53 protein-coding genes and 2 pseudogenes (2 of these 55 running past the window's edge) are annotated in these 55,415 nt (G+C 65.5%); 30 read left to right on the top strand and 25 right to left on the bottom strand.

Annotation, left to right across the window (positions count from 1 at the left end; all coding sequences use genetic code 11):
* On the bottom strand, positions 1–570 hold the 5' end (the start) of the coding sequence (locus BJD12_RS09510) for an NAD(P)/FAD-dependent oxidoreductase (RefSeq protein ID WP_005988137.1). 639 nt of this gene lie to the left of the window's left edge; 570 of the gene's 1,209 nt are visible here — the first part of the coding sequence; its start codon is at positions 568–570; the stop codon falls past the left edge of the window.
* 341 nt (positions 571–911) lie between these two features.
* On the opposite strand from BJD12_RS09510, the gene BJD12_RS24205 reads away from it, so the two are divergent.
* The 5 genes from BJD12_RS24205 to BJD12_RS09485 all read left to right on the top strand — a co-directional run bounded on the left by BJD12_RS24205 (position 912) and on the right by BJD12_RS09485 (position 5,500).
* On the top strand, positions 912–2,204 hold the full coding sequence (locus BJD12_RS24205) for a sensor histidine kinase (protein ID WP_005988139.1): 1,293 nt from the start codon (positions 912–914) through the stop codon (positions 2,202–2,204).
* Positions 2,201–2,977, top strand: coding sequence for a LytR/AlgR family response regulator transcription factor (locus BJD12_RS09500; RefSeq protein WP_005988142.1), 777 nt, complete (start codon positions 2,201–2,203; stop codon positions 2,975–2,977). The genes BJD12_RS24205 and BJD12_RS09500 overlap by 4 nt, the downstream gene beginning before the upstream one ends.
* A 45-nt stretch (positions 2,978–3,022) precedes the next feature.
* Positions 3,023–3,403 (top strand): hypothetical protein, encoded by a 381-nt coding sequence (locus BJD12_RS09495; RefSeq protein WP_005988144.1) that lies wholly within the window; start codon positions 3,023–3,025, stop codon positions 3,401–3,403.
* Positions 3,404–3,588: 185 nt separating this feature from the next.
* On the top strand, positions 3,589–5,184 hold the full coding sequence (locus tag BJD12_RS09490; RefSeq protein WP_005988145.1) for an APC family permease: 1,596 nt from the start codon (positions 3,589–3,591) through the stop codon (positions 5,182–5,184).
* A 19-nt stretch (positions 5,185–5,203) separates the two neighbouring features.
* On the top strand, positions 5,204–5,500 hold the full coding sequence (locus BJD12_RS09485) for a hypothetical protein (protein ID WP_005988147.1): 297 nt from the start codon (positions 5,204–5,206) through the stop codon (positions 5,498–5,500).
* A 201-nt stretch (positions 5,501–5,701) separates the two neighbouring features.
* Here the strand turns inward: BJD12_RS09485 and BJD12_RS09480 are convergent, their stop codons facing one another.
* The gene (locus BJD12_RS09480; RefSeq protein WP_074052546.1) at positions 5,702–6,391 is read right to left on the bottom strand and encodes a hypothetical protein; all 690 of its coding nucleotides are present in this window, start codon (positions 6,389–6,391) and stop codon (positions 5,702–5,704) included.
* Positions 6,392–6,911: 520 nt separating this feature from the next.
* Between BJD12_RS09480 and BJD12_RS09475 the strand changes: the two genes are divergently transcribed.
* Positions 6,912–7,832 (top strand): oxygenase MpaB family protein, encoded by a 921-nt coding sequence (locus BJD12_RS09475; protein ID WP_005988151.1) that lies wholly within the window; start codon positions 6,912–6,914, stop codon positions 7,830–7,832.
* 316 nt (positions 7,833–8,148) lie between these two features.
* Here the strand turns inward: BJD12_RS09475 and BJD12_RS09470 are convergent, their stop codons facing one another.
* The 6 genes from BJD12_RS09470 to BJD12_RS09440 all read right to left on the bottom strand — a co-directional run bounded on the left by BJD12_RS09470 (position 8,149) and on the right by BJD12_RS09440 (position 15,610).
* Entirely contained in the window at positions 8,149–10,218 is a 2,070-nt protein-coding gene (locus tag BJD12_RS09470; protein ID WP_005988153.1) for a M13 family metallopeptidase, read from the bottom strand.
* 148 nt (positions 10,219–10,366) lie between these two features.
* Positions 10,367–11,062 (bottom strand): glycosyltransferase, encoded by a 696-nt coding sequence (locus tag BJD12_RS09465; protein ID WP_005988155.1) that lies wholly within the window; start codon positions 11,060–11,062, stop codon positions 10,367–10,369.
* A 196-nt stretch (positions 11,063–11,258) separates the two neighbouring features.
* Positions 11,259–12,254 carry an aldo/keto reductase gene (locus tag BJD12_RS09460; protein WP_039422714.1) on the bottom strand — a complete coding sequence of 332 codons (996 nt, stop codon included), beginning with the start codon at positions 12,252–12,254 and terminating at the stop codon, positions 11,259–11,261.
* Between the two features lie 630 nt (positions 12,255–12,884).
* On the bottom strand, positions 12,885–13,454 hold the full coding sequence (locus BJD12_RS09450) for a flavodoxin family protein (RefSeq protein ID WP_005988161.1): 570 nt from the start codon (positions 13,452–13,454) through the stop codon (positions 12,885–12,887).
* A gap of 102 nt (positions 13,455–13,556) precedes the next feature.
* Positions 13,557–14,501, bottom strand: coding sequence for an IS481 family transposase (locus BJD12_RS09445; RefSeq protein WP_042828825.1), 945 nt, complete (start codon positions 14,499–14,501; stop codon positions 13,557–13,559).
* A gap of 212 nt (positions 14,502–14,713) precedes the next feature.
* The gene (locus BJD12_RS09440) at positions 14,714–15,610 is read right to left on the bottom strand and encodes a LysR family transcriptional regulator (RefSeq protein WP_005992188.1); all 897 of its coding nucleotides are present in this window, start codon (positions 15,608–15,610) and stop codon (positions 14,714–14,716) included.
* 106 nt (positions 15,611–15,716) lie between these two features.
* Here BJD12_RS09440 and BJD12_RS09435 point away from each other — a divergent pair.
* From BJD12_RS09435 to BJD12_RS09415, 4 genes and pseudogenes are all read left to right on the top strand, one after another.
* Positions 15,717–16,110, top strand: a pseudogene (locus BJD12_RS09435) (DoxX family membrane protein).
* A 49-nt stretch (positions 16,111–16,159) separates the two neighbouring features.
* A complete protein-coding gene (locus BJD12_RS09430; RefSeq protein ID WP_005992184.1) occupies positions 16,160–16,966 on the top strand; it encodes a dioxygenase family protein in 807 nt (268 codons plus the stop codon).
* Between the two features lie 248 nt (positions 16,967–17,214).
* Positions 17,215–18,459 (top strand): putative DNA modification/repair radical SAM protein, encoded by a 1,245-nt coding sequence (locus BJD12_RS09425; RefSeq protein WP_005992182.1) that lies wholly within the window; start codon positions 17,215–17,217, stop codon positions 18,457–18,459.
* A 663-nt stretch (positions 18,460–19,122) separates the two neighbouring features.
* Positions 19,123–20,562, top strand: coding sequence for a UdgX family uracil-DNA binding protein (locus BJD12_RS09415; RefSeq protein ID WP_005992180.1), 1,440 nt, complete (start codon positions 19,123–19,125; stop codon positions 20,560–20,562).
* Between the two features lie 208 nt (positions 20,563–20,770).
* On the opposite strand, the gene BJD12_RS09410 is transcribed toward BJD12_RS09415, so the two are convergent.
* Positions 20,771–21,328: a fasciclin domain-containing protein gene (locus tag BJD12_RS09410; protein ID WP_005992178.1), complete on the bottom strand. Its 558-nt coding sequence runs from the start codon at positions 21,326–21,328 to the stop codon at positions 20,771–20,773.
* Positions 21,329–21,779: 451 nt separating this feature from the next.
* Between BJD12_RS09410 and BJD12_RS09405 the strand changes: the two genes are divergently transcribed.
* From BJD12_RS09405 to BJD12_RS09380, 4 genes are all read left to right on the top strand, one after another.
* Positions 21,780–22,355, top strand: coding sequence for a hypothetical protein (locus tag BJD12_RS09405; protein WP_228861061.1), 576 nt, complete (start codon positions 21,780–21,782; stop codon positions 22,353–22,355).
* Between the two features lie 465 nt (positions 22,356–22,820).
* Positions 22,821–24,458, top strand: a complete 1,638-nt coding sequence (locus BJD12_RS09390; RefSeq protein ID WP_005992173.1) for a Na+/H+ antiporter — start codon at positions 22,821–22,823, stop codon at positions 24,456–24,458.
* A gap of 478 nt (positions 24,459–24,936) precedes the next feature.
* Positions 24,937–25,881, top strand: coding sequence for an ABC transporter ATP-binding protein (locus BJD12_RS09385; protein ID WP_005992171.1), 945 nt, complete (start codon positions 24,937–24,939; stop codon positions 25,879–25,881).
* Positions 25,878–26,639 carry an ABC transporter permease gene (locus BJD12_RS09380; RefSeq protein WP_005992168.1) on the top strand — a complete coding sequence of 254 codons (762 nt, stop codon included), beginning with the start codon at positions 25,878–25,880 and terminating at the stop codon, positions 26,637–26,639. Before BJD12_RS09385 ends, BJD12_RS09380 begins: the two co-directional genes overlap by 4 nt.
* Before the next feature lie 246 nt (positions 26,640–26,885).
* Here the strand turns inward: BJD12_RS09380 and BJD12_RS09375 are convergent, their stop codons facing one another.
* A complete protein-coding gene (locus tag BJD12_RS09375) occupies positions 26,886–27,152 on the bottom strand; it encodes a DUF3297 family protein (RefSeq protein WP_005992166.1) in 267 nt (88 codons plus the stop codon).
* A 165-nt stretch (positions 27,153–27,317) separates the two neighbouring features.
* Here BJD12_RS09375 and BJD12_RS09370 point away from each other — a divergent pair, with 165 nt between their 5' ends.
* On the top strand, positions 27,318–27,872 hold the full coding sequence (locus tag BJD12_RS09370; protein WP_005992164.1) for a DUF6630 family protein: 555 nt from the start codon (positions 27,318–27,320) through the stop codon (positions 27,870–27,872).
* A gap of 358 nt (positions 27,873–28,230) precedes the next feature.
* On the opposite strand, the gene BJD12_RS09365 is transcribed toward BJD12_RS09370, so the two are convergent.
* From BJD12_RS09365 to msrB, 6 genes are all read right to left on the bottom strand, one after another.
* Positions 28,231–28,515: a DUF4031 domain-containing protein gene (locus tag BJD12_RS09365; RefSeq protein ID WP_005992162.1), complete on the bottom strand. Its 285-nt coding sequence runs from the start codon at positions 28,513–28,515 to the stop codon at positions 28,231–28,233.
* Positions 28,516–28,523: 8 nt separating this feature from the next.
* Complete coding sequence (locus BJD12_RS09360; RefSeq protein ID WP_005992161.1) at positions 28,524–29,114, bottom strand: hypothetical protein; 591 nt, start codon at positions 29,112–29,114, stop codon at positions 28,524–28,526.
* Positions 29,115–29,365: 251 nt separating this feature from the next.
* Positions 29,366–30,556: a flagellar motor protein MotB gene (gene motB, locus BJD12_RS09355; protein WP_005992159.1), complete on the bottom strand. Its 1,191-nt coding sequence runs from the start codon at positions 30,554–30,556 to the stop codon at positions 29,366–29,368.
* Between the two features lie 10 nt (positions 30,557–30,566).
* The gene (gene motA, locus BJD12_RS09350) at positions 30,567–31,421 is read right to left on the bottom strand and encodes a flagellar motor stator protein MotA (RefSeq protein ID WP_005992157.1); all 855 of its coding nucleotides are present in this window, start codon (positions 31,419–31,421) and stop codon (positions 30,567–30,569) included.
* 97 nt (positions 31,422–31,518) lie between these two features.
* Positions 31,519–32,010, bottom strand: coding sequence for an MliC family protein (locus BJD12_RS09345; RefSeq protein WP_074059362.1), 492 nt, complete (start codon positions 32,008–32,010; stop codon positions 31,519–31,521).
* A gap of 147 nt (positions 32,011–32,157) precedes the next feature.
* On the bottom strand, positions 32,158–32,622 hold the full coding sequence (gene msrB / locus BJD12_RS09340) for a peptide-methionine (R)-S-oxide reductase MsrB (RefSeq protein WP_005992152.1): 465 nt from the start codon (positions 32,620–32,622) through the stop codon (positions 32,158–32,160).
* Between the two features lie 241 nt (positions 32,623–32,863).
* Here msrB and BJD12_RS09335 point away from each other — a divergent pair, with 241 nt between their 5' ends.
* Positions 32,864–33,292: a hypothetical protein gene (locus tag BJD12_RS09335; RefSeq protein WP_039422738.1), complete on the top strand. Its 429-nt coding sequence runs from the start codon at positions 32,864–32,866 to the stop codon at positions 33,290–33,292.
* 213 nt (positions 33,293–33,505) lie between these two features.
* On the opposite strand, the gene BJD12_RS09330 is transcribed toward BJD12_RS09335, so the two are convergent.
* Entirely contained in the window at positions 33,506–33,985 is a 480-nt protein-coding gene (locus BJD12_RS09330; RefSeq protein ID WP_005992148.1) for an Lrp/AsnC ligand binding domain-containing protein, read from the bottom strand.
* A gap of 147 nt (positions 33,986–34,132) precedes the next feature.
* Here BJD12_RS09330 and BJD12_RS09325 point away from each other — a divergent pair, with 147 nt between their 5' ends.
* Both BJD12_RS09325 and alr read left to right on the top strand, forming a co-directional pair.
* Positions 34,133–35,434, top strand: coding sequence for a D-amino acid dehydrogenase (locus BJD12_RS09325; protein WP_005992146.1), 1,302 nt, complete (start codon positions 34,133–34,135; stop codon positions 35,432–35,434).
* A complete protein-coding gene (alr, locus tag BJD12_RS09320; protein WP_005992144.1) occupies positions 35,434–36,540 on the top strand; it encodes an alanine racemase in 1,107 nt (368 codons plus the stop codon). Before BJD12_RS09325 ends, alr begins: the two co-directional genes overlap by 1 nt.
* Positions 36,541–36,723: 183 nt before the next feature.
* On the opposite strand, the gene BJD12_RS09315 is transcribed toward alr, so the two are convergent.
* A complete protein-coding gene (locus BJD12_RS09315) occupies positions 36,724–37,299 on the bottom strand; it encodes a DUF3016 domain-containing protein (RefSeq protein ID WP_005992142.1) in 576 nt (191 codons plus the stop codon).
* 249 nt (positions 37,300–37,548) lie between these two features.
* Between BJD12_RS09315 and BJD12_RS09310 the strand changes: the two genes are divergently transcribed.
* The 5 genes and pseudogenes from BJD12_RS09310 to BJD12_RS09290 all read left to right on the top strand — a co-directional run bounded on the left by BJD12_RS09310 (position 37,549) and on the right by BJD12_RS09290 (position 42,365).
* On the top strand, positions 37,549–37,995 hold the full coding sequence (locus BJD12_RS09310) for a hypothetical protein (protein ID WP_005992140.1): 447 nt from the start codon (positions 37,549–37,551) through the stop codon (positions 37,993–37,995).
* A pseudogene (locus tag BJD12_RS23775) lies at positions 37,982–38,270 on the top strand (hypothetical protein). Before BJD12_RS09310 ends, BJD12_RS23775 begins: the two are co-directional and overlap by 14 nt.
* Positions 38,271–38,394: 124 nt before the next feature.
* Positions 38,395–40,428 carry a PAS domain-containing hybrid sensor histidine kinase/response regulator gene (locus BJD12_RS09300; protein ID WP_039422740.1) on the top strand — a complete coding sequence of 678 codons (2,034 nt, stop codon included), beginning with the start codon at positions 38,395–38,397 and terminating at the stop codon, positions 40,426–40,428.
* Between the two features lie 202 nt (positions 40,429–40,630).
* The gene (locus BJD12_RS09295) at positions 40,631–40,939 is read left to right on the top strand and encodes a DUF3247 family protein (RefSeq protein WP_039422742.1); all 309 of its coding nucleotides are present in this window, start codon (positions 40,631–40,633) and stop codon (positions 40,937–40,939) included.
* Positions 40,940–41,027: 88 nt separating this feature from the next.
* Positions 41,028–42,365: a PQQ-dependent sugar dehydrogenase gene (locus BJD12_RS09290; protein ID WP_005992132.1), complete on the top strand. Its 1,338-nt coding sequence runs from the start codon at positions 41,028–41,030 to the stop codon at positions 42,363–42,365.
* A gap of 489 nt (positions 42,366–42,854) precedes the next feature.
* Here the strand turns inward: BJD12_RS09290 and BJD12_RS09285 are convergent, their stop codons facing one another.
* The gene (locus BJD12_RS09285) at positions 42,855–43,115 is read right to left on the bottom strand and encodes a hypothetical protein (protein ID WP_074052541.1); all 261 of its coding nucleotides are present in this window, start codon (positions 43,113–43,115) and stop codon (positions 42,855–42,857) included.
* Between the two features lie 227 nt (positions 43,116–43,342).
* Between BJD12_RS09285 and BJD12_RS09280 the strand changes: the two genes are divergently transcribed.
* The 3 genes from BJD12_RS09280 to BJD12_RS09270 are packed head-to-tail and all read left to right on the top strand — an operon-like array spanning position 43,343 to position 45,797.
* Positions 43,343–44,410: a class I SAM-dependent methyltransferase gene (locus tag BJD12_RS09280; protein WP_005992129.1), complete on the top strand. Its 1,068-nt coding sequence runs from the start codon at positions 43,343–43,345 to the stop codon at positions 44,408–44,410.
* Positions 44,407–45,120, top strand: a complete 714-nt coding sequence (locus tag BJD12_RS09275) for a pseudouridine synthase (protein ID WP_005992127.1) — start codon at positions 44,407–44,409, stop codon at positions 45,118–45,120. Before BJD12_RS09280 ends, BJD12_RS09275 begins: the two co-directional genes overlap by 4 nt.
* The gene (locus tag BJD12_RS09270; RefSeq protein ID WP_005992125.1) at positions 45,117–45,797 is read left to right on the top strand and encodes an HAD family hydrolase; all 681 of its coding nucleotides are present in this window, start codon (positions 45,117–45,119) and stop codon (positions 45,795–45,797) included. Before BJD12_RS09275 ends, BJD12_RS09270 begins: the two co-directional genes overlap by 4 nt.
* Before the next feature lie 360 nt (positions 45,798–46,157).
* Here BJD12_RS09270 and BJD12_RS09265 read toward each other — a convergent pair whose 3' ends face one another.
* From BJD12_RS09265 to BJD12_RS09240, 6 genes are all read right to left on the bottom strand, one after another.
* Positions 46,158–46,964, bottom strand: coding sequence for an SDR family oxidoreductase (locus tag BJD12_RS09265; RefSeq protein ID WP_005992122.1), 807 nt, complete (start codon positions 46,962–46,964; stop codon positions 46,158–46,160).
* A gap of 190 nt (positions 46,965–47,154) precedes the next feature.
* On the bottom strand, positions 47,155–47,715 hold the full coding sequence (locus BJD12_RS09260; protein WP_005992120.1) for a DUF1415 domain-containing protein: 561 nt from the start codon (positions 47,713–47,715) through the stop codon (positions 47,155–47,157).
* A 167-nt stretch (positions 47,716–47,882) separates the two neighbouring features.
* Positions 47,883–48,740: an alpha/beta hydrolase gene (locus tag BJD12_RS09255; RefSeq protein WP_005992118.1), complete on the bottom strand. Its 858-nt coding sequence runs from the start codon at positions 48,738–48,740 to the stop codon at positions 47,883–47,885.
* Complete coding sequence (locus tag BJD12_RS09250; protein WP_005992116.1) at positions 48,718–50,457, bottom strand: ATP-binding response regulator; 1,740 nt, start codon at positions 50,455–50,457, stop codon at positions 48,718–48,720. Before BJD12_RS09250 ends, BJD12_RS09255 begins: the two co-directional genes overlap by 23 nt.
* Positions 50,450–50,911: a hypothetical protein gene (locus tag BJD12_RS09245; protein WP_005992114.1), complete on the bottom strand. Its 462-nt coding sequence runs from the start codon at positions 50,909–50,911 to the stop codon at positions 50,450–50,452. Before BJD12_RS09245 ends, BJD12_RS09250 begins: the two co-directional genes overlap by 8 nt.
* A gap of 154 nt (positions 50,912–51,065) precedes the next feature.
* Positions 51,066–51,551, bottom strand: a complete 486-nt coding sequence (locus tag BJD12_RS09240; RefSeq protein WP_005992110.1) for a YajQ family cyclic di-GMP-binding protein — start codon at positions 51,549–51,551, stop codon at positions 51,066–51,068.
* Between the two features lie 106 nt (positions 51,552–51,657).
* On the opposite strand from BJD12_RS09240, the gene BJD12_RS09235 reads away from it, so the two are divergent.
* From BJD12_RS09235 to BJD12_RS09220, 4 genes are all read left to right on the top strand, one after another.
* Positions 51,658–52,554, top strand: a complete 897-nt coding sequence (locus BJD12_RS09235; protein WP_039421815.1) for a DMT family transporter — start codon at positions 51,658–51,660, stop codon at positions 52,552–52,554.
* Positions 52,555–52,747: 193 nt separating this feature from the next.
* Positions 52,748–53,755 (top strand): methionine ABC transporter ATP-binding protein, encoded by a 1,008-nt coding sequence (locus tag BJD12_RS09230; RefSeq protein WP_005992105.1) that lies wholly within the window; start codon positions 52,748–52,750, stop codon positions 53,753–53,755.
* Positions 53,752–54,450: a methionine ABC transporter permease gene (locus BJD12_RS09225; RefSeq protein ID WP_005992103.1), complete on the top strand. Its 699-nt coding sequence runs from the start codon at positions 53,752–53,754 to the stop codon at positions 54,448–54,450. The genes BJD12_RS09230 and BJD12_RS09225 overlap by 4 nt, the downstream gene beginning before the upstream one ends.
* A gap of 196 nt (positions 54,451–54,646) precedes the next feature.
* Positions 54,647–55,415, top strand: partial view of a MetQ/NlpA family ABC transporter substrate-binding protein gene (locus tag BJD12_RS09220; RefSeq protein ID WP_005992101.1) — the 5' portion only. It continues 32 nt past the right edge of the window; 769 of the gene's 801 nt are visible here — the first part of the coding sequence; it begins with the start codon at positions 54,647–54,649; its stop codon lies beyond the right edge, outside the window.

Below are 55,415 nucleotides of genomic sequence, written 5' to 3'. Positions count from 1 at the left end.
CATCTCTTCCCAGCGCGTCTTGAAATCGGTGCTTGCGTGCTCGCTGGTGCACACCCGCGAGTCCGGCGACCACACGCCGGTGGCATAGAACGAGCGCACGTCCGGCAACCGCTCGCGGGCATAGATGCGCACGCGCAGGCCGGCGCGTTGCGCGGCCACCGCCGTGGTGAGCCCGATCGCACCACAGCCGATCACTGCCAGCTCGCGCACATTGGTATCGGCCGCACGCACCAGTCGCAACGCGTGCTCGGCCGCGCCCCACGATAACGACCAGCCGCTGCCGCCGTGCCCGTAGTTATGCACCACCGTTTTGCGCCCGATGCGTTCTGCCTCAATGCGCGGGCCCTGTGCGCGGAACGGCCGCGTGCAGCCGTCGATGGCGATGATGCGATCGACCGCTGCGCGGATCGGCACCAGTGCGGGGGCGGCGGCGAACGGCATTGGCGCCGCCCCGGTTGCCGGCAACGGGGTGGACGGCGCAATGACGCCCTTGCCGGTGGCAGCCCAATTGCCGGTGGAGACGGCCGCAAGCGCGAGGCCTGCGCTGTGCAGAAAATGACGGCGGTGCATGCGACTCCTGCGGGGTGATGTAAAGGTTGGTCGACCCCATTGCGATGTGGGCCAAGTCGGCATTCCACAGCAATATGGCAGAGCCGCCCGATGGCAATACGCCGCCGCCTGGCACGACAGCGTGCTCGGCCGCGTGGCTCACGTAACCAGGCAGGCGGCCCGTTGCGTGCGTAAGCCGAGCATACCGCGCAGGTTCCCGGGCCGCCGACCGGGCGGGTCGGGTTCCGTCCGGCGATCCTGGCACTTGAGGCGGCGCTAACGGCCATTCGTCGCGCGATGCTCTCGTCGCGGCACGTGCCGGCTATGCTCGCTCCCGTCCCATCTCCAACGAGTCTGCGTCCGTGTCTGCCAGCGTCTTTCTGATCGTGCGTATCGTGTTTGCCTGGGCTGCCGCGCTGCTGGTGGCGGGGATCATGTGGGCGCAGCTGTTCGGCTCTGCCGGTTCGTTCTTCGGCCTGGTGTGCATGGTGCTGCTGACGCTGGCGTTGATGAGTTCGATCACCCATGTGCGGCGCGTCCGCCTGATCGCCGGGCGGCTTGACCACGACACCTTGTCCACGCGCCAGCGCCGCCAGATCGAAGTGCCACTGGATGTGCAGGCCAGCTTTGCGGTGGTGGAAGAGGCCGTACGCGCGCTGCCACGCGTGCAGGATGTCGAATGCGCGCCCGGCAGCCTGCTGATCCGCGCCAAGATCCGCCGCATCGATCCGTATGCAGGCCGCAAACCCTCGCGCTGGAACCTGTTTGCGCGCTTTGCCATCACCCACAACCAGGTGCTGGTGACGATTGCGCCGGGGCAGGGCACCAGCAGCGTCACCGTGTTGTGCGAGCCCGATGCCGGCGCCTGGGTGGACCTGTTTGCGGTGGACGAAGGCAGCAATTTCGAGAACGCCGAGGCGATCAATCGCGCGGTGGTGCGCCGGGTCGGCGAGCAACGTCGCGACGAGCAGGCTGCCGCCGAGCAATCGGTGATGGAGAAGGAACTGGCCGTGGCGCGCTTGAACCTGCTGCATGCGCAGGTCGAGCCGCACTTTCTGTACAACACGCTGGCCAGCGCCCAGATACTGGCGCGTACCGATCCGCCGCGCGCCGACATCATGATCGGCCATCTGATCCAGTACCTGCGCCGCTCGCTGCCCAGCGCGGACGATGCGACCTCCACGTTGGGCGAAGAGCTCGAACGTACCCAGGCCTATCTGGAAATCCTGCGCATCCGCATGGGCGCGCGCCTGGCGCTGCAGGTGGAAGTGCCGTATGAGCTACGCGGCCTGCAGCTGCCGTCGATGATGTTGCAGACGCTGGTGGAAAACGCCATCAAGCATGGGCTGGAACCCAAGCCCGGCGGTGGCACCGTGTGGATCCTGGCGCGCCGCCTGGACGACCGCCAGGCCACGCTGACCGTGGCCGACGACGGCCAGGGCTTCAACACCCACAGCCACGGCACCGGCATCGGCCTGAAGAATCTGCGCGAGCGGCTGCAGCTGATTTATGCCGGCGCCGCCAGTTTCGCCATCGTGTCCAATTTCCCCACCGGGGTGGCGGCTACGCTCACGCTGCCGTTGCCGGTTCAGCCGGCCGCGCCGCGCCCGCCGCCGCTGCCTGAGGCCGCCACGGTCGTGCAGGTGCAGGCATGAGCGCACTGCGTGCGGTGGTTGCCGAAGACGAGGCGCTGCTGCGGCAGTCCCTGCTCGCGCTGCTGGCCGAGGTGTGCCCACAGCTGCAGGTGGTGGGCGAATGCGAGGACGGCGCCAGCGCGCTGGAAACCATCGCCACCCAGCAACCGGATGTGGTGTTTCTGGATATCCGCATGCCCGGCCTCACCGGCATCGAGGTGGCACGCGCAATGCGCGAGGTCAGCCCGCGCGCGCAGGTGGTCTTCGTCACCGCCTACGACCAGTACGCCATCGATGCGTTCGAACATGGCGCGGTGGATTACCTGCTCAAGCCGATCAACCGCGAGCGCCTGCAGGCCACCTGGCAGCGCGTGCAGCAACGCGCCGCCGCCGGGCAGCCGGACAGCGGCCTGCTGGATGCGCTATTGCAGCGGCTGGCCGCACGCCCGGCAGCGCCCGGCGCCACGCCGCCACTGGCCTGGCTCACCGCCACCAGCGGCCGCGAGACGCGCCTGATCGCGCTGGATGAGGTGGCGTATTTCCAAGCCGATCAGAAATACACCACGGTGATGACCGCCGGCGGCGAAGCGCTGCTGCGCACGCCGCTGCGCGAGTTGCTCGACGTGCTCGACCCGCAGGTGTTCAAGCAGATCCACCGCTCCACCATCGTCAACATGAAAGCGGTGGCCTCGGTGGTGCGCGACGACGCCGGCAAGGGCCGGCTGGCGCTGCGCGGACGCAGCGAAACGCTCACCGTCAGCCAGCCGTTCATGACCTTGTTCCGCGGCATGTAATTCCCCGTCTCCCCCATACCGCATCGACACGAAAGGACTGCCTCCATGCGCCTGATCGCCTCCCTGGTGTATTGCCTGCTCGCCCTGGCCGGCTGCCACGAACGCAACGGCACCACCTCGATCACCCGCGCCACCAGCGATGGCCGCGACGTGCTCTTCAGCAAGACGCAGGTCACCGACGCCGAGACCAATGTGCACTGCCTGGTCAGCAGCAGCGGCCAGTGCCATTACCTGATCTATGAAGAACAGTGCCCGGCAGCCACGACCGCCGCCAACGCCGGCAGCGGCCCGGCGCCGACGTGTACGCGCAAGACGCTGGACAGCTTTGCGCTACTGCCTGGCCAGGTCCGCGCACTGCACGGCCTGCCGGTGGCGGCGCATACCTGCGTGGGCCGCGATGCGCCCGCTGCCGAGTGCCACGGGTAAGGCCGCAGCCTCTGTCATCGCGGTGTCGCGTGACGGCGGGAACATCGGCGGCCGGGGCCTGGCTGCGTGCGTGGACGCCTGGGAATGTCGCGCTTTGCCTGAATACGCACTGACGACAAGCGGTCGCTTCTGCGATCATTGGCGGCTTGTTGCCGGTTCACGGCGCCCTCACTCCCAGGCTTTTCATGTCCGAACATTCGTTGCGCCGCGACGTCGGCCCCTTTGCGCTCATGCTCACCGGGCTGGGCTCGATCATTGGTTCTGGCTGGCTGTTCGGCGCCTGGCGCGCGGCCGGGCTGGCCGGTCCGGGTGCGATCTGGGCCTGGATCCTGGGCGCGGCGATCATCACCACCATCGCACTGTCCTACGCCGAACTGGGCGCCATGTTCCCCGAATCCGGCGGCATGGTGCGTTATAGCCATTACTCGCACGGCTCGCTGGTGGGCTTCATCGCCGGCTGGGCGAACTGGATCGCCATCGTGTCGGTCATCCCGGTCGAAGCCGAGGCCTCTGTGCAGTACATGGCCTCCTGGCCATGGGCCTGGGCGCAAGGGCTCTACGTGCAAGCGCCCGGCGGAGCAGGCGAGCTGTCGGTGCCCGGCCTGTTGATCTCCGCGGTGCTGGTGCTGGTGTACTTCTTCCTGAATTTCTGGAGCGTCAAGCTGTTTGCGCGTTCCAACACCCTGATCACCGTGTTCAAGCTGGTGGTGCCGGCGGCGACCGGCGTGGCCTTGATCGCCAGCGGCTTTCATACCGAAAACTTCAGCGTCGGCATCCACGGCGATACCCATGTGATCGACCTGGCGGCGGTGCTCACCGCCGTGGCCACTGCCGGCATCGTCTTCAGCTTCAACGGCTTCCAGAGCCCGGTGAACCTGGCCGGCGAAGCGCGCAACCCGGGCCGCAGCATTCCGTTCGCGGTGCTCGGTTCGATCGCGTTGGCCACGGTGGTCTACGTGATCCTGCAGGTGGCCTACATCGGCGCGGTGCCACCGGATCTGCTGGCCAAGGCCGGCTGGCACGGCATCGATTTCCGCTCGCCGTTCGCCGAGCTGGCCATCATCGTCAACCTGCACTGGCTGGCGATGCTGCTGTACATCGATGCCTTCGTCAGCCCGAGCGGCACCGGTATCACCTACACCGCCACTACCGCGCGCATGGTCTACGGCATGGAAAAGAACGGCACCATGCCGGCCGCGCTGGGCAAGCTGCACCCGGTGTGGGGCGTGCCGCGCATGGCGATGTTCTTCAACCTGGCGGTGTCGTTCGTGTTCCTGTTCTTCTTCCGTGGCTGGGGCACGCTGGCGGCGGTGATCTCGGTCGCCACCATCATTTCCTACCTCACCGGCCCGATCAGCGCGATGGCGCTGCGTCGCCACGCACCGGAGCTGCATCGCCCGTTGCGCATCGCTGCCTTGCCGGTACTGGCCGGCGTCGCGTTTGTAATGGCCACCGAGCTGCTGTACTGGGCGCGCTGGCCGCTGACCGGCGAGATCATCCTGCTGATGGTCGTGGCGCTACCGGTGTACTGCTACTACCAGGCCAAGCAGGGCTGGCCGGACCTGCGCCGCAACCTCAGGGGCGCGGCCTGGATGATCTGCTACCTGCCAGTGATCGCGCTGCTGTCCTGGGCCGGCAGCAGCGATTTCGGCGGCCATGGCTACCTGAGCTACGGCACCGACCTCGCGGTGGTCGCGGCAGTTGGCGTGGTGTTCTACATCTGGGGCGTGCGCAGCGGCTGGCGTACCCCGTCGGTGGAACAGGCGGTGGCGCGGGCTTGAGTGACGCTGCGCACCTGGCTTGAGCCGCGAAGCCGACCCGCGCAGGATCGTTCTGCATTCATTGCACGACGAATGGCCAGGGCTGGCAACCCTGGTCGCCGACTGGATCGCTGAAGGTGTCACCTGCGTCGGTGTGGTCGGCGTCGATGCCGGGCGCATCGAGAACCTGATCGATGACCTGCGCGTGGGAGATGGCTCGGCCCCATGTCATGCTCACCGCGCGCATGGGCCCGACGAGTCTCTGGAGGATGCGGTGTTCTTGGCGGAGCTTCTGTCCGATGAGTTTGCAGACCCTGTTCGTGTGATCGCGTTCTAGTCGTTCGAACACGCTGGCGCCAACGCGTCATTCGACTCCTGCGTCACAGACCCACACAGCCACAAAACAACGACACGACGCACCTGGCGCGCGCTCGGATCAGGCTGAATTGTCGTGCTGAAATGCAAAACGGCCGATGGGGTTCCATCGGCCGTTTTGCATTCAAATCGCGCGTTATCGTCAGCGATCTGTGCCCAAGCTTCAGGCGTTGGCCACCAGCCGTGGCGCGCCATCGAAGCGGTCCAGATCGCGCAGCAATTCTGTGTAGCGGCGCAGGCGGCCCATCTCGCGCATGTTGACGATGTCCTCGTGGCGCAGCTCGCGCTTGGAGGTCACTTCCTGCTTGTAGCGCAGCACCTCCGGATAGCGGCGCGTCATGTCCAACGCATCGGCAACGCACTCGACCGAGTCGGCATCCGGGGTCACCCGGGCGCGGCTGTTGAAAGCGCGCAACCAGCGCTCGAAGCCGGCGCTATGGTCGAACAGGTCGGCGATGTACCACATGATGAACAGGATCGACGCCCATGACGTAAAGATGATCACCACGCGGCTGAAGGTCAGGTGGTAGTCGTTCTGCCACAGCTGGTGCGTGATCACGCCCAGCAGCACCAGCGAAATCGCCTGCCAGCCGATGATCGAGGCGATCACCCACTGTTTCTTGGCCACCTTGAGTAGATCAAGCTCCTCGTCGAGTTCCGCGTCGGTCTTGTCGCGCCAATAGACGACCTGCTCGTCGAAGGAGCGCCGATGGAGTGCGTTGTCCTGCAATAGCAGGCCTAAACCCTGGAACAAAGCGATCATGACAAGCTCCCGACGGTTGGCTGGTACGAACGACTCGCTGCACCGACGGCTGCCGGTGCCCTGGAGCGACCGACGTGCCGTGCGATGCATGGCCAATGTCGGACGGTCCTAGTTCTAGCACTTTCGCTGTGCATGGCAATGCCTGAGACGAAGCTGTGGCCGCACAAAGTTGCGCACCCGCGCACAAAACGCTGAATTCAGGCGGTTTGGCTGCGCTGGCGCCAGATCGCGCACGTGTTGCCTCGCCACTCTTGTTGCACTGCACACCTGCCAGTGCGGCGATCACGTGCGGACCGAAGCGTGGGCTGCGGGTTGGATGGCGCCGTTACGAGAGGGAGGACAGCGGCCACCAAAACGACGCCACCGCCCTCGGACCAACGCTGCGGGCATAAGACGCCGGGATTGCCATTGGGATGTGGGCGTCCGTCCGCGTCGCCTATGCCTCTGTGACGGACGATTACTAGCACGTTGCTGGTGTCTCGATCGCGCGCGCTGGCTCGACTGCAAAGCGCCGCGGCGCACGTCTGTGCCTGACCGGCGGATGAGGCACCTGTGCCCGGCCACCTGCACGCTGACGTGATCGTGCAGGCGCCCCCCGTATCATCGCCGCATGTCTGCCGTCCTGCGTACCCTCACAGCCCCTGCCGCCGAACAGATCCGCCGCTGGGTGCTGGGCGCGTTTCCGCGTGGCCAGAGCACCATCGAATACGATCAGCCGCTGGGCGACCCGGGCATCTTCGGGCCCGACAGCGTCACCTGGCGCGTGCATTCCGAATTTCCCGGCATGCTGTCCGGCGGGCTGTGCGCGTTGATGCTGCAGCTGCTGCACCCGCGCGCGCTGGCCGGGGTCTACGATCATTCCAATTTCCGCGCCGACCTGGTCGGCCGGCTGCGGCGCACCACCAATTTCGTCGCCGGCACGACCTACGCACCCCAGGCCGAAGCCGAGCAGCTGATCGCGCGCGTGCGGCGCATTCACGCGCATATCCGCGGCCACACCGCCGACGGCGTGCCGTACGAAGCCAACGATCCGGCGCTGCTGACCTGGGTGCATGTCACCGAAGCCTACGGTTTTCTGCAGGGCTGCCGGCGCTATTGCCGCGCGGTGCCGGGCGCAATCGCCGACCGCTATTACGACGAAGCGCGGCGCGTGGCCGAAGCCCTGGGCGCGACCGACGTGCCCGCCAGCGAGGCCGAGGTGGACGCGTATTTTGCCTCGGTGCGTGGCGAGCTGCGTATGGACGCACGCTCGCGCGAGGTCCTGGACATCCTCACCAGCATCCAGCTGCCGGTGCCTGCGGCAGGCCTGTCGCGCGGCGTGTTCCTCGGCGCCGGTACTGCGTTGTTGCCGGGCTGGGCCAGCGACATGCTTGGACGCACCACCACCCAACGCGCACAGGCCCATGCATCCGCCCGGCTGCTGCGCAGCTTGTCGCCGTTGTTCCGCACCGCGTTGCGCGACGGCTTATCGGCCCGTGCCTGCAGACGCATGCAATTGGAACCGGCGACGTTGCTGCAGTGGCCGGAGTAGCGGTCTTCAGTTGGGGTGTGTGTGATTTGCGCGGGGGTTTAGCCAGTGCGTGGCGCTGCGGGGGGCGGTTAGATCCCTGCGATGACTGACCCTCGCTCCAACCCCTCTCCCGGTGGGAGGCGGATTTGCTTTCGGCGTTTTTGAAGGCTGCACTCACCGAACAGTCCTGCAATGCGGGATCGGCGGTTTGCGTCGGGCCCCAACGACTGCACAGGCCGTAAGGCGGGCGATGGCCGAGCGAGCAGGATGACTGTCCGATGGTGGCAGGCACGCTGACAGTGTCGATGAATTGCCGCTTCGCGACCCGCGCCACCACTTACCAGATCTTGACCCGCTGTTCCGGCGGCAGATACAGCTGCTGCCCCTGCGTCACATCGAAGGCCGGGTACCACGCATCCACATTGCGTACGGTCTGGGCGCGGAAGCGTCCGGGCGCGTGTACGTCGGTGAGCACGGCATTGCGCAGCGCAGCGTCGCGGTATTTGCTGCGCCAGGCCTGCGCAAACCCCAGGAAGAAGCGCTGATCCGGACTGAAGCCATCGATGGTCTGCGGCTGCTTACCCTGCAGCGACAACTGATAGGCGTCGTACGCGGTGGCCAGGCCAGCGACATCGGCGATGTTTTCGCCCAGCGTCAGTTTGCCGTTGACCGCCAGATCGTCGAACGGCTTGTAGGCGCCGAACTGTGCGGCAAGCGCATTGCCGGCGGTCTCGAATTTCTTCAGATCCTGCGGCGTCCACCAGTTGTGCAGCTCGCCGTGTTCGTCGAACAGCGCACCCATGTTGTCGAAGCTATGGCTGATTTCATGCCCGATCACCGCACCGATCGCGCCGTAGTTCACTGCATCGTCGGCGGCCGGGTCGAAGAACGGCGGTTGCAGAATCGCGGCCGGGAAGATGAGGCGGTTTTCCAGTGGCACATTCAGCGCATTGACCTCCTGCGGCAGCATGTACCACTCGCGATGATCGACCGCCTTGCCCAGCTTGGCGATATTGCGGCGGTACTCGAACAGGCCGGCGCGTTCCACGTTGCCCAGCGCATCGTCGCGGCGCACGTCGAGTGCGCTGTAGTCGCGCCAGCTGTCCGGGTAGCCCACTGCCACCGTCAATCCGGCGATCTTGGCCTTGGCGTGCTGCTTGGTCTCCGGCGTCATCCATTCCAGCGCATCGATGCGCTTGCCGAACGCGGCGATCAGATTCTTGACCATCTCTTCGGCGCGGGTCTTGGTTTGTGCACTGACGTATTTCTGCACGTAGCGCTTGCCCACCGCTTCGCCCAATGCAGCGTTGGTGGCGTCGATGCCCCGCTTCCAGCGCTGACGTTGTTGCGGCGTGCCTTCCAAAGTGGTGCCGTAAAACGCGAACCGTTCATCGGCGAACGCCTTGGACAGATACGGCGAGGCGCGATCCAATGCGCGGAAGCTCAGATAGTCCTTCCAGGTCTGTAGCGGCTCGGCCTGCACCAGCGCCGACAACCCGCGCACGGCCTGCGGCTGCCAGACGATGAAGTCCTGTTGCGCCTTCAGGCCGGCGGCATCGAAGAACAGCGCCCAGTCCAGGCCCGGTGCATTATGCGCAAAATCGGCCCGTTTCCAGGCATTTGCGCCAGCCTGCACGTTGTTGGTCTGCTCGGGCGTGGCATGCACGTGCGCCATGGCGATTTCAAGGGCCAGGATGCGCGCGGCCTTGGTCGGCGCATCGTCGATGCCTGCCAGTTCCAGCACCTTGACGATGTGGGCGCGGTAGGCGTCGCGCAGTTGCGCCATGCGCCCGCCGTCCAGGTAGAAGCTGCGCTCGAGCATGCCGAGGCCGCCTTGTACCAGGTACGGCGCGTAGCGCCCCGGGTTGTGCAGATCCTGCGACACCCACAGGCCGAACAGACGGTCAGTGTAGAAATTCGTCGAATTGAGCAGGTCCACATCGGCGCGTAGTTGCCCACCCAGGGTACGGGCCAGCGCCTGCTTGTCTTCCAGCTGCGCGATGGCGTCCAGCTCCGGTTGCACCGGCCGCACGCCCTTGGCCTCGATGCTTGCTTCGTCCATGTAGGCGGCGTAATAGTCGCCGATCTGCTTGTCTTCGCCGGTGACGCGGTCGTTGGCGGCAGCGCCTTCGATGATGTCGCGGCTGTGGCGCTCGGTGTCGATGGCGATGCTGACAAAGCTGTTGAAGCTGGAGCGGTCGTCGGGAATCTGCGTGGTCTTGACCCAGGTGCCACTGGCGTAACTGAAGAAGTCGTCGCCTGGCGCCACGCTGCGATCCATGCCCGACAGATCGAAACCAAAATCACCGAGTTTGGGTGTGCTGGGGGCGGGCGTGGTGCGGGAATCGGCCGCTGGCGCCGTACCCTCGCGGTGACAGGCTGCGGTGGTCAATGCCGCGGCAGCCATTGCAGCGATCAGGACAGGGCGGTGCAAGGAAGCCATGCGGCGCAACTCGAAGCAAGAACAAGGACCGCAGTGTAAGTGGCATGTGCTGCCACGTCCCGATTTGAGGGCAGGTGGCGCGGCATCCTCGCGCGCTGCGGACACGCTCGGTTCAGCGCCGTCTCTGATACCAGAAGCCCAGCGCGTCGCGGGTCTGCAGCATGCGGCGCCCGCGCCACAGAAACCGCAGCAACAGACCCAGGTGCTCTCGCTTGGAAAAACTGCGCAGCTTGCGATCGGAGGTGTGCACGGTCTGGCGAAGGATCACGAAGCGACCGCAACGCGCCAGCGCACGGCTCAAGGCCACATCTTCGCCGGCGTAATAACGCGTATCGAAGGCCCCGGCGCTGACGAAGGCCACGCGCGTACAGAACAGAAAACACCCGGGTGCGATGCCGGCAACGCGAAAGAACCAGCCAAACGCGGCCTGCGCTGCACGCTCGAACCACGCCCGATCGCCCTGCAGATGGACCTGCGCACCGCCTCCTACTGCACCGGCATCCAGCGCAGCCAGTGCGGCGCCGACCACCTGCGGGTTGATCAAGGTATCGGCATCCAGAAACAGCAGGCGCTCGCCTTGCGCGGCCTGCGCGCCGGCATTACGCGTGGCCGCGATATGCCGCAGCTGTACCTCCAGCACCTGTGCTCCGTTGTCGCGCGCAATCCGTGCGGTGTCGTCCTCGCAGGCATCGGCCACCACGATCGCTTCGTAGTCCAGCTGCATTGCCCGTGCGCAAGCATGCAGGCACTGCAGCGTTTCGCCGATCAGCGCAGCCTCGTTGTGAGCGGGAATCACGAAAGACAGCATGCGGCGTGATGTCAGCGATGGTGCGACGAGTGTGCGGGCTGGGACGATGCGATGGCGTGAGTGCACGCGATCAGTACCGCACTACCGTGCTCAGCCGTTCGCGGCCGCCGGTATTTGCCGGTGGCGGCACTTTGCGCAGGCACTTGCAGTCATCAGCGCGTGGCCGCAGCGATCGCGACGGCCACGCGGTCATGACTCAGCGGTTGAGCGCGCCCATCATGGCTTCGGGGTAACGCGTGCCGGCTGCGGCCTGCGCCGGGAAGATCGCATCGATGCGCTCCAGTTCGTCAGGCATCAGTGCCACATCTAGCGCGGCGATGTTCTCGTCCAGGTAGGCCTGCCGCTTGGTGCCGGGGATCGGGACAAGGTCCTGGCCCTGCGCCAGTACCCACGCCAGTGCCAGTTGCCCGGGCGTGATGCCTTTGTCGGCGGCGATCGCCTTGACCTGCTCCACCAGCTGCAGGTTGCGGGTGAAGTTGTTGCCCTGGAACCGTGGTGAATGCCGGCGGTAGTCGTCCGCGTCGAAGTCGTCCGGTGATGAGAAGGCACCGGTGAGAAAGCCGCGGCCCAGCGGCGAGTACGGCACGAAACCGATGCCCAATTCGCGCACGGTGGCAAACACGCCGTTGTCTTCTGGCTCGCGCGACCACAGCGAGTATTCGGTCTGTACCGCAGTGATCGGGTGTACGGCGTGTGCGCGGCGGATGGTGTCCGCGGCTGCTTCCGACAGCCCGAGAAAGCGCACCTTGCCCTGTTCAACCAGACGCGCCATCGCGCCGACGGTGTCTTCGATCGGCACGTTGGGATCCACGCGGTGCTGGTAATACAGATCGATGTGCTCCACGCCAAGACGGCGCAGACTGGCCTCGCAGGCGGACTGCACGTAGGCCGGGCTGCCGTCGATGCCGCGCACCGACGGGTCGTTGGGATCGAGCTTGATGCCGAATTTGGTGGCCAGAAACACCTCGTGCCGGCGGGCTGCGATCGCCTTGCCGACCAACACTTCATTGGTGTGCGGGCCATACATGTCGGCGGTGTCGAGCAGGCTGATGCCGCGGTCGAGTGCGCGATGGATCACCGCGATCGAGGTGGCCTCATCGCTGCGATCGCCATAGAACGCGCTCATGCCCATGCAGCCAAGGCCGAGTGCGGAAACGGTGGGGCCGGAACGGCCAAGTGTGCGGGTTTGCATGGTGGGGGAAGCTCCGTGCAGTGAAGTAGGCGGGGAGAGTGGCGCGGCGCGCGTTAGCGCGGCGTGGCCCACGTGCGAATGCTTGAGGTCGGTGAGTGGTGGTGTCTGTGCCTTTGCATGGAAGTGACAGCGCTGCACTGCACTGTCAATGGATTCGGACAGCTGATGCGCCGAGCAAGGGTCCAGTTGTCGATGGCGCCGATAGCAAGGCAGCGTCGCGTATTGAACAGTCGTTGCGGCGGAATGAGATGACCTGCAGCGACACACAGCGTCTGCGTTCGGTTGCGCTTGCCGTAGCGCCCATCACGCGCGACGTGTTGCCGATGCCGCAACCCGCAGCCGGGCCCGACGCTCAGCACTGCGCGCACGATGGTGCCGCAAGCATCCCGCTGGCATCGACGCGCGGCGCCATTGAGATTGCCCCGTGATCCGGACATCCATGAGTGCAGTACGCGCGGGCCCGGCGATCCGCCTGCGTGCTTGTGCAACGCAGGCGATGCCAACGCCCTTGGCCAACCTGCACGCCTGCTCTGGGTGCCATGCCGGCAACCGCATCGTCGAACACACCAACGCCCGCGCTATCGCGCTCCTTCAAGCCTGGCGAGACGCGCGGGCGTTGCGATGGCAGCCTCAGCCCTTGAGCTTGTTGGCGAACTCGGCGACGCGCTTGCCAAGCAGTTTTGCGGTTTCCAGATCGCCGCTACGCGGGGCTTCGTCCGGCGATGCGTCCGAGGGTGAGATCGCCAGCGCGCCGCCCCAGCCGGCGGTCCAGTTGATGTCCTGCGGCCCATGCGCCTTGGTGTTGGACGGCGGCAGACCGGTGCCGACCCAGACCTGCCCATGCTGCTGCGACAAGGTCCAGAAATACTGGATGGTGGCGTACTTGTCGCCGTTCACCGAGGCCGAGTTGGTGAAGCCTGCGGCCACCTTGTCCTTCCATGCCTGCGCAAACCACGGCTTGGAACTGTCGTCGGCAAACCTCTTGAACTGCCAGGCCGGCCCGCCCATGTAGGTGGGGCTGCCGTAAATGATCGCGTCTGCTGCACCGATCGCCTCCCAGGCCTCGTCGGGCAGTTTGCCATCCTGGTCGATGCGGTACAGCGTGGCCTCGCCGACACTGGCGGCCCCTGCATGCACGGCCTCGGCCTGCTTGACGGTGTGGCCGTAGCCGCTGAAATACACGATGGCGATCTTGCTCATGAACGCTCCTGCTGGACGAGGGAGGCCGATTGTGGGCACACCGGCTGCGACAGATGAATGACCACATGCGGGACGATCTGTTGCCGGGGCCGCTTGAAGCGGCTAGTTGTGTAAACCCACCACGTTGTTCAGTGGGATTCGGGTGATGGGTGGCCTGTAGCCAAGGCTGGCATGTGGTCGATGCCAGTTGTAGTGATGAAGCCAGCCCTGCAGCGCGTGGGCTCGCTGCTCGGAGTTGGCGTAGGAGCGGGCGTAGGCCCATTCGCGCAGGCTGGTTTGCACCAGCCGCTCAGCCTTGCCATTGGTGCGTGGGGTGTATGGGCGCGTGCGCAGGTGACGCATGCCCAACCGACGGACCAGGCGTCGGAAGCTACGCGATCTGTAGCAGGCGCCGTTGTCGGTCAGGACGCGCTCAAATTGCACGCCCAAGCGCCGGTAGTAGCGCACTGTCCGCAACAGCGCCCTGCACGCACTGCGACCGCGCTCGTCCGGCTCGATGGAGCCGAACGCCATGCGGGAGTGGTCATCGATGGCCAGATGGACGTATTCCCAGCCGATGCCATCGGAGTTGACCTGGCGATTGCTGGTGACCCGATGTCCCGGCTGTCGGAAACGCGCGAGCTTCTTGATGTCCAGATGCAGCAGTTGGCCGGGCAAGGCGTATTCGTAGCGGTTCTCCGGCGCAGCCGGCTGCAGTTCGGCCAAGCGGTGCAGGCCGGCGCGACGCAGCAGCCGGGCGATGGTGCTCGGGGCCACAGGCAGGTGCCCGGCGATCTGCCGATACGTCTGTCGTGCGCGGCGCCGCTCGATGACGTGCTGCACAATCTCCTGTGGCGTGGCATGCGGGCAGGAACGTGGCCGAGAGGACCGGTCGACCAAGCCTTGCGGACCTTCTTCCTTGAACCGTCTGAGCCACTTATAGGCCGTGCGGACGCTGACACCGGCCGCATGCGCTGCTTCTTGGATGCGAAGGCCCTGAACAAGGATGCGGTCCACGAGCAGGGCTCGACCGCGCGGGCTCAAACGGGCATGTTTATGCAGGTTCATCCGGGGCTCCTGGGGGCTGGGTTGGCTTCGCAACCCCCATCTTCCAGAGATGCCCCGGATGAACAACCTACCGAGAGATCACAGCTAGTCCAACAATTCCCCAGCCACCAGATGGGCGGGGCTGGCGCGAGGTGCAGCCTGTGCCAGGCGCACGCCTGGGCTGCCCGCCGCCATAACCACCCGCGATGGCTGGCGGCGTGTCGCCAGCGCGCTCAGCCCGCCGCCGGGTCGGCCAGGCATTCGAGCAGGTAGTCGATGAAGCTGCGCACCTTGGGTGCCAGATGGCTGCGGCTGGCGTACACCGCAAAGATGCCGATCTCGCCAAGCTCGTATTCGGGCAGGAGGCGCACCAGGCGGCCGCTGGCGATGTGGGCATCGGCCAGGAAGTCCGGCTGCATCACGACGCCCTGGCCGGCCAGCGCCGCCGCATTGAGCACATGGCCATTGTTGGCGCGCAGCCCGCCGTGGATGCGCACGGTGACATCGCCATCCGGACCATGGAAACGCAACTCGTCGCCGCTGGGCGAGTAGTGGTAGAGCAGGCATTCGTGGCCGGCCAGATCGGACGGGTGCCTGGGTGTGCCGGCGCGCGCCAGATAGGCCGGCGCTGCGCAAGTCAGCAGGCGTACCTTGCCCAGTTGCCGCGCGATCAGCATCGGCGCCGGCTGGCGGGTGATGCGGATGGCGACATCAAAGCCTTCTTCGACCATATCGACCAGGCGGTCGGACAGCGACAGGTCCAGTTCCACCTGCGGGTAGCGCGCGCGAAAGCCGGGCAGCAACGCGCCCAGCCGCTCGATCCCGTAGCTCACCGGCGCATTGACCCGCAGCACCCCGGACGGCTCCAGCGCCTGCGCCCCAATGGTGGCTTCCAGGTCGTCCAGATCGGCCAGTAACTGCAGGCACCGCTGGTAATACGCGGTGCCCGCGCTGGTCAGGCTGACCCGGCGCGTGGTGCGGTTGAGTAGGCGTGTGCCCAGGCGTTGTTCGAGCGCAGCGACCTGGCGGGTGACGTTGGCAGTGGAGCGGTCCAGCGCATCGGCCGCGGCGCTGAAGCCGCTGCGTTCGGCCACCGCGGTAAACACGCGCATTGCATCAAGGGTGTCCATGGGCGCTCCGATTGTTTCTTTCGTTGCAATAAATTATCTGAATGAAACGCATTTATCAGATTTCTGTAGCTAATAGGCTGTGCTGGTCACCAACGGAGTGCGGGCGATGTCCATCCATTTCACCATGCCCTGCACGGTTGCCTATGCCGAGGCACTGCGGCGTATCAGCCGGGGTGCCCTGTTCCTGGTGCATCGCCTGACCAAGGCGCTGTCATTCACCCCCGGCCGACACAGTAGGCAACTTCCAGGCGCAGGGACTCCCCGTCGCGCTGGCCTACCTCGCCATGGCGCTGGAACTCGGTCTTGGTCTGCCGTTGTTGGTAGGCCTTTACGCGTGCTGGGTGGCGCTGCTGGGCGTGCCGCTGCTGCCGGGTACCGTCGTCAGCGTGCATGGCGCCAACGGGTTGGGTGTTTCCAACCCCGGCGGCGGTTGGGGGTCCCCGGCGCTGTGGGCGGTGTTGCTGGTCGTTGGCGCAGTTGCGCTGAAGCCGCCGCGCTGATGTCGGTGATGTCGGTGATGTCGAAGCCAATCATTTCAAGGAGCCATGCATGAGCCGCATGCCATCGCTGTATATCTCGCACGGGTCGCCGATGACGGCGTTGCAGCCGGGCCAGGTCGGGTTGCGCCTGCAAGAGCTGCGACAGCTGTTGCCGCAGCCGCGCGCGATCGTCGTCGCCACCGCGCACTGGCTGGGCCGTCGCCCACTGGTCAGCGGCGCCGCGCAGCCGGCGACCATCCATGACTTTGGCGGTTTTCCTGCGCCGTTGTACGAGCTGGAGTATCCCGCGCCCGGCGAGCCCGCGCTGGCGCACCACATCACCCGCCTGCTGGAACAGGCCGGCCTGCATCCGCAGCTGGACCCGCAACGCGGCTTCGATCACGGCGTGTGGGTGCCGCTGCGCCTGCTGTACCCGGCGGCCAATATCCCGGTGGTGTCGGTATCGATCCAGCCCGAACTTGGCCCTGCCCACCAGTTTGCATTGGGGCGCGCGTTGGCACCGCTGCGCGACGACGGCGTGCTGGTGATCGGCTCGGGCAGCATCACCCACAACCTGCACGATTTCCGCCATGGATATGGCGCGGAGCGCGAGGCGCCGTATGTGCGCCCCTTCATCGAATGGGCCGAGCGCGAACTGCTGGAAAACGACATTGCCGCACTGCTGGACTATCGCCGCCAGGCGCCCTACGCCGAGCGCGCGCATCCCAGCGACGAGCATCTGTTGCCGCTGTATGTCGCGATGGGCGCAGCCGGCAGCGATCAACTCGGTGCGCAGCGGATCGATGCCGGCATCGACCAGGGCTTTCTGGCGATGGATCTGTATCGCTTCGACGGGGATACGGCGGTCGCCGCTTGATCGGGTGGTAAAGGCGCTGCCGTTATCGCGGCGGCGCTGTCGCGATGACGGCAGCGCTTCGCACCAGGGCGTTGGCGGCCTCATTGCGGCGCCGCAGCGATGACAGCACCGCAACACCGCAGCGTTGGCAGCATTGCCGCAACTGCAGCGTTGACAGCATCACCGCAACACCGCCGCGCTCTGAAGCATTCACGATCGACCGCTGTGCAGTCTCATAGGCTGAGACGCCTTCGCTGCATGCTGCCCGCGTGAAAATCCTCGACAAGCTCGCCGTCCTTGCCGACGCCGCCAAATACGATGCCTCCTGTGCCTCCAGCGGGGCAAACAAGCGCAATTCGCTGGGCACGGGCGGGATCGGCAGCACCGAGGGCATGGGCATCTGCCACTCCTACACGCCCGATGGCCGCTGCGTGTCGCTGTTGAAGATCCTGCTAACCAACTTCTGCATCTTCGACTGCGCGTACTGCGTCAACCGCGTGTCCAGCAACGTGCGCCGCGCGCGCTTCACGCCGGAAGAAGTGGTCACGCTGACGCTGGATTTCTACAAGCGCAATTACATCGAAGGCCTGTTCCTGTCCAGCGGCATCATCCGCAACTCTGACTACACCATGGAGCAGCTGGTGGAAGTGGCGCGGCAGCTGCGCGAGGTGCATCGTTTCGCCGGCTATATCCATCTCAAGACCATTCCCGACGCCGCGCCCGAACTGCTGGCTGCGGCCGGCCGCTATGCAGACCGTTTGAGCATCAATGTGGAGTTGCCGACCGAGCAGGGGCTGACCTTGCTGGCGCCGGAAAAGAGCGTCGGCGGCATTCGCTCGGCGATGGGCGAGCTGCGTTGGCGCATCGAAGAAAACCAGCTGGAGCGCAAGGCCGAAAAAGTGCGCCGGGCCAAGCCGCCGCGCTTTGCGCCGGCAGGCCAAAGCACGCAGATGATTGTGGGCGCCGACGATGCCAACGACCGCAGCATTCTGGACACCAGCCACAACTTGTATGGCAATTACCGCATGCGCCGGGTGTACTACTCGGCCTTCAGCCCGATCCCGGATGCCTCATCCAAGCTACCGTTGCAGGCGCCGCCGTTGCAGCGCGAGCACCGGCTGTACCAGGCCGACTGGTTGCTGCGGTTCTATGAATTTTCGGTAGAGGAAATCGCCCCTGCGCAATCCAGCGGCATGCTGGACCTGGATGTAGACCCCAAGCTGGCCTGGGCGCTGCGCAATCCGGAGCGGTTTCCGGTTGATCTGAATGTCGCGCCGCGCGAAATGCTGTTGCGGGTGCCCGGCTTGGGTACACGTAATGTGGAGCGGCTGCTGTTGTCGCGTCGTCATGCGCGATTACGGGTGGGCGACCTGGCGCGGCTGCGGGTACCGATGAAAAAGCTGCTGCCGTTTGTGAGCGTGCTGGACCATCATCCGCGCCAACGCTTGGACGATCCGGCGCGGTTACGGGCACAGCTGGCGCCTGCGCCGCGGCAGGCGGGGTTGTTTGATTGAGGTGTGGGCGGGATGAGTGTGCGATGTGTGCGTGGTGGTTGCTGCGGTTGAAGGGGGTGGGTGCGGAGCACAACAAATGCAGGGCACAACAAGTGCAGGCACAAGTGCAGGCACAACAAGTGCAGGCACAAGTGCAGGCACAACAAGTGCAAAGCTTTCGCGCCTGCGGCGCGAGTGACTTTTGTCTTGGCAAAAGTCACCAAAACCGTTGTCGCCTGGCGCGATCCGGTGCGATACAGCCGCACCGGTTCCCTGCGCTCCTCGCCATGCGCGGCACGGCGCCCAAACTCGCTTCGCTCAGACAAGGGCGCCTCTTCGGCCGCGCATGACTGCGGTGCTCGGCTCGCTTTAAGGCGACAGGGTGAAGCAGGATCAACGGCAACGGCAACGGCAACGGCAACGGCGTATGCAACAGCAAAAAGCAAAAAAGACAGCAAGAGAAAGAGCAATAACAACCAATGAAAACAGCAGAAAAAAATCAACGACGGCGGCAGCTTCAGTGGCAACAGGCGTGAATTTTGCTTGCTGCAGTTATCGGAAGCAGGGTGGGGCGGTAGAAGCACCCATGGCAACAGCAGCGGCAACACCTTCAGTAGTGGCAATAGCGGTCGTAAGACGGTAGTTACGGTGGTGGTGTTCGTCTTGTGGGAGTGTGTTGTAGCGATGTTCAGCGCTGAGGTCGAACCACCGTGGAGTTTTGAAGCATGGCGTGCGTTGGCGCGGGCAGGGTGGTGCGCGCAGGTGCAGCCGGATGATGTGGCATGGAACGGTGGGGCGCAGGGCGGGTTGTTGATGGGGCAGGGGCTGCTGGAGCTGCCGGTGATCATGCCGCCGCCGCGCGTGTCGGCGAACTTCATGCAGCTGGCTGCGTCGGTGCTGTGTCATCGCGATCCACAGCGGCATGCGGTGCTGTACCGGGTGTTATGGCGCATCGCCTCCGGAGAAAAAGCGCTGTTGGAGCGCGTCACCGATGTGGATGTGCACCGTCTTGCGCAATGGCAAAAGGCGGTGCAGCGCGATACGCACAAGATGAAGGCATTTGTGCGCTTTCGGCGTTTGCCTGGGGAAGAGGAAGATTTCGTGGCCTGGTTCGAACCCGAGCACTGCATCGTGGATCGGGTGGCGCCCTTTTTTGCCCGGCGGTTTGCCGGCATGCGGTGGGCGATCCTCACGCCATACCGCAGCGTGCGCTGGGATGGCGAGGCGTTGTCGTTCGGCGATGCGGCGGTACGTTCGCAGGTACCGGCCGACGACGCGCAGGAAACCTTGTGGCGCACGTACTACGCGCACATCTTCAATCCTGCGCGGCTCAACCCCACCATGATGCGTCAGGAAATGCCGCAGAAATACTGGAAAAACCTGCCCGAAGCGGCGCTGTTGCCTGAGTTGATCCGAGAAGCCGGGGTGCGGGTGCGCGAGATGGCCGAGCGTGCGCCCGAACCGGTGCGGCGACGCGTACCGATGACACCTGCGCCGACGCCGGACGTTGCAACCCAAAGCCTGGCGCAGCTACGCACTGCGGCGCGCGATTGTCGTCGCTGCGAGCTGTGGCAGCCGGCCACGCAGACGGTGTTCGGCGAAGGACCGGACGATGCATCGGTGATGGTCATCGGCGAACAACCCGGCGACGAAGAGGATCTGAGTGGGCGTCCGTTCGTGGGCCCGGCCGGACGCCTGTTCACCATGGCGCTCGGCGAACTGGGCGTGGACCGTCAGGCGTTCTACGTGACCAATGCGGTCAAGCATTTTCGTTTCGAGCAACGCGGCAAGCGGCGCCTGCATCGCAATCCCGAGCGTGCGCATGTGCAGGCATGCAGCGGTTGGCTACAGGCCGAGCGCGCGCAGCTGCGGCCCGCGCAGATCGTCTGTCTGGGAGCAACCGCCGCGCAGGCAGTGCTGGGGTCTGGCTTTCGCTTGATGCAGCAGCGTGGGCAGTGGCAGCGGTTGGACGACGGCACCCCGGTCTTGGCGACCGTGCACCCGTCCTGGGTGCTGCGGCAAGGCTCCGAGGTGGCGCGCGAAGAAGGCTACCGCGGCTTTGTGCAGGACCTCCGGCAGTTGTTGACGCCGCCGCGTGCGGCAAGCGATCTGGCCAACGCATAAAAGAAGCGCGTGCAAATCCACGCGCATGGTGTCGGAGAAAAAGACACCAAGTGAGGTCGCCGGCATGCCGGCGACCTCGTACCGCCGCTTCGCGGTTGGGTAGCGCGTCTTGCTAACGGACGCGCATGCATCGCTACGTGGCCATCGACGAACGCGATCCGTTTGCGTCGTTGGAAAAGACGGGCATGCGCCAGCGATGTGGCTGCACTTACGGCATCAGCACTTTGTCGATGACATGAATCACGCCGTTGCTCTGGTTGACGTCGGCAATGGTGACGGTGGCAGTGTTGCCCTTGACGTCGGTGAGGGTGACCTTCTTGCCGTTGAGCTTGGCAGTCAGCGGCTCGCCTTGCACGGTCGTCAGCGTGGCGCTACCGCCACCGGCCTTGATCTTGGCGATCAGCGAGGCCGCGTCCACCTTGCCCGGCACCACGTGATAGGTCAGCACCTTGGTCAGCATCGGCTTGGATTCCGGCTTCAGCAGCGTGTCCACCGTGCCTGCCGGCAGCGCTGCAAACGCGGCATTGGTCGGGGCGAAGACGGTGAATGGGCCCGGGCCCTTCAGAGTGTCCACCAGGCCGGCGGCTTTGACGGCGGCCACCAGCGTGGTGTGGTCCTTGGAGTTGACCGCGTTGTCGACGATGTCCTTGGTCGCCAGCATCGGCGCGCCACCCACCATCGGATTGGACGCAGCGTAAGCGGGAGCCATGGCGCTAGTCAGGGCAATGGCAGTGGCAATGGCAAGCGACTGGAATGAGGTCTTCATGAGGCATCGATCCTTTGGTGAGCGATTACCTGGATGGCAATCGTGGATCTTGATACGCGGCCAGATGCGGCGCGGATGCATCACGCGTTTTTTACATCAAGATGCTGCGCTGCAACGTCATCGCACTCCGCCATAGCGACCATGGTCGGGTCGCCGGTGCGTTTGTTCGAGCAGCGATGCCCACACAGGCGACCGGCAGTTGAGAACTCCATGGCGAAACTGCACTGCAGGGGACACGCGATCGGGCTGTCAGCAAGCCCAGCATCGTCGTCTCTCTCGCATGACCGCCGTAATGCTGCACGAATGTTCGCGATTGGCAAAAGCAACAGCGTTCAATGCAAGTAGTGTTCGAGCTCTCCGGTGATGATCCGTTCCAGGGCTGTAGAACATGAAGTCCCAAAGAGTTGAGTTCAATCCATTGGTGTTGCCCACAGTATTGGTGGCAGCCACGTTGGCGTTGTCCGGCACTGCACAGGCATCAGTCGTCACCTCAACGCCCACACCATCAGCGACGGCTGCTGCTGCGAGTGAGAGCTATCGACCAGGGCAGAAATGGATCGTGCCGGGCGAATGGGAATTCACGGTTGATTCTGCGCGCGTGGCCAAGGTGAAAATTCCTAACCATGGCGGCGGCTCCTGGGTTCCCACACAAGTGATCCTGCTGAGCTACAGCTACAAGAACATCGGATTCGACGATAGCGCCAACTTCAAGGACGGCGGCCCGTCGACACTGGCATTTTCGAAAGCGCAGATCGACGTGGTCGACGCCAACGATGCGGACAATGGCGGCGCAGGCAATTACCCCGTGCGCATCAAGCGCGTCGAAGACGCTGACGGTCAGAAGCCCGGGCAGAAGATGGTGGGCGCGCAGTGGCCTTACGCGTTCAAGAAGAAGGTTGGGGCGGTCAGGGTGACGGTGAGTCACTACGACTCCACGCTGAAACTGCATGAAGCGACCTTCCTGGTCCCGGTGGAAGGCGCTCGGCACTCGAGGCCGCACGCGAACAAGCACGTTCACCACGGCTGATTTGCGTTCGGCCATCTGCGCGGCAGGCCACCGGCATGCGCGAGGTCGCAAACGATCAGGCTGCCGGCTGCTTTCGACTGCACTGCAGTCCAGGTGACCGAGCGGCTGTTGCCTTGGCGATGCTCCATCGCCTGCCCGCTGTCAGCGACGTGCAGGTGCATTGCGGGCTGTTGCAGTGCCACGCCGGCGCAGCGGTTCATCGTGCGGCAGGCCATCTGTCTTGCCGGCGCACAGCCGCATCCTCGTCTGGGCCTGTCCATCGCGCAGCCGGTAGCTGATCGACAGCTACCCGCCAGAGCGCTGCAGCACGACACCTTCGTGACAGTCACCGCGCAGGATCATGGGCAGGCCCAGGCGGCGCGGCAGTTTCATCGCCGCCTGCAAACCGGTATGTTCCCGTAGGTGCGTTGTTGTGCGTCGCGAGACGATGCCGCGCGTGCGGCCGTCTCTTCTTCCGGGTTTTTCATGCATTCGATCGATGTCGTCCTCGCCATGTTGCTGGCGGTCGCGGCCAGCGGTTATCTGATCCGCATCCTGCCGTTCTCGCTGCCGTTGCCACTGGTCCAGATCGCGCTAGGCGCGGTGGTCTCCGGCGTGTTCGATGCGGGGCACGAGCTGGAACCGGAACTGTTTTTCCTGTTGTTCCTGCCGCCGCTGCTGTTCCTGGATGGTTGGCGGATTCCCAAACAAGGCCTGTTCCGCGACAAGGCGGCCATCCTGGAGCTGGCGCTGGGTCTGGTGGTGTTCACCGTGGTCGGGGCCGGCTTGCTGATCCATTGGCTGATTCCGGCGATGCCGTTGGCGGTGGCCTTCGCACTGGCGGCGATCATCTCGCCGACCGACCCGGTGGCGGTGTCCTCGATTGCCTCCAAGGTGCCGATCCCCAAGCGGCTGATGCACATCCTGGAAGGCGAGTCGCTGCTCAACGACGCTTCCGGCCTGGTGTGCTTCCAGTTCGCGGTGGCCGCGGTGCTCACTGGCACCTTTTCGATCGCCAGCGCGTCGCTCACCTTCCTGTGGGTGGCGCTGGCCGGGCTGGCTCTGGGCGTGGCCACCACCTTTGGGTTGAGCCGGGTCCAGGCCTGGATCTGGCGCCACTTCGGCGAAGAACCTGGTTCGGCGATCCTGGTCAACCTGCTCACGCCGTTCGCCGCCTATCTGCTGGCCGAGGCCTTCCACGCATCCGGCATCCTGGCCGCAGTCGCGGCCGGTATCACCATGAGCTATGTGGAAATGGCCGGTAACGCGCCAGGCAATATGCGCCTGCAGCGCTCGGCAGTGTGGGACACGGTGCAGTTCACCTTCAACGGCATCATCTTCGTCCTGCTGGGCGAGCAGTTGCCGGGCATCCTGGATGGCGCTGTGCGCAGCGTGCAGGAGGCCGGGCACCTCAATCCATGGTGGCTGGCGGTGTACGTGGCCACCATCAGCGCCAGCCTGATGGCGCTGCGCTTTGTGTGGGTCTTTCTGTCGCTGCGCTGGAATATCTTCAAGGCGCAGCGACGCGGCGAGGCGCACGTCAGTCCACCGTGGCGGATCGTGGTGGCAGTGTCGCTGGCCGGCGTGCGCGGTGCGATCACCCTGGCCGGCGTGCTCACCCTGCCGTTGATGCTCAACGACGGTACGCCGTTTCCGGCCCGTCAGCTGGCGATCTTTTTGGCCGCCTCGGTGATCCTGGTGTCGTTGTTGGTGGCCAGCGTGGCATTGCCGCGGCTGCTGCGCGGGCTGGAATTGCCGGAAGAAGAAGACGAGCAGCTCAAGGAAGACCTGGCAGTGAAAGCTGCCTCGCAGGCAGCGATGGAGGCCGTGGAGAAGTTGCGCCAGCGGCTGGTACAAGACAGTACGCACGCCGAGCGCTACAACGCCGCCGCCAACCAGGTCAGCCAGCGCTACCAACGTAAGCTGGGCGCAGTGGACATGGCCGAGACCGACCCGGAAGAAGCCGGCGCCTATGAGCAGGCCCTGCGCCAGTTCCGCCACGCCGCGCTGGTGGCCGAACGCAACGAGTTGTTCAAGCTTGCCCGCCGCCGCGAGATTTCTGACGACCTGTCACGCAGGCTGGTGCGTAACCTGGATCTGATCGAGTCGCGCAAGCGCGCTTGAGCGCGCGGGAAGCGGGATAGGGAATCGGGAATCGGGAATCGGGAATCGTAAAAGCCCGGTCAACGACTACGGCCGCCGTAGAAGCGCAGCAGGGCGCGACCAGCCTGTCCCGAGACACATCCGCGTGCGGGCTCGGGAATCGGAAATCGCAGCGGCCAGGGAGGTGGCCACTGCTTCGGTAGGAGCGCACCCAGGCGCGAGAGGCCCTCTCTGGACAGCCTGGTCGCGCCCGGGTGCGCTCCTACGACACCGCACTACAAGGATGTAGGCATCGCAGCCCTTGAGAGGACGCAACGCGGCAGCCCTTGAGCGGACGCAACGCGCACCTGCGGGCTTTGTCCGTGTACAGCAGGCCCCAGGCACCAGGCAGCACGCACCAGGCAAATCATGGGTCGGGAGACACCATCCCACCAGACCCCCTCCCATCGTCACGGCGCGCGGCCTACCCTGTGGCGCTTATCGTTCCCGTGCCAGGCCCATGACTTCGATCGTTTCCATCCAGGGATTGAGCAAGACCTACGCCGGCGGTTTCCAGGCGCTTAAACAGGTGGATCTTGAGATCCAGCGCGGCGAAATCTTCGCGCTGCTCGGCCCCAATGGCGCCGGCAAGACCACCTTGATCAGCATCATCTGCGGGCTGATCAACCCCAGCACCGGCACCGTACTGGCCGATGGGCACGACATCGTGCGCGACTACCGCGCCGCACGCGCCAGCATCGGGCTGGTGCCCCAGGAATTGGCCACCGACGCGTTCGAAACGGTCTGGGCCACGGTGCGTTTCAGTCGCGGGCTGTTCGGCAAACCGGCCAATCCGCAGTATCTGGAAGCGGTGTTGCGCGAGCTCTCGCTGTGGGACAAGCGCAACAACAAGATTTCCACGCTGTCCGGCGGCATGAAGCGGCGCGTGCTGATCGCCAAGGCGCTGGCGCATGAACCGCGCATCCTGTTTCTGGACGAACCTACCGCCGGGGTGGACGTGGAGCTGCGCCATGACATGTGGCAGATGGTGCGGCGGCTGCGCGAGCAGGGCACCACCATCATCCTGACCACCCACTACATCGAGGAGGCGGAAGACATGGCCGACCGCGTCGGCGTCATCAATCGCGGCGAGCTGGTGCTGGTGGAAGACAAGCACACGCTGATGCGTAAGCTGGGCAAGAAGCAGCTCACACTCAGCCTGCAATCGCCATTGCAGACGCTGCCCACTGCGTTGGCAGACCTGCCGATGGAATTGTCGGCCGATGGCAACAGCCTGATCTATACCTTCGACACCCAGGCCGAGCAGACCGGCATCGGCGCACTGCTGCGCCGACTCAACGAGCAAGGCATCGACTTCAAGGACCTGCATTCCAGCGAAAGCTCGCTGGAGGAGATCTTCGTCAACCTGGTACACGGCGCACGCAACGCGGAGGTGCGCGCATGAACCTGCATGCGATCGCGGCCATCTATCGTTTCGAAATGGCGCGCGCGTTCCGTACGCTCACCCAGTCGATCGCCTCGCCGGTGTTGTCGACCTCGCTGTATTTCGTGGTGTTCGGCGCGGCGATCGGTTCGCGCATGGGCGATATCGACGGCATCAGCTACGGTGCCTTCATCATTCCCGGGCTGGTGATGCTGTCGCTGCTCAACGAAAGCATCTCCAACGCCTCGTTCGGCATCTACATGCCGCGTTGGGCCGGCACCATCTACGAGGTGCTTTCGGCACCGGTGGCGTGGTGGGAGATCGTGATCGGCTACGTGGGCGCGGCCGCCAGCAAGTCGGTGATGCTGGGATTGCTGATCCTGCTCACCGCGCGGCTGTTCGTGCCGTACGAGATCGCCCACCCGGTGTGGATGCTGGGCTTTCTGGTACTCACCGCGCTGACCTTCAGCCTGTTCGGTTTCATCATCGGCATCTGGGCCAGCGGCTTCGAAAAGCTGCAGGTGATTCCGCTGATGGTGGTGACGCCGCTGACTTTCCTGGGCGGCAGTTTCTACTCGATCAACATGCTGCCGCCGGTCTGGCAGAAGGTCACCCTGTTCAATCCGGTGGTGTACCTGATCAGCGGGTTCCGCTGGAGCTTCTACGGCAAGGCCGACGTGCACATCGCGGTGAGCACCGGCATGACCTTCCTGTTTCTGGTGGTGTGCCTGGGCGCGGTGGCAGCGATCTTCCGCAGCGGTTACCGGCTCAAGGCGTGAGTGGGTCGCGTGTGCGGTGTCCTCACCACTTGCTGGCTGTTTGATCGAAAGCCATGCGCACCGACCAACATGACTGGTCCTTGCCCGCTCACCGTCGCGGGACCTTGAGCGGCATGGATGCCGCGCCAGAGCCTCCGGGGACGGATTCACGGCGTGTCCCGCGATGGTGGGCGGACAAGAGCCCTGCAGCCAGTTCGCAACTCAGCTTTGCAACAGAACAACGTGACCTAGGTCTGTCAGCCGCGCTTACTCGGCGGCAGGCTTCGCGTCGTTATTGGTGTCCAGGAAGTAGGCCACCACCTCGCCCTTGACCTTCATCGTCATCGGGTTGCCGCGACGGTCGCGCGCCTTGCCGACCTGCACCTTGATCCAGCCTTCGCTCATCGAGTATTCCTCCACGTTGTCGCGTTCGACACCGTTGAAGCGCACGCCGATGCCGCGGTTGAGGGCATCGGCATCGTGGAATGGGCTGCGTGGGTCGATGGCCAGATGATCGGGAGGGGTATCGCTCATGGGGAGGGCGTCATGACGGGCCGGATGGCCGTCTTCGGGCGCACAGGATACGGGCCTGCGCGGCGATGACCAGCCCCCTGGCATGAGTCCGCGCAGGCGGCAACGGTTTGCTTGGCGCGCGTCAGGCGGCACACTTCACGCTGAATCTTTCTGCGAGACCCCGCGATGCCCGACAATAGTGCCGATTACGAAGACGACGACGGCCTGCCCTCCGATCTGGAAGAAGGCGACGACGTCGACGATCATCCTGCGCGGGTCTGGAACCTGCTGGTGCTCATCAATCCCGGCGACGAAGACACCGCGTTGAGCCAGTTCGACAGTTGGCGCGAGGCGCAGGCCGAGGCGGACGAGGACGATGAAGACGATGCCTGGTTGTGGGCGCTGAAGGACACGATCGATTGGCGTTCGGGCTTCTACGTCGACTGGAAGGACACCGATTCGTTCATCGCTGCCATCGACGAGCTCAGCGCGCGCTGGAACCTGCGGATCGACTGGGGCGGCGACCTGGACGACGAAGACTTCGCGCGCAAATTCGACGTGCCCGATCTGATGGCGGTGGCCTTCGACCGCCTGCGCGAACATGGCTATTCGCTGTGGAACTGGAACACCGGCGGCGATGCCTATGCCGGCTGGATCGCGCTCAGCCGCGACGACGACGCCATGCTCGCCTTGACCTCGCTGCTGGGCGTGGAAGTGCGGCTGGGCAACGAGGCGTTTTGAGGGGCGGGATTGGGGCAGTGGGGATTCGCAAGGGCGGATCCCGACGTTGGTGCAGCCGGTAGCGCATACGCCCGGCGTTGGCTGCAAGTAGATCGGTGCAGCTGCGCGACGGTGCTATTGCGGTAACACGCCAGCGCGTTGGTGGAATCTGCAGTGGTCACGACGATGGGTCGCACGTCATTGCTGTGCCGTAGCTGCCATGGAGGTCGTGTCAGGGCCAACGATCTCCCAGGACGTTTCCATCCGATCGCTTGCGGACGATTTCGCCTGGACGCTGCGCCAGGCGCGCAGGCATGCCACCAGCCAAGCGGCTGCCGGCTTTAGCGAATCCCGAGGCCCGAGTCCCCAATCCCGGCAGTCAAGGCACCTCACCTCGCGCCTGCGCACGCGCATTGGCGATCAGTGCCTTGAGCAGTGCGCGATCGGTATGGCGGGAAACGGGGATGGTGCCCAGGGCGATGGCCTCCAGGCGGAGCGGTGCGGGCACGTCGTAGTGCGCACCACTGAGTTTGTTCTGGAAGGCGCGGCGGGGAATACCCAACCGCGCCGCCATGGCATGCAACTCGTCCAGCGTGTCGCCGAGCAGGTGCGCCCAGCGCTGCTCGCGCCATAGATGCACCGCATCGTCGATGTAGACAGCCATCAGCCGGGTCAGGCCTTCTTGGATTTCTTCGGCTTCTTGCCGGCGGTCTCGGCGTCGGCGTCGTCCGCGACGGCGTCGGCGGCCTCGTCGCTGGTCGCATCGTCTGCAGTGCTGTCGTCTTCGGCCGTCGCGGCGTCTTCGGCAGCGGCATCGCTGTCGGCCGCAGGTGTTGCGTCGGCGTCGTCGGCGTCTTCATCGCCGTCTTCATCGGCATCGGCGTTCTGGAACTCGGACACCAGCTTGGTCAGGTATTCCTCGGCGGTCTGGCCTTCTTCGGCGGCCAGGTCGTCGATCATCTGCTGCAGCTGGGTCGAATACTCCAGCGAGATGGTCTTGCCTTCGGCTTCCTGCAGGTTGGCCAGGTGCTTGAGCATGGCCAGCATCGGGACCGGGTTGTCGGCGCTGCCCATGGTCTGGCCGCCGATCGACAGCATCCACTCGCTGCCCCCCTGCAGACCGATCGCGGCCACCACACGGCCATCGGCGTCCTGCAGCACGGCATGGTTGGTGACCTGGGGCGCCTGGCCCAGACGGACGATGGGGCGCTTGGGTTGCTGCTTCTTGCGCTTGTCGCGCTTGGCCTTGGAATTGCGGGACACGGTGTTCTCGACGCTGGGAATGGCCGGCCATTCTAGAGCGTGCGCCGCACGATGCGATGAGCGGCGCGTGGAGGTCCCGGTGTGAGGGCAGCTGCGCCCGGATCCAGACAGCATCGGCGCGGGGGATCATCATGGCCGCGGCACCGGTCTGGTCCGGTCACCCAGCAACTGCGCCCGGCTGTTGCACGTCGCCAGGCACGGCTGGCGAGCAACGCCGGCGACTCACTGCCGACGGCAGCGGCGGCGGCGGCTCACTGCGTGGACGACGCGGCTTCCACTGCTACCCGCGGTGCGGCCACGGCCGCTTCAGCTGCCCTGGCGAGCGTGGCGGCCGAGGCCACCTGTGCGCTGGAGGACACACGCGGTGCTGCCGGGCGCGCCGCGGCAGCGCCAGCCGGCACTGGAGTCGCTTCCGCAGCACCCCGGCCGGCGGCCGACGTAGCTGCGGCTGCCGCAGGCGCAGCACCGTCCACCGGTGTTCCCACGGTGGCTGTACCGGTGGTAGCGGCGCCGCTCAGATCCGGCACGTGGGTATCGGCGTCGTGCACCGACTGACCCAGCGCCACGCCCTGGCCGGCGCCGGCCAGCGCCGCCTGCTCGGCGTCCTGGGTCATCACCACGATGCTGATACGGCGGTTGATCGGGTTCTGCGGGTTGGTCTTGTCGAACAGGACCGACGACGACAAACCGACAACACGCGTCACCTTGGCGTCTTCCATGCCGCCGCCCACCAGCGCGCGGCGTGCAGCGTTGGCGCGGTCGGCGCTGAGTTCCCAGTTGGTGTAGCCGGCATCGCTGCTGTAGGCGGTGGTGTCGGTATGTCCGGTGATGCTGATGTGGTTAGGAACCTGATTGATGAAGCTGGACAGCTCGCGCAGGATGTCCACCGTGTACGGCTTGAGCTGATCGCGGCCGATGTCGAACATCGGGCGGTTCTGCTTGTCCACGATCTGGATGCGCAGGCCATCGGGCGTGAGGTCCAGCAGCAACTGGTCCTTGAACGGCTCCAGCGCTTGGCTCTTGTCGATGGCTTCCTTCAGGTCCTGCATCAGCGCTTCCAGGCGCCGCTTGTCCTTGGCACGGCTGTCCACGTCCGTATCGGCCGCATTGTCGCGCTTGCGGCCCATCTCGTCCTTCTGCCCCTTGGCCATGTCGGCGGTGCCGCCGAGCTTGATCATCGAGGTGCTGGCGCCGCCCGGGCCGTTCATGCCGGGCGAGGGCGCCGGCGACTTGCCGGAGAGCGGGCTGGGGTTGCGGAAATATTCGGAGATCGCCGCGCGCTGTTCCTTGGTGGTGGCGGCCATCAGCCACAGCACCAGGAAGAAGGCCATCATCGCGGTCACGAAGTCGGCAAAGGCCACCTTCCAGGCGCCGCCATGGTGGCCGCCGCCTTGCACCTTCTTGACGCGTCGGATGATGACGGTGGATTTGCCCTCGGCCATGACCGCGGTCCTACTTGATCGTCTTCAGGTGCGTTTCGAAATCGCCGAAGCTCGGACGCACGTTGGAGGGCAGGGTCTTGCGCGCGAATTCCAGCGCAATCTTCGGGTTGTAGCCGCGCAGGCAGGCCAGCAGTGCGGTCTTGACCGCCTCGTAGATGCGCCCGTCCTGCTCGGCGCGTGCTTCCATCGCCGCCGACAGCGGCGACACGAAGCCATACGCCAGCAGGATGCCCAGGAACGTACCGACCAGGGCGGCGCCGACGTGGTGGCCGATCTCCTCGATCGGGCCGCCGATCGAGCCCATGGTGATCACGATGCCGAGCACTGCCGCCACGATGCCGAAGCCGGGCAGGCCGTCGGACACCTTGCTCAGCGCATGCGCCGGAGCCAGGGCTTCATGGTGATGCTTTTCCAGTTCCAGCTCGAGCAGCGGCTCCAGTTCGTGCGGCTCGATGTTGCTGCCGATCATCAGGCGCAGGCAGTCGGTGATGAAGTCCAGCAGGTGATGGTCGGCCACCACCTTGGGATAGTTGCCGAAGATGGTACTGTCCTGCGGTTTTTCGACATGGTCTTCCAGCGCCATGAAGCCGTCGCGCCGTGCCTTGTTCAGCAGCTCGTAGATCAGGCTCAGGGTGTCCTTGTAGTCGTCGGACTTGTATTGCGGGCCCTTGAACACGCCCATGATGCCGGTCAGCGTTTCCTTGACGATCTTGCCTGGCGTGCTGACCAGGAACGCGCCCAGCGCGGCGCCACCGATGATCATCAGCTCGTACGGCTGCCACAACGCGCCCAGCTTTCCGTGCGACAGCACATAGCCGCCGAGGACGCTGACGATGACGACAATGAAGCCAACGATGATGAGCATGGCGAAGCCGGACGCAATCTGGGAGTGCTAGTTGTTTCGGCTTGCGCGGCGGATTCTTGAAGCGCACGGCGTGAAGACGTGCGCTGTAACTGAACACTCAGCCGATTGTCGTGGCGGCCTCATGCACGCATTTCACCCCTTCGCCGCCTGCCAGCGACAGTGTCGCTTCGCCCGCGTGCTCCCAGAACTGGTTGCCCTGGGCGTCGGCAAACCGTTCCCCGGAGGCGGCCTGGGCGCTGAGCAGGGTCAACGTGCGGCCATCGACGCTCAGCTGTAGCGCATCGGTGGCCGGATCGAAGCGGGTCGTGATCGCGCGCTGGTCGCAGCGCCAGGCGACCGACTGGGCGGGAAGGGATGGGCCGGCAGCAGGCGCGGCCGGTGTCGGCGTCTTGCCGGGACGCGGCAGCGGGCCGGTCACGCTGGCGTCGGTGCCGGCCGGAGGCAGGCGGGTGGGGCTGCTGCCGGCAGCGGCAGGCGACGTGTCTGCGGGCCTGGCCGTCTCCGCTGTGGACGGCGGGTTGCCCGCGCTGCAACTGGCGAGGGCAGCGGCCAGCAGGCCGGTGAGCATCAGGGGTGAGGACGTGTGCATCTGCGTACTCCTGCCTGGATGTGACCGCCACCGGGATGGCGGCGATCGAAACATGGTATCCGCCGGGCCGGCACGCGGGCCTGGCGCTGCCGATGCGCCAGCGACCATCCTGCCGGCGCTGCGCCACCGGGCCAACCCGCGCAGCGGTCAGGCCGGCTGTGCCTCGACGCCCTCGCGCTGTAGCGGGTTGGGCAGCGCCTGGCCGTTTTCGATGAAGCCCAGCGACACCGAGTTGAGGCAATGGCGCTCGCCGGTCGGCGGCGGGCCATCCGGGAACACATGCCCCAGATGGCTGTCGCAGCGCGCGCAGACGATCTCGGTGCGGATCATGCCGTAGCTGGTGTCGCGGATCTCGCGCACATGCGCAACATCGTAGGGCGCGAAGAAGCTCGGCCAACCGGTGCCGGAATCGAACTTGGCGCTGGAGCGGAACAGCGGCAATCCGCACAGGCGGCAGGTGTAGACGCCCTCCAGCTTGTTGTCCAGGAACACCCCGCAGAACGGCGCCTCGGTGCCATGGTGCAGCAGCACGCGCTGTTCCTCATCGCTGAGCCCGGCGATCAACGCATCGCGCTGGGCGGGGGAGGGAGGGGTCAGGTCGAACTGGCTCATGTGGGTCTCGCATGCACTCGCCAGCGGAGTGCCGGCGCCTGCACACGTGATGTGGGCACCGGCGGCGCGGTTCAACCGGTACGCCGGGCCATCACACGTTCGCGTCCGTTTTGCGGGCGCGTCGTTACGGCGGAGAAATCCCTTGCCACACCCAACGCGTTCATCGCCCAGCCGGCCCCATGCATTGCCGCCGCGGGCCAACGCCCCCATTGCGGTAGAACATCTCATCCAGGGTACCGACATGGCAATCCACTCTTCGACGCGCGGCGCGCTGCTGTGCGCGCTGCTGATAGCGGCGGGCGCGGCGACGGCGCAGTCGGCCACCAGCACGCGCGCGTCCAACACGCTGCAGCCCATTACCACGCCTACGCCGGCACGGCCAACCGTAACGCCGCCCCGCGCCATGCAACCAGCCCCGGCCGCTGCACCGGTGCCCTCCCAGCTTGGGCAACGCCCAGCTGCGCCAACCATTCCCACCCATGGCCCGGCGCAGACTCCTGTAGCCCCAGCGGGCAGCCAGGTCGCCCCGACAACACCCATGGTGTACGACCGCAACGGCCGCTTGCTCCAGGGCATGCAGCCGGCCGGCGCAAACCGGGTGCTGGACACCAAGACCGGACGCTATTACGACGCGGTGCCCGCTGGCGACGGCATGCGAGTGGTGCGCTGACAGCGGTATGAGTGGCTGCCGCCTGGCGGGCAGCGGCGATGCCGTCAGGCGGCGATGTGGGCAACATGCCGGTGAATGTGCCCTCCGCACTGGCAGCGTCCAGCTGGCAGATGTTTGGCCCACCCATCCGCCATGCCCGGCGGTCGGCGATCAAGCGCTGCAAGCACCGCCACGCCTGCCGGCGAGTCGCACTTCGAGTCCCCCAACCCCAACCTAGCCCTCAATCGGCAACGCCAGCGTCTCTTTCACCTCTTCCATCACGATATAGCTCTTGGATTCGCGCACATGCGGCAAGGTGAGCAAGGTGCTGCCGAGCAGCTTGCGGTAGGACGCCATCTCGCTGATGCGGGCCTTCAGCAGGTAGTCGAAATCGCCGGAGACCAGGTGGCACTCCAGCACGTTGGGCAGCTTCAATGCGGCGCGGCGGAACTCTTCGAAGATGTCGCCCGATTTGTAGGCCAGGCTGATCTCCACGAATACCAACAGGCTGGCCTTGAGGTAGTGCGGGTCTAGCCGCGCGTAATAGCCGGTAATGGCGCCATCGCGCTCCAGCCGGCGCACGCGCTCGGTGCACGGCGTGGTCGACAGACCGACCCGTTCGCCCAGTTCGGTGAACGAAATCCGCCCTTCCTGCTGCAGGATGCGCAGGATCTTGCGGTCGATCTTGTCCAGCTCGCGCGCGCGGGTAGCCATGGGGTTTGTCTCCACAAGATTTGGCAGGAAGTTTCACTGCAAAGGCGAGCCGATTCCAGAAATGGCACTGCCTGGCTCGCAATATACTGCGGCTAACTGTCTCCCTCAGCGCACGGTTGTGGGGGAATACCCTTTCAGGAGAGCGACATGCGGGTGCTCATTCTCGGTAGCGGCGTCATCGGCACCACCAGTGCGTGGTATCTGGCCCAGGCGGGCTGCGAGGTCACCGTGGTCGACCGCCAACCGGCGTCTGCGCTGGAAACCAGCTACGCCAATGCCGGCCAGCTCTCGTTCGGCTATACCTCGCCGTGGGCCGCGCCAGGGGTGCCGGGCAAGGCGATGAAGTGGCTGTTCGAGCAACATGCGCCGCTGTCGATCCGCCCCACCCGCGACCTGCGCCAACTGGCATGGCTGAGCCAGATGCTGCGCAACTGCACCGCCGAGCGCTACGCGGTGAACAAGGCGCGCATGGTGCGGATGTCCGACTACAGCCGCGACTGCCTCAATGCATTGCGTGCCGATACCGGTATCGAATTCGAAGGCCGTCAGCTCGGGACCACCCAGCTGTTCCGCACCCAGCAGCAGCTGGACGCCGCCGCACAGGACATCGAGGTCCTGGCCCAGTACGGTGTGCCGTACGAGCTGCTGAGCCCGGACCAGATCGCGCAGTTCGAGCCTGGCCTGGCCGGCGGCGGCGCGCAGATGGCCGGTGCGCTGCGCCTGCCCGAAGACCAGACCGGCGACTGCCGGCTGTTCACCCAGCGCCTGGCCGAGCTGGCCGCGCAGGCAGGGGTGCATTTCCGCTACGGGCAGCAGATAGAGCGGCTGGAGCATGCCGGCGGTGAAATCACCGGCGTGCAGATCGATGGCCGTCTCGAAACCGCCGACCGCTACGTGCTGGCGCTGGGCAGCTATTCGGCCGACCTGCTGCTCTCGCTCGGCCTGCATCTGCCGGTTTATCCGCTCAAGGGCTATTCGCTGACGATCCCGATCGTCGATGCGCAGCGCGCCCCGACCTCCACCGTGCTGGACGAAAGCTACAAGATCGCGCTGACCCGCTTCGACGACCGTATCCGCGTCGGTGGCATGGCCGAGGTGGCAGGCTTCGACCTGTCGTTGAATCCGCGTCGTCGCGCCACCCTCGAGATGGTGGTCAACGACCTGTATCCCGGCGGCGGCGATCTGGCCCGGGCCGAGTTCTGGACCGGTCTGCGCCCGGCCACGCCGGACGGCACCCCGGTGGTGGGCGCCACCCCGTTCGCCAACCTGTTCCTCAATACCGGCCACGGCACGCTGGGCTGGACCATGGCCTGCGGCTCCGGGCGCTACCTGGCCGACCTGATGCGGGGCCGCACGCCCGAGATCGATACCGAGGGGCTGGACGTGTTCCGCTACCTGTCGCCGCGCAGCGCGCGCCCGCGCCCGCGCCCGCAACGGGAGGCCGCGTAGTGCGTCCTGCGCAAGCGTTGATCGACCTGGACGCACTGCGTCACAACTATCGGCTGGCCAAGCGGCTCGGCGGCAGCAAGGCGCTGGCGGTGGTGAAGGCCGATGCCTATGGCCACGGTGCGGTGCGCTGCGCGCAGGCGCTGGAACCGGAAGCCGACGGCTTTGCCGTGGCCTGCATCGAAGAAGCGCTGGAACTGCGCCAGGCCGGCATCCGTGCGCCGATCCTGCTGCTGGAAGGCTTTTTCGAACAGGACGAGCTGCGCCTGATCGCCGAGCACGATCTTTGGACAGTGGTCTCCACTCCGCAGCAGGTGCGCGCGCTGGCCGAGTTCCAGAGCCCGCGGCCGTTGCGTATCTGGCTGAAGCTGGACAGCGGCATGCACCGGCTCGGCCTGTCCCCGGAGGATTTCCGCGCCGCCTGGCTGCGTCTGCACGGGCTGCCGCAGATCGCCTCGATGGTCTTGATGACCCACCTGGCGCGCGCCGACGAACTGGACTGCAGCCGTACCGACGAACAGGCGGTGGCGTTCGCGCTGACCGCTGGCGGCATGCGTGCGGAAACCAGCATCCGTAACTCACCCGGCCTGCTGGGCTGGCCGGCGTTGCGCAACGATTGGTCGCGCCCAGGTTTGATGCTGTACGGCGCAAACCCGTTCCCGCACGACACCGAGCTGACCACGCAGCTGCGCCCGGTGATGACGCTGCGCTCGCGCATCATCAGCGTTCGCGACCTGCCGGCCGGCGAGCCGGTGGGGTATGGCGCACGCTTCGTGGCCGAGCGGCCGACGCGCGTGGGCGTGGTGGCGATGGGCTATGCCGACGGCTACCCGCAGTTCGCGCCAAATGGCACCCCTATGCTGGTGGATGGCCAGGTGTGCCCGCTGATCGGTCGCGTGTCGATGGACATGCTCACCGTGGACCTCACCGATCACCCGCAGGCCGATATTGGTTCTGGCGTGCAGCTCTGGGGCGATGCGCCGCGCGTAAGCCCGTTGGCGACGCAATGCAATGTCAGCGCATATCAGCTGCTGTGCGGCTTGAAGCGCGTGCCCCGCGTGTATGTGGGCGAGGCTGCAGCAATACGTGAGCCGGCGGCGGTAGGCTAGGTTTCAACAGTGGGCAAAGGTGCAGCGCGGTAAGTCGTGTTTACGTCTTGCAGTGTGAGACGGTAGCGCGCAGCACCGGATGAGGTACGAGCAGAGCCCCGTGAGGTCTGAGCGATACGAGTGCCTCGCCGGTGCGCGCATCCTTGCCCCTCTCCCAAAGGGCGAGGGGCGTGAAGCGGCAACTTACAACCCAGCCGTAGTGCGATCGCCGCGGAACTGCTTGCGCACCCAGTCGTCGATCATCGTTTTCTCAAAACGTAGCGGGTCGCTGTCGGTCAGTCGCGGGCCGCTCATCAGGAAGGCCGAATCCACCAGCTTGCGCTCGCCCTGGTCGATCACCCGGCCATCGGCACCGGTGAGCGTGTAAGTGAAGCTCAGGCGTGGCGGATAGATGTCCTTGACCACGCGCACATCCTGCATACGTGGGCCGTGCCAGGGCTCGTATTGGCCCGCGCGGCGGATATCGGTGATGGTCACGCTCAGGTGCTGACCTTCCGGCAGCTGCCGGGCCGCGCTTTGCTGGAAATGCGTCGCCAACTGCGTCACCCAATCGCCACGCTGTGCTTCCCAGCGGTTGCCGCTGAAGCGCACTTCGGAGAATTCGGCCGGGTCGGTCCAACGTACGTCCACCTTGCCATCGCTGCTCAGCGCGCGTGGCGCCTGGGGGTCGGTGACATTGCGCACGCGCGCCTGCACACCGGTCGCTGCGAGCAGTCCTGCCAGCAACAGGCTGGCGCCGGAAACACTGGAAAGTTTCATGGAAAGCCTCCAAGCGGAAGGTACGTTGCGCACCAGCGGTCATTGCAGTGTGGGGCTGTGCCATCCCTCCCGCAACGCAGATTCCGCCTGGGCTCGTATCCGCGTTGCTGCCCGATTAATCCGCACTGCGGCCGCCATGACGGCGTGCTCACTGCGCCTGCGCCCGCGCTTCACGGCACAGCCCGGAAGATCTGCGCCATGGACACCCATTCTTTCCGCACAAAGTCAGCTTCATCGGCGCCGGCGCACATGCCGGCGGACGTGCGCCTGCAGTTCATCGACTGGGCAAAGCAGCACGGCCATAACCCCGCCACCGGGGCCGCCGCCTTCGTCGCCTTGCAAAGCGAGGTAGATCTCGATCTGGCCACGCGTGCGCTGCATCTGGAGCCCGGCACCGACCCGCGCGATGCGCTGCGTGAGCATTTGGCGGGGCTGGCGCGCCAGGTCGACGTGGCAGTGCAGTTTCCGCCGGTCTATGCCTACACCGCGGCAACGGGGCTGGAGTACCGCTATTCGCTGATGCTGGTGATTGCCGAGGATTGCGTCGAGTGGACCGGGCGGGTTTGGCAGGATCTGGATTACCAGGGAATGCTCACCGGCCGCGGCCAGGGCCCGCGTGCTAATTACACCCAACTGGCGCGCATGGCGCTGGAGCATGAGCTTGATCAGGAGCGCCCACGTTATGTCCAGGCATGAACTCGATCTGGAGTTGCCGATCGGCGCGCAGGTGGCCACCGGTGGATGGCTTCAGCCAGCGCTGCCGTAGTGAATGCACGGAGCTAGGGCTGTCGCGGGTACGGCTCCTGTTGCTGGACTCAGACTACGCGCGCTCCACCGCCTGGCGCGAGGAAGCGCAGCGCTGGATGGACGAACAATTGCGCCGTGAGGGCGAGTGGGTATTTCGCGGGGTGATCGTCGGCATCGTGGTGCTGGCGACCTGCATTGCCCTGGCAGCTGCCACCCTCTGGTGAGTTAGCGGCACGGAGCAAAGCGACAACGTGTGCAACGGAGACGTGAACTCCGGCCGACCCCCGTGCACCCGCTGACGACATCGGGCATGGTTTCATCAGTCCGTCATCCGCTCCGGCAGCATCCGTGGTTTCCGATTTGAGCACCTCCAGCCCCAGTCCCGACCTGGCCGCCGCCTTGCCGGCCGCCATCGCCGAGCCGTTTCTCGATCCGGCGATGTACCACGAGATCTTTCACAATATCGATGCGGGTTTCTGCGTCATCGACATGGTGTTCGAGGGTGACCAGGCGGTCGATTACATGATCCGCACGACCAATGGCGCGTTTGAGCGCTATACCGGTCTGTCCAATGCGCTCAATGTGTCCATCCGCGGCATGCTGCCCGAGCATGAGCAGGAATGGTTCGACCGTTATGGCCAGGTCGCCCGTACCGGCAACCGCATCCATTTCGAAATGCAGGCCAAGGCCTTGCGCCGCTGGTACTCGGTAGATGCCTTCCGGGTCGGTCAGCCGGAGCAGGCGCGGGTCGCCGTGCTGTTCATGGACATTACCGAGCGCAAACGCGTCGAGCGCGAGTTGGCCGAAAGCGAAGCGCGTTTTTCCGCGCTGGCCGACGGCTTGCCGATGCCGGTGTGGGTGCTCGACGCGCAAGGCGTAGTGCGCTTCGTCAATAGCGCCTACGGCGAATTCTTCGGCCTGGATATTTCCAGCGGCACCGTGTCGGCATGGAGCGAGCTGCTGCACCCGGACGACCGGTCGATCTTCCAGTTCGAGCTCTCGGCGGCGCTGGAAGAACAACGCGGGCTGCGCGCGCTGGTACGTGCGCGCCGCCACGACGGGCAGTGGCGCTGGATCGAAATGACCGCCACGCCGCGCTATTCGGCCGATGGACGCTTCATCGGCCTGGCCGGCAGCAGCCCCGATGTGACCGAGCAGCGCGAAATCGAACTGGCGCGCGAGCAGCTGCTGGATTCGGAGCGCAGTGCGCGTAACGAAGCCGAAAGCATGGCGCGGCTGAAGGACGAATTCCTGGCCACGCTCTCCCATGAGTTGCGCACGCCGCTGACCACCATTCTGGGCTGGAGCGAGTTGCTGCTGCAGCGCGTGGAAGAAGGGCATCCCAATTACAAGGGCCTGTCGGTGATCGCCAGCAGCGCACGTGCGCAAAAGCGGCTGATCTCCGACATGCTCGATCTGAGCAGCATGTTGCTGGGCAAGGTGCAGCTGGAAGTCGAGTCGCTGGACCTGGCAGAGCAGGTACGCGAGGCGCTGAGCACGCAGGAACTGGCTGCCGACGGCAAGGATCAGGTGCTGGAGCTACATGTGCCGCCGACGCCGTGTCTGGTGCTCGGCGATGCCACGCGCCTGCAGCAGGTACTGTGGAATCTGCTCTCCAACGCGATCAAGTTCACCCCGGCGCATGGCCGTATCGATGTGACCATCGAGCGCGACGACGGGCATCTGCTGGTGTCGGTCCGCGACTCCGGTGACGGCATTGCGGCCGAGTTCCTACCGCATCTATTCGGTCGCTTCCGTCAGGCCGACGGCACCACGACGCGCCAGCATGGCGGCTTGGGACTGGGTCTGGCGATCGTGCAGCAACTGGTGGAAATGCATGGCGGGCAGGTCGGTGCCACCAGCGGCGGGCGCGGCCAGGGTGCCACGTTTACGGTGCGCCTGCCCGAGCATGTCCCTGATCAGGCCAAGCGCCCGCGCCGCGAGCTGCGTCGGCGGCTGATGTCCGAACAGATCGTCGAAGCGCGTGCGCTCAACGGTTTGCGCCTGCTGGCGGTCGAAGACCAGCCGGACATGCTCGACTACCTGCGTCGCCTGCTCGAAGAACAGGGCGCCGAAGTGGTCACCGCCGGCAGCGCCACCGATGCGTTGGCCTTGATCGATCATCGCGGGCACGCGCGTTTCGACGTAATGCTCACCGACATCGGCATGCCTGGGATGGATGGCTACGGATTGATCCGCACCGTGCGTGACAACCTGGGCCTGGATGGGCAAGCGTTGCCGGCGGTGGCGGTGACGGCACTGGCCCGCGACGACGATCGCAAGCGCGCGCTGGACTCGGGGTTTCAGGAACACCTGGCCAAGCCGTACAGCGTTGCGCAGCTGGTCACCGCCGTGCGTGCGGCGCGCGAAGCGGTGGCGTGATACGGGTGCGACGGTCACCCCGGGCTGCCTAGCATCGTAACTGGCGCAGCAATCGCAGCTGCGTCTGGAGCGACATCGGCGTGCCTGCGCACCTTCAGCGACGCGTCACCGGGAAGCATGGTTGCAGGAGAGTGCCGCGTTTGCTGCCTCTTTCACGCCCAGTGCCCTAGCGTGACGCACTCCACCCCACGGAGAGATCGCGATGCCCAAATACGCCCCGCACGTTTATTCAGAACAGGTGCAAATCGCCACGCTTGAGCACTGGGTTTCCCTACTTGGCGGACAGGAACGTGTGCGCATTGAACTGGATGACGGCAGCATGCTCAGCGGCACCGTCGCCGTACGCCCGACCATCCAGACCTACCTCGACGACAACGACAACGAAGGCCTCAACGGGCAGTTGCGTCTGGATCAGTTAGACGCCTCGCAGGAGCCGCACTGGATCTGGATGGATCGCATCGTAGCTGTGCACCCGCTGCCCCTGGGCGCTGATCCACAGGTCATGCCGTAAAGCGCGTGTGTTGACGATGTATTTACTTCTCTCTGAGCAGTTGCCGGCATGATGGCCGACTGTCGCAACTGTTCAGGATTGGCTCGCAATGCATGCATCCCTGCCCACGCTCATTCGCTGGCCGCTGTCGTTGATCGCGGTCGCCGTTCTCGCCGGATGCGGCGATACCGCCACGCTGGCCATCGAACAGGGAACCGGGCCTGACCCGCAGCTGCCCGAGCCGGTCAAACGGCTGATCCCCACGGTGAAAGTCGCCCCGGTTAAGCGCTGGGCCGCCAATGCCAAGCCCATGGCGGCCGACGATCTGCAGGTCAATGCCTTTGCGCGCGATCTCGATCACCCCCGCTGGGTGTACGTACTGCCCAACGGCGATGTGCTGGTCGCCGAAACCGCCGAACCGCCCAAGCCGGAGGATGCCGAAAGCGGCGGCGGTCTACGCAAGAAGGTGCAGGGGGCGGTGATGAAGAAAGCCGGCGCCGTGGTGCCCAGCGCCAATCGCATCACTCTGCTACGCGACGCCGATGGCGATGGCATTGCCGAGGTGCGGACGCAGTTCATCAGCGGCCTGTTCTCGCCGTTCGGCATGGCATTGATCGGCGAACGCTTTTACGTGGCCAATGCCGACGCACTAGTGAGCTTTCCGTACAAGCCGGGCGACACGCATCTCAGCGCCAAGCCGACGTTTGTGGCCAATTTGCCCGGCGGGCTCAACCATCACTGGACCAAGTCACTGCTGGCAAGCGCCGATGGCAGCAAGCTGTACGTGGGCGTCGGTTCCAACAGCAATGTGGCCGAAAATGGGATGGAAGCCGAGCTCAATCGCGCCGCAATCCTGGAGATCGACCCGACCAATGGTAGTAGCCGCGTGTTCGCCAGCGGGCTGCGCAACCCGGTGGGCACCGCGTGGGAACCGCAGAGCAAATCGCTCTGGGTCGTGGTTAACGAGCGCGACGAAATCGGCAGCGATCTGGTACCGGACTACCTGACGTCGGTGCGCGACGGCGGATTTTATGGCTGGCCGTACAGCTATTACGGCCAGCATGTGGATGAGCGGGTCACACCGCAAAACCCGGAACTGGTCGCCAAGGCGATCAAGCCCGATTACGCACTGGGGCCGCATACGGCTTCGCTCGGTTTGACCTTCTCCAGTGGCAGTTTGCTGCCGGAGCGGTTCCGCCAGGGTGCCTTCATCGGTCAGCACGGTTCATGGAATCGCGATCCACCCAGCGGCTACAAGGTGCTGTTCGTACCGTTTGCCGATGGCAAGCCCAGCGGAACCCCGATCACCGTCCTCGATGGATTTCTCGATGCCGAAGGCAATGCCCAAGGTCGCCCGGTGGGAGTTGCGGCGGACAACAGCGGTGCCTTGCTGGTGGCCGATGATGTCGGCAATGTGATCTGGCGGGTAACACCGAAGGGGCGGTAAGCGGGCGGTTCGCCGACGTTGTCCCTTCTCCCCTCGGGGGAAGGCGCACCGTGAGGGCGTATGAGGGCACATGTGTGGCCGCTTGGACGCACGGTGTAACGTGGCTTTGCCCAGTTTCCTCAGCTCATTCCTTCTTCCGAGGGAGAGGGGTTTGGTTTATCGCCGAATGCTGCGCAAGGCCGGGCCTGCTGACGCGCCACTTTGATCTGGCGGTTGCGCTTGGCGGACAAGAAAGTTGCGCCGATGTCGAGAACGACAGTAAAAAAACCGGGCAGGTGCCCGGCTTTTTCGGATGTGCGGCACAGGTAGCGTTGTCAAAACACGGAATCCCGTGGGCGATCACTCGGATGACCTAGGCCGGCAGACGTGACGGCCAAGCGAGACTCCTTGCAGTTGGGCTGGATGCGCCTTTCAACAAGCTGCAGCCATCAGGCACGGGCTACAACGCAGCGATTGCACGTATTGCAAAACGCACGGCGGCCGCCTGACTCAGCGCGGTGGCTCCGGAGACGCACTGAAGCGACGTGCATAACCGCGCTCCTCGGTGATGCGGCTGATGTCGTCGTCGGCCATTTCCGGCGCGCCGTAAACGGCGTACGCGACACTGCCGTCTTCACGCTCACCGACCTGATGCAGGCGGTAGCGAGGGCGGCCAGCGCCGGTGTTTTCCGGGTAATGCATGGGTGGCGGCGTGTCGTCCAGGTCCATTTCGCTGTTGTCGACAACACCACCTACAAACAGGGCTCGCATCGCGTATCTCCGGTGTGGGCTTGGATTCCAGCCTAGGCCGGCAGATGTTGCGTACGCATCAACGGTCTGTGTAAGTCGTGCAAGGCAATTTGTTCGCATGTCACGGAATGGACGCGTCGCGTCAGCACGTCGCGAGCCGCCATGCGGCCGGGTCAGATCGCGCGGCGAGAACGGGCGCCGGGCAGCGCTCCCTTACAATGGCGGTCTGTTCACGACTCGATGATCCGATGGCTGGCCCGCCCGATGCACCGCTTCAAGCCCTGTTCCTGCCCTTCGCCCAAGGCGCGCTGCCGTGGCCGACAGGCCCGGTCCTGTTTCTGCGCGCGCGCGATGGTTTTCCATTGCGTGAGCATGCATCCGCCGACGCGCTGATCTGCGAGCAGAGTTTTCGCCCGTTTGCGCAGGCACTGGAGGGCAGCGGCTGGCGCGTGCGCGAAGAGAGCGAGATCGAGGCCGACAGCACCCGTTATGCGCTGGTGCTGGTGCTGCCGCCGCGGCAGCGCGAAGAAGCGCGGGCGCTGTTTGCACGCGCGCTGGCGCTGACCGCGCCCGGCGGTCGAGTGGTGGCGTGTCAGTCCAACAACGAGGGCGCGCGCTCGGGCGAGGCCGATTTGCGCCAGCTGGCCGGCCTTGCCGGCAGCCTGACCAAGCACCACTGCCGCACCTACTGGACCGCGCCGCTGCCTGCCGACACCGATGCCGCGCTGCAGGCGCGTTGGGCTGCGCTGGATGCGCCGCGCAAGATTTTGGATGGGCGCTTCGTCAGCCGCCCCGGCGTGTTCGCCTGGGATCGTATCGACCCTGCGTCGGCCTTGTTGGTCGAGCACCTGCCGGCCACCCTGGCCGGACATGGCGCCGACCTGGGGGCGGGGTTCGGGTATCTCTCGGCCGAAGTACTGGCGCGCTGCCCCAAGGTCACCGCGCTGGATCTGTACGAAGCCGAGGCGCGCGCACTCGCGTTGGCGCGACGCAATCTGCACGACATCGCGCATCCGGCGCAGCTGCAGTATCTCTGGCACGACGTCACCGCCGGGCTGGGGGCGCAGTACGACTTCATCGTCAGCAACCCGCCGTTCCACACGCCCTCGCGCGCCGATCGCCCGGACATCGGTCAGCGTTTCATCGCCGTGGCCGCACAGGCATTGCGCCCGGGCGGGCAGCTGCTGCTGGTCGCCAACCGGCATCTGCCTTACGAGCAGGTGCTCAACGAAAGCTTCGGCCAGGTACGCGTGGCTGCCGAGCGCGACGGCTTCAAGTTGATCGCCGCCGTGCGCGGCAAGGCGGCACGTGCATGAAACTGGTCAAACACATCGCCAATCTTGGCTACGGCAGCCGCAAGCAGGTCACTCAGCTGTTTCGCCAGGGGGCGGTCACCGATGTGCAGGGCGAGGTGCTGTATGCCGACGATCAGGTGGAGCACGACGCCATCCGTATCGACGGCGAGCCGCTGGACCCGCCGCCAGGTTTCAGCCTTTTGCTGCACAAGCCAAGCGGTTACACCTGTTCGACCAAGGACACCGGCCGGCTGATCTACGAGCTGTTGCCACCGCGCTTTCGCTCGCGTGCGCCGGTCCTGGCACCGGTAGGGCGGCTGGATCGCGACACCAGCGGCATGCTGCTGATGACCGACGATGGCGCCTTGCTGCACCGGATCATTTCGCCCAAATCCGCGTTGGACAAGGTCTACGAGGTCAGCCTGGCCGAAGACCTGCGTGGCGATGAAGCGGCGCTGTTTGCCAGCGGCACGTTGCTGCTGGAGGGCGAAACCAAGCCCTTGCTGCCAGCCGAGCTTGAGGTGCTTGGCCCACGCCAGGCACGCCTGACGCTGCATGAGGGCCGCTATCATCAGGTGCGCCGCATGTTCGCCGCCGCCGGCAATCACGTGGCGGCATTGCACCGCAGCCGTATCGGCGGCTTGTCGCTGGACGCGTTGCCTGCCGGGCAATGGCGCGCATTGGATGCCAGCGATCTGGAGGTGTTGTTCGGGCGTGGAGCGGCTGCATGACGGCTTTTACGCCGCTGACGTTTCGCCCGCGGGCGGTGATCTTCGATATGGATGGCCTGATGCTCGACAGCGAGCGCGCCATCACCGCCTGCCTGGCACAGGCCGCAGACGAGCAGGGGCTGACAATCGAGCCGGCGTTCTGGTTGCAGATGGTGGGTACCGGCGATGTAGCGTGCCGCCTCCTGCTTGGCGAACGCGTCGGCGACGCCGCTGCCGACCGCATGCTGGCGCGCGCGCAGCTGCTCTATGACGCCGTTGCCGAACGCGGTATTCCGCACCGGCCCGGCATCATTGCGTTGCTGGAGTATCTGGTGGCGATCGGCATGCCGCGTGCGGTGGCCACCTCTACGCAGCGACCGCTGGCGTTGCGTAAGCTGCAAGCGGCTGATCTGCTGTGGCGCTTCGATGCGGTGTGCACGGCCAGCGATGTGCGGCATCCCAAACCGGCGCCGGATATCTACCTGCTGGCAGCGCAGTCGCTGGGCGTGGACCCTGCGCACTGCCTGGTGCTGGAAGACTCGCCTACCGGCGTGCGCGCGGCATTGGCGGCAGGCATGACTCCGATCCAGATCCCGGACCTGCTCGAACCCGATGCAAACGTGCGCGCGCTGGGCCATCGCATCATGCCGTCGCTGAGCGATGCGCAGCGCCTGCTGGAGGCGCAGCTGTCGGGCTGATCACGGGTATGGGCGCGCGTCCGGAACGGCATCCGGGCCGTAGCGCTCGAATGCCAGGTGCAGCAGCGCGCGCCGGCGATCAGTCCGCAATGCGTCGGGGTGATCAGTGCGAACCACCAAAGCCCTCTTCCCGCCGGGAGAGGGGTTGGGGTGAGGGTACGAGCAAACCGACGCAACCAATGCCTGCACAAGGCAGAGCGTAGCGATACCGATGTGGCTGCACGACACGCCGCCAACATCCAGATTTCCGTCTCACCGACGCAGTGCATGCAAGCACCACAGATCGCCAAGAGTGCGTGTCTTTGCCACGCATCAGCACGTTGCGCGGTGCGTCACGCCAACACCATCAGCAATATGCCCTCACACGTACTGCATCTTGCGCGACATGCCGCCGTCGACGACGAAGTCCTGGCCGGTGACGAATCCGGACAGCTGCGGCGACAGCAGATACACCGCCAACTGCGCGATGTCTTCCGGCGTGCCCACACGTCCGGCCGGGTGCTGCGCATGGTCGCGTCGCGATAGTTTGGGCGCACGACGACGTTGCGGCGCACGCCAGGCATCGGTACTGATCCACCCCGGGCTGATGCTGTTGACGCGCACCTGCGGGCCCTCGCTCAACGCCAATGCATGAGTGAACGCAACCAGGCCGCCCTTGGCCGCGGCATAGGCTTCGCTATGCGGCTCCGATTGCCAGGCGCGGGTGGAGGCGATGTTGACGATCGCACCACCGCCATTCGCCTGCGTCAGTGCAGGCAGGGCATGTTTGCTGCATAAAAACGCGCCATGCAGACTTGCCAGACGCCGGTTCCAGTCATCCCACTCCAGCTGTGGTAACGGCGCAACGTGCGGGTCCGGGACACCGGCGTTATTGACTAAGCCATCGAGCCTGCCGAAGCGCTTGCGCGCAGTGGCGATCAAGCGCGCGGCCTGCGTCTCGCGCGCGGCATCGCAACGCACGAATGCGCTGCGTCGCGGCAGCGCCCATTCCTGCAGACAGGCCTTCCCGGCGTCGGCATCCAGATCGCCGATCACCACGCTGCCACCGGCACCGAGCACGGCCTGCGCAATGCCGCGCCCGATGCCTTGCGCGCCACCGGTGATCACCACCACGCGGTCCTGCAGCGGTGACGGGTTCCATGCGGAAACAGCGGGAATCAGAGCCATGGTGTGCGCGCTAATGGAAGGGTGCGGCACTGTAACGCGCGGCATGTCAGCGCTGCAGCAACGTCAGGCATGCGTGCGACAGCGACGCAAACCCGCTTTTTACCGGTCCTTCAAGGGACTAGTTCTGTCGCCGCGGGTGCTGGTAGTCGGTCCGTTGCTGCACGCACCGGCGCGCCAGCGGCAGGCGCGCTCAGTGCTCGGCGCCGTTCAACACGCGGTCCCAGCCCGCATGGCCCAGCCGTTCCAGCGTCTGGATATTGCGCTCGACAATCACGTCCGGATCCGGAAACGCCGCCACCGCACGCTCCACGCTGTCCTCGCGCAGCAGATGCAGCGTCGGGAACGGCGAGCGGTTGGTGAAGTTGGCCACATCGTCTGGCGCGGCGCCTGCAAATTGATAATCGGGGTGAAAGCTTGCCACCTGCAGGATGCCTTGCAGGTCCAGCGCATCCACCGCTGCGTCGGCGTTGTCGAGAAAGTCGTTGTAATCCAGAAAGTCGGTGAGCACGTCCGGATGTACGATCAGCGTGGTGTCGATCTGCTCGGCCGGCGTGTCGCGCAGCAGCACCAGTTCTTCGGCCAGTTGTTCCAGCAGCGCCTCGGGCGTGCTGGCATCGCTGAGCACCAGCCGCACCTGATCCTTGACGTACACCGCCTTGGCGAACGGGCACAGGTTCAGCCCGATCACCGCACGCTCGATCCAGGTGCGGGTCGCGGTCAACGGATCGGGCGTGGCAGAGGTGGTGGTCATCGTGGCGGTAGCGTGCTGGCGCGCCAGTGTATGCGATCGCTGCGGGCGCGGCCGCTCAGGGCGATTCAATGGCGATGATGCAGCAGACGCAACCGGGGCGATCCGGCGCATGCTGCTGCGAGAGCTCCGTGCCCAATGACGTGCCGACCGCGTCCGCCACCACGCAATCAGCGTGGGGCGTTCTGGTCGCTGCGCGGTGCATCGCCAACGTGCGTCCCGACATGCGCACGCAAAAACTCCACCGACACCTGTGCAACCTGCTCGGCCAGCGGCGTCTTGTGCGGGGAACCGATGGCATGCGCACCGCTGTCGAAGGCAATCGCCTGCTTGAGCGGTGCAGGCGTGCCCAGTGCTTCGAACATGGCCAGCATCGCCGGCACCGAGGCAATCTGATCTTCGTCGCCATTGGGCGCGCGGTAGTAGCCCAGCAGTACCGGGCAGCGAACCTGCGGCCACGGCGGCGCGGCGGCCAGTGATTCGAACACGCCGCGCAATGCGCGAAACCCGTCCGGGTGGATGCTGTCCGACCAATGCGCCAGTTCCGCCGCGCTGCGCGGGTACGGGTCGGCGATCGGTGCATCTGCGTCGCAGAGCCGATCGAGCAACCCGACATTGACCGGCTGGATACCGGGCGACCACGCCACCACCGCCGCAACCTGTTCGGGATGTTGAGCCGCAAGCCAGAGCGCCAGCGTGCCGCCCATTGAAGAGCCAACAATCGCCACGCGTTCGCCCATGCATCGCGCTTGCGCCAGCGCCTCCAGCGCAGAGTTGTGCAACGCCGCCGTCGTCAGCCCCCGCATCGCGTCAGGCGCGCTGCGTCCATGGCCTGGCCAGCGGTGCACGTAGCCGTTGGCACCCAGCGCATCGGCCATCTGTTCGGGCAGCGCGCCGGCCTCGCCCGGGCTTGCAGAAAATCCATGCAGGAACAGCAGCGCCACCGGGGTGCGCGTCCGGGTAGCGCTGCGCCAATGCAGGCGCGCCGCATTGCCGGGCTTCAACTCAGCGCGGTCGTCGGTGTGCATGGTGGGCGAGCAGTGCGAGCAATTCGTGCGCGTTGATCGGTTTGGACAGGTAACCGGCCACGCCGGCGGCGGCCGCGTCGCGCATCGAATCGGTGCGGGTGTCGGCGGTCAGCACGATGATCGGCGGTAGCGCGGCAATCGCCTCGCGCGCCTGGCCCAATGCATCCCAGCCCGCGGTGCCGGGCATATGCAGATCGAGAAACACCAGGTCCGGCGCTGCCTGGGCAATGCGCTGCACCGCATCGGTGCCATCGACATGAAAACTCACCCGGTGACCGGCGCGCGTCAGCAGGTTGCCGATCACCAGGCGATTGGTGTCCATGTCCTCGAAAACCAGGCAATGCAGCGGCGGCACTGTCTGCGCGTGGTGGGCCAGCGCATCGCGCAGGCCCAATGTGCGGGTGCCGTCGGCCGCAGCCACCGGTAGCTCGAAGATCCAGCGGAAGATGCTGCCCCCGGCAGGGTTGTCGCTTACCGTCAGGCTGCCGCGCATCGCATCGGACACCGACAAGGCGATATACAGCCCCAGGCCGACCCCGCCCTCGGCGCGGCTGAATCCCGTGCTGAGCTGGCTGAACGGGGTAAAGATGTAGGCCTTCTTGTCATCGGGCACGCCAATGCCGGTGTCGGTGACTGTCGCGGCGATGGACCAGTGCTGCTGGGTCTGGGTGGCTTCGATCAGCAGATCGACCGCGCCACCGGCCGGAGTGAACTTGATCGCATTGATGACCAGGTTGCTGATCACCTGCTCGATGCGGCCCTCGTCGCCCAGTACGTACGGAGTGTTCGGTGCCTCCATGCGCATGCTCAGTGACACGCCCTTGGTGGAGGCGGCCGTCGCGCACACTGCTTTGACGGTGGTCAGCACGTCCAGCATGCTCAGTGACTTACTCTGCAGCTGCAGTCGTCCGCCGTCGATGCTGGCCACGTCCAGTACTTCATTAACGCGATGGCGCAGCGCCGTCGCGTTGACGGTCACGGCCTGTATCAGGTCGCGCTGCTCGGACGGCATGCTGTCGGTCTCGATCAGCTGCGCGCAATTGATCACTGCATTCAACGGCGTGCGCAGTTCATGGTTCATGGTGCTGATGAAGCGGCTTTGCGCATCGCGCGAGGCCAGCGCCTGCAGCGCCACTTCCTGCATCGCCAGCACGATACGCGCCACCAGCAGCGGCAATACCATGCTGAGCGCCACCGCATAGACAAAATACGCTGGCCGCGACAGCCAATAGCCGCTGGGCGCGGTCAGCAGCATCAGCACGAAGGTGCTGAGCAGCACCGGCAAGGTGGCGCGTTGCCCATAGCGGGCTACCGCAGCGATGGTGATGAACGGCAGAAACGCGTTCAACGACATCAACAGGATGAAGGCCAGCGTGGTCTGGATGCCGATGAACACCAGGTTCATCGCAAAGCCCATCGCATCCAGCCAGTCGCTGGCTGGGATGATCCGGCGCCGCACCAGCACCATCCACGCGACCGAGATCACCCACAAGGTCACCGCGGTGGGGAACACGTTATGCGCATCCTTGACCAGCACCGGCTGCGGGCCATACAGCCACCCCAGGCACCACAGGGTCACCATGGTTTGCACGATCACGCGGCCAACGCAGGCGCGGTATTCCAGGAACGACTCGAACAGCCGCACGAGTCTGTCGTTACGCAACTGCCTGGCCGCCAGGATCAGGCCGGGCGCTGCGCGGTCGGGAGTGCTACGCATCAGGGTCCACGTCGTCGATGGGAAGGGTACGCCGGTAGCGCTTGACCAGTAGACCTGCGGCGGTGGCCACGGCGGTGAAGCGCTGCGCAAGCGTGTCGCTCGACGCGTCGCGTTCCACGTCGGCACGCAGCTGGTCGCATGCCTGGAGCAATGGCTGCGAGCCGGTCAATGAGATGGTGTTCTTCAACGAGTGGATCTGTTCCAGCGCGTGCTCCTGGCTGGTGTCGGCATCGCCCAGCGTGCAGCGCGCAATGGCGCGTTCGATTTCCACCGCGAAGGCGTCGGCAAAGGCCGCCGCAGCCACCGGGTCGAGACCGGCCATGGTATGCAGCGTCGATCCGCTTTCGATCTGCGGTTGCGCGTACACCTTGGCCGGCTGCACGCCGCCTGCAGCAGGCGCACTGGCCCGCCTGGCGTGCAGGCGATGCAACAGGCGAGTGAGCAGGAAGCGCATCGCGCCGCTTAGACCTGCGGCCTGCGGCGGCGAGGGCGATCGCCGCATGGGAACAGCAGGCGGTAGCAGCCCCACTGCGCGGCGCCGCAACGCACTGCAGGCGCCAGCATGTCCGCGTCGGCCACCGCGCTCACCGGCAATCGCTCAGCCACGCTCAGTCGCGGAAGTTGTCGAACTGCAGCGGCTGCTCGAAATCGGCCTTTTTCAGCAGCGCGATCGCATCCTGCAGGTCGTCGCGCTTCTTGCCGGTGACGCGCAGCTTGTCGCCGTTGATCTGGGCTTCGACCTTGATCTTGGCTTCCTTGAGCTTGGCGACCAGCTGCTTGGCCTGCTTCTGCTCAAGGCCCTGTTTGACGGTGACCTTCTGCCGCGTGCCGGCCAGATTGGTTTCCACGTCGCCAAAGTCCAGGCAGCGCACGTCGATACTGCGCGCCAGCAGGCGGGCCCGCAGGATGTCGGTCATCTGCTTAAGCTGGAAGTCGCTGGGCGCGGACTGGTTGATCACCTTGCCGTCTTCCAGTTCGAACTTGGCTTCCACACCCTTGAAGTCAAAACGTGTGTCCAGTTCACGGTTGGCTTGGTCCACCGCATTGGTCAGTTCGTGCTTATCGACTTCGGACACCACGTCGAAGGAAGGCATGCAAAGCTCCTGTTGTCTGAAAACAGCGGCCATTCTAGGCCATGGCGTCGCCAGGCCCGTCATCGGCGCATGGCGGCTGGCGCGCTGCGGCGACGATAATGCGCCTATGCCCAGCACCCGCTCTCCGCTTCCCGCCATCGCCTGGATGGTCGCCGCCGTCGCCTGCTTTTCGCTGATGGATGCAGCGATGAAGCTGCTGTCGGCGCATTACCCGCCGTTGCAGGTCACCCTGTTGCGTGGCGCCGCGTCGCTGCCGTTCGTGCTGGTGTGGGTCTTCGCCACCGCCGGGCCGCGCGCCATTGTGCCGGTGCGCTGGGGCCTGCATCTGCTGCGCGGTGCATTGGGCATGGCGATGATCGGCTGCTTCGTCTACGGCCTCAAGCGCATGCCGCTGTCCACCGCCTATACCCTCTATTTCGTGGCGCCGTTACTGGTGGCTGCCTTGTCGGTGCCGCTGCTGGGCGAGCACGTGGGGCCGCGGCGCTGGACGGCGATTGCCATCGGCCTGGTCGGAGTCATTGTGGTGCTGCGACCGGGCGTGGGCGGGTTGGTCTCGCTGCCTGGTCTGATGGTGCTGCTGGCGGCCACGGCCTATGCCATCGCCGCGGTCACGGTGAGCCTGCTGACCCGCACCGACACCCCGCAGTCCATGGTGGTGTGGTTCCTGCTGTTCATGGCGATCGGCGCCGGGTTGCTGGCCATCCCTGGCTGGGTGCCGTTGCAGGCCAGCCACGGCTTGCTGATCGCCGGGATGGGACTGGCCGGCGCGTTGGGGCAGGTCGCGCTGACCCAGGCCTTCATGCGGGGCGAAGCGTCGATGATTGCCCCGCTCGAGTACACCGGCCTGGTCTGGGTGATCGGTTGGGACTGGCTGCTGTGGCAGACCCTGCCCGACGGCTGGACCTGGACCGGGGCTGGCATCATCGTCGCCAGCGGCCTGTATTTGTTGCGCCGGGAGCGGATACGCAAGTCAGATCGCCCGTTGCCGCTGGAGCGGCCGTGATTCGGGATTCGGCATTGGGATTCGTCAAAGCAGAGTGCGCTCGCTTGATGCTCGGGACCGGCAACAGCGGGGCGGCGTTGCTTCTGCGACTTCCCAATCCCCAATCCCGAATCTCCGTCCGTTAGAACCTAATGGAATGACGGCCGTAAACATTGACTGGTAGGCTTCACGACCCCCCAATCGGCCACGCGCGGTGATCCAGTTTCAGGGCCTCCACAAGTCTTACTCCGTCGACGGTCGCCAGATCGTGGCACTGCACCCGCTCGATCTGCGGATCGGCCCCGGTGAGGTGTTCGGCATCATCGGTCATTCCGGTGCCGGCAAATCCACGCTGATCCGGCTGATCAATCGGCTGGAAGAGCCTAGCGGCGGACGCCTGCTGATCGGCGAGGAAGACGTCACCGCGCTGGATAGCCAGGGCCTGCGTGGCCTGCGCCGGCGCATCGGCATGATCTTCCAGCACTTCAACTTGCTGTCCTCGCGCACCGTGGCCGGCAATGTGGCCTTTCCGTTGGAACTGGCCGGCACCGCGCGCGCCGAGATCGATGCGCGGGTGGCCGAGCTGCTGGCCCGGGTCGGCCTGCAAGAGCACGCCAACAAGTATCCGGCGCAACTGTCCGGCGGCCAAAAACAGCGGGTGGGCATCGCGCGCGCGCTGGCCACCCGGCCGCAGATCCTGCTGTGCGACGAGGCCACCAGCGCGCTGGACCCGCAGACCACCGCCTCGGTGCTGCAGCTGCTGGCGCAGATCAACCGCGAGCTGGGCCTGACCATCGTGCTGATCACCCACGAGATGGACGTGATCCGCCGCGTCTGCGACCGCGTGGCGGTGCTGGACGCCGGCAAGCTGGTGGAAACCGGCCCGGTCACCGAGGTCTTTCTGCATCCCAAACATGCCACCACGCGGCGCTTCGTGTCGGAGGCCGAACACGTGGACGAGGCCGAGCTGCACCGCGATTTTGCCGCCGTCGGTGGGCACATCGTGCGGCTGACCTTCCTGGGTAACGGTACCTATGAGCCGGTGCTTGGCCGCATCGCCCGCGATACCGGGGTCGACTACAACATCCTGTCCGGGCGCGTGGACCGCATCAAGGACACGCCTTACGGCCAGCTCATCGTCGCCCTGACCGGTGGCGACCAGAACGCAGCGCGCGCAGGCTTCGTCGCCGCCGGCGTGCACGTGGAGGACCTGCGCGTATGAACCCGCTATCGATCGCCGCCGCTGGCGGCTTTTTCCGCAATCTCGATGCCGCCAAATGGGGTGACATCGGGCAGGCGACGCTGGACACCTTGCTGATGCTGGCCGGCGCGCTACCGCTGACCTTGCTGATCGGCCTGCCGCTGGGCGTTGCGCTGTTCCTGTGCGGCGCCCCGCAGCTGCGCCGCCGCCCAGTGCTGTATGGCGCGCTGGCGCTGGTGATCAACCTGCTGCGCTCGGTGCCCTTCATCATTCTGATGATCGCGATGATTCCGCTCACGCTGATGCTGATGGGCACCTCGCTCGGCGTGCGCGGCGCGATTCTGCCGCTGGTGGTGGGCGCCGCACCGTTCTATGCGCGCCTGGTGGAAACCGCCTTGCGCGAGGTGGACCGCGGCATTATCGAAGCCAGCCAGGCGATGGGCGCCACCACGCGCCAGCTGGTGCTGTGGGTGCTGTTGCCCGAAGCGCGCCCCGGCCTGATCGCCGGCGCCACCGTCACCACCATCGCGCTGATCGGGTTCACCGCCATGGGCGGTGCAATCGGCTCCGGCGGCCTGGGTGATGTGGCCTACCGCGAGGGCTATATGCGCTCGCATGCCGACGTCGCCTTGATCACCGTCATTGCCTTGCTGGTGCTGGTGCAACTGTTGCAGATGCTGGGCGACCGTCTGGTGGCACGCTACAGCCGCCGCTGAGCCAGTCGCCACGCCGCGCACGCAACCGGTGGCCGCAGTGCACGCCGTATCGGCGCTGCACGCGGATGCGCTGGCAGCGTACCGGTGCTTGTCCTGCAAGCACGCCGCTGTGGGCCGACGCATCGCCGCCGCACCTGCGGTCTGCTAGGTTTAACAACTGCGGCCCGCCCGCATTCCTCCTCCCACGGACCCTTTGATGAGCACATTTGCGTTTCGTTCCCTTCTGGCTGCGGCCACGCTTGCGTTGGCGTCCTGCGGCGGCAATGCCGGCAGCGGTGGCGACACCCTCACCGTGGCCGCCACCGCAGTGCCGCACGCCGAAATCCTGGAAGTGGTCGAACCACTGCTGGCCAAGCAAGGCGTGAAGCTGGACGTGCGCGTGTTCAACGACTACGTGCAGCCCAACGACCAGGTCGTGCAGAAGCAGATCGACGTCAATTATTTTCAGACCGAGCCTTACCTGGACGCTTACAACCGCGACCGCAAGAGCCAGCTGGTGACGGTGGTTGGCGTGCACATCGAGCCGTTCGGCGCGTATTCGCGCCGCTTCAAGGCCCTGGCCGCTCTGCCGACCGGTGCCGACGTGGTGATCCCCAACGACCCGAGCAACAACAGCCGCGCGCTGATCCTGCTCGACAAGGCCGGCGTGATCAAACTCAAGGACCCGAGCAACGCGCTGTCTACCCAGCGCGACATCGTCGACAACCCCAAGCAGCTGAAATTCCGTGAGCTCGATTCGGCGATGCTGCCGCGCGTGCTGGATCAGGTCGACCTGGCATTGATCAACACCAACTACGCGCTCGACGCCGGGCTAAACCCGACACGCGATGCGTTGGCGATCGAAAGCAAGGAGTCGCCATACGTGAACTTCCTGGTGGCACGCGCAGACAACAAGGACGACCCGCGCGTGCAGAAGCTGGCCAAGGCATTGACCAGCCCGGAAGTGAAGGCCTTTATCGAACAGA

The organism is Xanthomonas vesicatoria ATCC 35937 (assembly GCF_001908725.1).
Taxonomy (GTDB): Bacteria; Pseudomonadota; Gammaproteobacteria; order Xanthomonadales; family Xanthomonadaceae; genus Xanthomonas; species Xanthomonas vesicatoria.
The sequence above is the reverse complement of the archived record's forward strand: the minus strand, read 5'-3'. Positions and strand labels throughout refer to the sequence as shown.

Excerpts from the sequence above, each read along its gene's own strand:
- BJD12_RS09460 (WP_039422714.1), bottom strand. The coding sequence starts at position 12,254 with ATGCAAACCCGCACACTTGGCCGTTCCGGCCCCACCGTTTCCGCACTC.
- BJD12_RS09280 (WP_005992129.1), top strand. The coding sequence starts at position 43,343 with ATGGCTGGCCCGCCCGATGCACCGCTTCAAGCCCTGTTCCTGCCCTTC.
- BJD12_RS09260 (WP_005992120.1), bottom strand. The coding sequence starts at position 47,715 with ATGACCACCACCTCTGCCACGCCCGATCCGTTGACCGCGACCCGCACC.
- BJD12_RS09500 (WP_005988142.1), top strand. The coding sequence starts at position 2,201 with ATGAGCGCACTGCGTGCGGTGGTTGCCGAAGACGAGGCGCTGCTGCGG.
- BJD12_RS09255 (WP_005992118.1), bottom strand. The coding sequence starts at position 48,740 with ATGCACACCGACGACCGCGCTGAGTTGAAGCCCGGCAATGCGGCGCGC.
- BJD12_RS09445 (WP_042828825.1), bottom strand. The coding sequence starts at position 14,501 with ATGAACCTGCATAAACATGCCCGTTTGAGCCCGCGCGGTCGAGCCCTG.
- BJD12_RS09470 (WP_005988153.1), bottom strand. The coding sequence starts at position 10,218 with ATGGCTGCCGCGGCATTGACCACCGCAGCCTGTCACCGCGAGGGTACG.
- BJD12_RS09325 (WP_005992146.1), top strand. The coding sequence starts at position 34,133 with ATGCGGGTGCTCATTCTCGGTAGCGGCGTCATCGGCACCACCAGTGCG.
- BJD12_RS09410 (WP_005992178.1), bottom strand. The coding sequence starts at position 21,328 with ATGAAGACCTCATTCCAGTCGCTTGCCATTGCCACTGCCATTGCCCTG.
- BJD12_RS09335 (WP_039422738.1), top strand. The coding sequence starts at position 32,864 with ATGGCAATCCACTCTTCGACGCGCGGCGCGCTGCTGTGCGCGCTGCTG.
- msrB (WP_005992152.1), bottom strand. The coding sequence starts at position 32,622 with ATGAGCCAGTTCGACCTGACCCCTCCCTCCCCCGCCCAGCGCGATGCG.
- BJD12_RS09265 (WP_005992122.1), bottom strand. The coding sequence starts at position 46,964 with ATGGCTCTGATTCCCGCTGTTTCCGCATGGAACCCGTCACCGCTGCAG.
- BJD12_RS09480 (WP_074052546.1), bottom strand. The coding sequence starts at position 6,391 with ATGCATCGCACGGCACGTCGGTCGCTCCAGGGCACCGGCAGCCGTCGG.
- BJD12_RS09310 (WP_005992140.1), top strand. The coding sequence starts at position 37,549 with ATGCCGGCGGACGTGCGCCTGCAGTTCATCGACTGGGCAAAGCAGCAC.
- BJD12_RS09285 (WP_074052541.1), bottom strand. The coding sequence starts at position 43,115 with ATGCGAGCCCTGTTTGTAGGTGGTGTTGTCGACAACAGCGAAATGGAC.
- BJD12_RS09250 (WP_005992116.1), bottom strand. The coding sequence starts at position 50,457 with ATGCGTAGCACTCCCGACCGCGCAGCGCCCGGCCTGATCCTGGCGGCC.
- BJD12_RS09235 (WP_039421815.1), top strand. The coding sequence starts at position 51,658 with ATGCCCAGCACCCGCTCTCCGCTTCCCGCCATCGCCTGGATGGTCGCC.
- BJD12_RS09380 (WP_005992168.1), top strand. The coding sequence starts at position 25,878 with ATGAACCTGCATGCGATCGCGGCCATCTATCGTTTCGAAATGGCGCGC.
- BJD12_RS09315 (WP_005992142.1), bottom strand. The coding sequence starts at position 37,299 with ATGAAACTTTCCAGTGTTTCCGGCGCCAGCCTGTTGCTGGCAGGACTG.
- BJD12_RS09430 (WP_005992184.1), top strand. The coding sequence starts at position 16,160 with ATGAGCCGCATGCCATCGCTGTATATCTCGCACGGGTCGCCGATGACG.
- BJD12_RS09270 (WP_005992125.1), top strand. The coding sequence starts at position 45,117 with ATGACGGCTTTTACGCCGCTGACGTTTCGCCCGCGGGCGGTGATCTTC.
- motB (WP_005992159.1), bottom strand. The coding sequence starts at position 30,556 with ATGGCCGAGGGCAAATCCACCGTCATCATCCGACGCGTCAAGAAGGTG.
- BJD12_RS09365 (WP_005992162.1), bottom strand. The coding sequence starts at position 28,515 with ATGGCTGTCTACATCGACGATGCGGTGCATCTATGGCGCGAGCAGCGC.
- BJD12_RS09490 (WP_005988145.1), top strand. The coding sequence starts at position 3,589 with ATGTCCGAACATTCGTTGCGCCGCGACGTCGGCCCCTTTGCGCTCATG.
- BJD12_RS09415 (WP_005992180.1), top strand. The coding sequence starts at position 19,123 with ATGTTCAGCGCTGAGGTCGAACCACCGTGGAGTTTTGAAGCATGGCGT.
- BJD12_RS09330 (WP_005992148.1), bottom strand. The coding sequence starts at position 33,985 with ATGGCTACCCGCGCGCGCGAGCTGGACAAGATCGACCGCAAGATCCTG.
- BJD12_RS09495 (WP_005988144.1), top strand. The coding sequence starts at position 3,023 with ATGCGCCTGATCGCCTCCCTGGTGTATTGCCTGCTCGCCCTGGCCGGC.
- BJD12_RS09295 (WP_039422742.1), top strand. The coding sequence starts at position 40,631 with ATGCCCAAATACGCCCCGCACGTTTATTCAGAACAGGTGCAAATCGCC.
- BJD12_RS09450 (WP_005988161.1), bottom strand. The coding sequence starts at position 13,454 with ATGAGCAAGATCGCCATCGTGTATTTCAGCGGCTACGGCCACACCGTC.
- BJD12_RS09390 (WP_005992173.1), top strand. The coding sequence starts at position 22,821 with ATGCATTCGATCGATGTCGTCCTCGCCATGTTGCTGGCGGTCGCGGCC.
- BJD12_RS09475 (WP_005988151.1), top strand. The coding sequence starts at position 6,912 with ATGTCTGCCGTCCTGCGTACCCTCACAGCCCCTGCCGCCGAACAGATC.
- BJD12_RS09465 (WP_005988155.1), bottom strand. The coding sequence starts at position 11,062 with ATGCTGTCTTTCGTGATTCCCGCTCACAACGAGGCTGCGCTGATCGGC.
- BJD12_RS09225 (WP_005992103.1), top strand. The coding sequence starts at position 53,752 with ATGAACCCGCTATCGATCGCCGCCGCTGGCGGCTTTTTCCGCAATCTC.
- BJD12_RS09370 (WP_005992164.1), top strand. The coding sequence starts at position 27,318 with ATGCCCGACAATAGTGCCGATTACGAAGACGACGACGGCCTGCCCTCC.
- BJD12_RS09375 (WP_005992166.1), bottom strand. The coding sequence starts at position 27,152 with ATGAGCGATACCCCTCCCGATCATCTGGCCATCGACCCACGCAGCCCA.
- BJD12_RS09275 (WP_005992127.1), top strand. The coding sequence starts at position 44,407 with ATGAAACTGGTCAAACACATCGCCAATCTTGGCTACGGCAGCCGCAAG.
- BJD12_RS09345 (WP_074059362.1), bottom strand. The coding sequence starts at position 32,010 with ATGCACACGTCCTCACCCCTGATGCTCACCGGCCTGCTGGCCGCTGCC.
- motA (WP_005992157.1), bottom strand. The coding sequence starts at position 31,421 with ATGCTCATCATCGTTGGCTTCATTGTCGTCATCGTCAGCGTCCTCGGC.
- BJD12_RS09440 (WP_005992188.1), bottom strand. The coding sequence starts at position 15,610 with ATGGACACCCTTGATGCAATGCGCGTGTTTACCGCGGTGGCCGAACGC.
- BJD12_RS09290 (WP_005992132.1), top strand. The coding sequence starts at position 41,028 with ATGCATGCATCCCTGCCCACGCTCATTCGCTGGCCGCTGTCGTTGATC.
- BJD12_RS09385 (WP_005992171.1), top strand. The coding sequence starts at position 24,937 with ATGACTTCGATCGTTTCCATCCAGGGATTGAGCAAGACCTACGCCGGC.
- BJD12_RS09240 (WP_005992110.1), bottom strand. The coding sequence starts at position 51,551 with ATGCCTTCCTTCGACGTGGTGTCCGAAGTCGATAAGCACGAACTGACC.
- BJD12_RS09245 (WP_005992114.1), bottom strand. The coding sequence starts at position 50,911 with ATGCGCTTCCTGCTCACTCGCCTGTTGCATCGCCTGCACGCCAGGCGG.